Annotated in this window: 37 protein-coding genes and 1 pseudogene; 20 read left to right on the forward strand and 18 right to left on the reverse strand. The window is 68.4% G+C overall.

Annotated elements, in window-relative coordinates; all coding sequences use genetic code 11:
* The 4 genes from E0493_RS19940 to E0493_RS23965 form a co-directional block, all read left to right on the forward strand.
* Positions 1-486, forward strand: a 486-nt coding sequence (locus E0493_RS19940; RefSeq protein ID WP_160939021.1) for an IS3 family transposase, incomplete at its 5' end; no start/stop codon positions are given.
* A 154-nt stretch (positions 487-640) separates the two neighbouring features.
* A complete protein-coding gene (locus E0493_RS19945) occupies positions 641-3,052 on the forward strand; it encodes a phospholipase D-like domain-containing protein (RefSeq protein ID WP_160939022.1) in 2,412 nt (803 codons plus the stop codon).
* Positions 3,049-4,692 (forward strand): hypothetical protein, encoded by a 1,644-nt coding sequence (locus E0493_RS19950; protein WP_160939023.1) that lies wholly within the window; start codon positions 3,049-3,051, stop codon positions 4,690-4,692. The genes E0493_RS19945 and E0493_RS19950 overlap by 4 nt, the downstream gene beginning before the upstream one ends.
* A 66-nt stretch (positions 4,693-4,758) precedes the next feature.
* Positions 4,759-5,670 (forward strand): HNH endonuclease, encoded by a 912-nt coding sequence (locus E0493_RS23965; protein ID WP_160939024.1) that lies wholly within the window; start codon positions 4,759-4,761, stop codon positions 5,668-5,670.
* A 4-nt stretch (positions 5,671-5,674) separates the two neighbouring features.
* Here E0493_RS23965 and E0493_RS19960 read toward each other — a convergent pair whose 3' ends face one another.
* Together E0493_RS19960 and E0493_RS19965 are read right to left on the reverse strand one after the other, a co-directional pair.
* The gene (locus E0493_RS19960) at positions 5,675-6,772 is read right to left on the reverse strand and encodes a restriction endonuclease, SacI family (protein ID WP_160939025.1); all 1,098 of its coding nucleotides are present in this window, start codon (positions 6,770-6,772) and stop codon (positions 5,675-5,677) included.
* A complete protein-coding gene (locus E0493_RS19965) occupies positions 6,769-6,954 on the reverse strand; it encodes a helix-turn-helix domain-containing protein (protein WP_202397238.1) in 186 nt (61 codons plus the stop codon). The genes E0493_RS19960 and E0493_RS19965 overlap by 4 nt, the downstream gene beginning before the upstream one ends.
* 151 nt (positions 6,955-7,105) lie before the next feature.
* Between E0493_RS19965 and E0493_RS19970 the strand changes: the two genes are divergently transcribed.
* Together E0493_RS19970 and E0493_RS19975 are read left to right on the forward strand one after the other, a co-directional pair.
* On the forward strand, positions 7,106-8,362 hold the full coding sequence (locus E0493_RS19970; RefSeq protein ID WP_160939027.1) for a DNA cytosine methyltransferase: 1,257 nt from the start codon (positions 7,106-7,108) through the stop codon (positions 8,360-8,362).
* A complete protein-coding gene (locus E0493_RS19975) occupies positions 8,359-8,652 on the forward strand; it encodes a hypothetical protein (RefSeq protein WP_160939028.1) in 294 nt (97 codons plus the stop codon). The genes E0493_RS19970 and E0493_RS19975 overlap by 4 nt, the downstream gene beginning before the upstream one ends.
* A gap of 112 nt (positions 8,653-8,764) precedes the next feature.
* Here the strand turns inward: E0493_RS19975 and E0493_RS19980 are convergent, their stop codons facing one another.
* The 6 genes and pseudogenes from E0493_RS19980 to E0493_RS20005 form a co-directional block, all read right to left on the reverse strand.
* On the reverse strand, positions 8,765-9,490 hold the full coding sequence (locus tag E0493_RS19980; protein WP_160939029.1) for a hypothetical protein: 726 nt from the start codon (positions 9,488-9,490) through the stop codon (positions 8,765-8,767).
* A 64-nt stretch (positions 9,491-9,554) separates the two neighbouring features.
* Positions 9,555-9,885 (reverse strand): annotated as a pseudogene (locus tag E0493_RS19985) (integrase core domain-containing protein); the annotation flags it as partial.
* 203 nt (positions 9,886-10,088) lie between these two features.
* Entirely contained in the window at positions 10,089-14,228 is a 4,140-nt protein-coding gene (locus E0493_RS19990; protein WP_160939031.1) for an AAA family ATPase, read from the reverse strand.
* Between the two features lie 69 nt (positions 14,229-14,297).
* The gene (locus E0493_RS19995; protein WP_160939032.1) at positions 14,298-14,744 is read right to left on the reverse strand and encodes a hypothetical protein; all 447 of its coding nucleotides are present in this window, start codon (positions 14,742-14,744) and stop codon (positions 14,298-14,300) included.
* Positions 14,741-15,457, reverse strand: coding sequence for a hypothetical protein (locus tag E0493_RS20000; RefSeq protein ID WP_160939033.1), 717 nt, complete (start codon positions 15,455-15,457; stop codon positions 14,741-14,743). The genes E0493_RS19995 and E0493_RS20000 overlap by 4 nt, the downstream gene beginning before the upstream one ends.
* A gap of 61 nt (positions 15,458-15,518) precedes the next feature.
* Positions 15,519-15,830 (reverse strand): hypothetical protein, encoded by a 312-nt coding sequence (locus E0493_RS20005; protein WP_160939034.1) that lies wholly within the window; start codon positions 15,828-15,830, stop codon positions 15,519-15,521.
* Between the two features lie 47 nt (positions 15,831-15,877).
* Between E0493_RS20005 and E0493_RS20010 the strand changes: the two genes are divergently transcribed.
* From E0493_RS20010 to E0493_RS23835, 8 genes are all read left to right on the forward strand, one after another.
* Entirely contained in the window at positions 15,878-16,372 is a 495-nt protein-coding gene (locus E0493_RS20010) for a thermonuclease family protein (protein ID WP_202397239.1), read from the forward strand.
* 430 nt (positions 16,373-16,802) lie between these two features.
* Positions 16,803-17,987, forward strand: coding sequence for a hypothetical protein (locus tag E0493_RS23180; protein WP_202397240.1), 1,185 nt, complete (start codon positions 16,803-16,805; stop codon positions 17,985-17,987).
* Between the two features lie 123 nt (positions 17,988-18,110).
* Positions 18,111-18,335 (forward strand): hypothetical protein, encoded by a 225-nt coding sequence (locus E0493_RS20020; protein WP_202397241.1) that lies wholly within the window; start codon positions 18,111-18,113, stop codon positions 18,333-18,335.
* A gap of 196 nt (positions 18,336-18,531) precedes the next feature.
* Positions 18,532-18,702: a hypothetical protein gene (locus E0493_RS20025; protein ID WP_160939035.1), complete on the forward strand. Its 171-nt coding sequence runs from the start codon at positions 18,532-18,534 to the stop codon at positions 18,700-18,702.
* A gap of 126 nt (positions 18,703-18,828) precedes the next feature.
* On the forward strand, positions 18,829-19,830 hold the full coding sequence (locus E0493_RS20030) for a hypothetical protein (protein ID WP_160939036.1): 1,002 nt from the start codon (positions 18,829-18,831) through the stop codon (positions 19,828-19,830).
* Positions 19,827-22,046: a DUF927 domain-containing protein gene (locus tag E0493_RS20035; protein ID WP_160939037.1), complete on the forward strand. Its 2,220-nt coding sequence runs from the start codon at positions 19,827-19,829 to the stop codon at positions 22,044-22,046. Before E0493_RS20030 ends, E0493_RS20035 begins: the two co-directional genes overlap by 4 nt.
* A 594-nt stretch (positions 22,047-22,640) precedes the next feature.
* Positions 22,641-23,177, forward strand: coding sequence for a hypothetical protein (locus tag E0493_RS20040; protein WP_160939038.1), 537 nt, complete (start codon positions 22,641-22,643; stop codon positions 23,175-23,177).
* A gap of 20 nt (positions 23,178-23,197) precedes the next feature.
* Entirely contained in the window at positions 23,198-23,467 is a 270-nt protein-coding gene (locus E0493_RS23835; protein ID WP_302466836.1) for an HGGxSTG domain-containing protein, read from the forward strand.
* 727 nt (positions 23,468-24,194) lie between these two features.
* On the opposite strand, the gene E0493_RS20045 is transcribed toward E0493_RS23835, so the two are convergent.
* The 7 genes from E0493_RS20045 to E0493_RS20075 all read right to left on the reverse strand — a co-directional run bounded on the left by E0493_RS20045 (position 24,195) and on the right by E0493_RS20075 (position 43,946).
* Positions 24,195-29,045, reverse strand: coding sequence for a hypothetical protein (locus E0493_RS20045; protein ID WP_160939039.1), 4,851 nt, complete (start codon positions 29,043-29,045; stop codon positions 24,195-24,197).
* Positions 29,042-36,052, reverse strand: a complete 7,011-nt coding sequence (locus tag E0493_RS20050; protein ID WP_160939040.1) for a hypothetical protein — start codon at positions 36,050-36,052, stop codon at positions 29,042-29,044. Before E0493_RS20050 ends, E0493_RS20045 begins: the two co-directional genes overlap by 4 nt.
* 696 nt (positions 36,053-36,748) lie before the next feature.
* Positions 36,749-37,468 carry a L,D-transpeptidase gene (locus tag E0493_RS23970; RefSeq protein WP_367614555.1) on the reverse strand — a complete coding sequence of 240 codons (720 nt, stop codon included), beginning with the start codon at positions 37,466-37,468 and terminating at the stop codon, positions 36,749-36,751.
* Positions 37,469-38,226: 758 nt separating this feature from the next.
* Positions 38,227-41,478, reverse strand: coding sequence for a DNA polymerase III subunit alpha (gene dnaE / locus E0493_RS20060; RefSeq protein WP_160939042.1), 3,252 nt, complete (start codon positions 41,476-41,478; stop codon positions 38,227-38,229).
* Complete coding sequence (locus E0493_RS20065; protein ID WP_160939043.1) at positions 41,475-41,699, reverse strand: hypothetical protein; 225 nt, start codon at positions 41,697-41,699, stop codon at positions 41,475-41,477. Before E0493_RS20065 ends, dnaE begins: the two co-directional genes overlap by 4 nt.
* A 14-nt stretch (positions 41,700-41,713) precedes the next feature.
* Entirely contained in the window at positions 41,714-43,258 is a 1,545-nt protein-coding gene (locus E0493_RS20070; RefSeq protein WP_160939044.1) for a Y-family DNA polymerase, read from the reverse strand.
* The gene (locus tag E0493_RS20075) at positions 43,152-43,946 is read right to left on the reverse strand and encodes an ImuA family protein (RefSeq protein WP_160939045.1); all 795 of its coding nucleotides are present in this window, start codon (positions 43,944-43,946) and stop codon (positions 43,152-43,154) included. Before E0493_RS20075 ends, E0493_RS20070 begins: the two co-directional genes overlap by 107 nt.
* A gap of 139 nt (positions 43,947-44,085) precedes the next feature.
* On the opposite strand from E0493_RS20075, the gene E0493_RS23795 reads away from it, so the two are divergent.
* The 4 genes from E0493_RS23795 (at position 44,086) to E0493_RS20090 (ending at position 47,904) form a co-directional block, all read left to right on the forward strand.
* Entirely contained in the window at positions 44,086-44,211 is a 126-nt protein-coding gene (locus E0493_RS23795) for a hypothetical protein (RefSeq protein WP_268894133.1), read from the forward strand.
* 243 nt (positions 44,212-44,454) lie between these two features.
* Entirely contained in the window at positions 44,455-45,273 is an 819-nt protein-coding gene (locus tag E0493_RS20080) for a hypothetical protein (protein WP_160939046.1), read from the forward strand.
* Positions 45,274-45,736: 463 nt separating this feature from the next.
* Complete coding sequence (locus tag E0493_RS20085; RefSeq protein WP_160939047.1) at positions 45,737-46,390, forward strand: ParA family protein; 654 nt, start codon at positions 45,737-45,739, stop codon at positions 46,388-46,390.
* Positions 46,391-46,977: 587 nt separating this feature from the next.
* Positions 46,978-47,904 (forward strand): replication protein RepA, encoded by a 927-nt coding sequence (locus E0493_RS20090; RefSeq protein WP_160939048.1) that lies wholly within the window; start codon positions 46,978-46,980, stop codon positions 47,902-47,904.
* A gap of 327 nt (positions 47,905-48,231) precedes the next feature.
* Here E0493_RS20090 and E0493_RS20095 read toward each other — a convergent pair whose 3' ends face one another.
* Both E0493_RS20095 and E0493_RS20100 read right to left on the reverse strand, forming a co-directional pair.
* Positions 48,232-51,456: an ATP-dependent helicase gene (locus E0493_RS20095; protein ID WP_160939049.1), complete on the reverse strand. Its 3,225-nt coding sequence runs from the start codon at positions 51,454-51,456 to the stop codon at positions 48,232-48,234.
* Positions 51,457-51,635: 179 nt separating this feature from the next.
* Positions 51,636-52,724, reverse strand: a complete 1,089-nt coding sequence (locus E0493_RS20100) for a hypothetical protein (RefSeq protein ID WP_160939050.1) — start codon at positions 52,722-52,724, stop codon at positions 51,636-51,638.
* A gap of 155 nt (positions 52,725-52,879) precedes the next feature.
* On the opposite strand from E0493_RS20100, the gene E0493_RS23975 reads away from it, so the two are divergent.
* Positions 52,880-53,890: a TauD/TfdA family dioxygenase gene (locus E0493_RS23975; RefSeq protein WP_160939051.1), complete on the forward strand. Its 1,011-nt coding sequence runs from the start codon at positions 52,880-52,882 to the stop codon at positions 53,888-53,890.
* Positions 53,891-54,151: 261 nt separating this feature from the next.
* Here the strand turns inward: E0493_RS23975 and E0493_RS20110 are convergent, their stop codons facing one another.
* On the reverse strand, positions 54,152-55,102 hold the full coding sequence (locus E0493_RS20110; RefSeq protein ID WP_160939052.1) for a recombinase family protein: 951 nt from the start codon (positions 55,100-55,102) through the stop codon (positions 54,152-54,154).
* Between the two features lie 388 nt (positions 55,103-55,490).
* On the opposite strand from E0493_RS20110, the gene E0493_RS20115 reads away from it, so the two are divergent.
* Positions 55,491-56,429: hypothetical protein (locus tag E0493_RS20115; protein ID WP_160939053.1), on the forward strand; the 939-nt coding region annotated here is incomplete at its 3' end.

The raw sequence follows: 56,429 nt of genomic DNA on the forward strand, positions 1-56,429 counted from the left end.
TATCGCTCTGCAATTCGCCGACAGTATCTCACCTATCTGTCCACGGGTGAGGGTTGGCTCTACCTCGCCGCCGTGCTCGACCTGGCCACCCGCAAGGTGGTCGGCTGGTCCATGCGCGAGCACATGCGTGCGGAACTCGCCTGCGCCGCGCTCACCATGGCCATCCAGCGGCAGCAGCCACCATCTGGCCTGCTGCAGCATGCGGACCGTGGTAGCCAGTATGCCGCCGACGACTATCGTCGGCTGCTGACGGCAGCCGGAATGCAGCAGTCCATGAGCCGCCGCGGCAACTGCCTGGACAATGCACCCATGGAGAGCTTCTTCCACACCCTCAAGGTCGAACTCGCTCAGCAGCGCCGGTGGGCCACGCGGGATGAGGCCAGACGCGACGTGTTCGCCTACATCGAAGGCTACTACAACCGGCAGCGTATCCACTCTGCCCTGGGCTACAGGACCCCGGAGCAGATGGAGCACAGTGCCGCCTGATCCCTGTCCATCAAATTAGGGGAAGATCAGATCCTCTGCAGATCGTCTGCTCGGACGTCCTAGAGGCACATAGTCAGCGTCGTTCTCTTTACGTCTCAATTGCACTTCGAAGCACAGTTGCAGAACCTCGCTTCGAGTCTAGTTTGGAGGGTCCATGACCGAGGGCGATGTTGTCCCGACTATCTCGTTCGGCGAGATCGTCCAAGCCGGAGGGTGGCAGTCCGCCTTCTTCACCACCTACTCGCTCTCCCTCTCATTCTTCGAGGCGGTCGTGCTGCAGGGATTGCGGGCGGGCGGCGTCCGCCAAGCCCGGATCGCGGTGGATCTTGAGGGCTATCGCGCTTCCCTTGGCGAGCGTGGCGTCACCGACGCGGGGCGACTCTATGACGTCGTCCCGCTCGCTGTCTCCCAGCGCGGCATCTTCCATCCCAAGCTCGTCCTCCTGTCAGGAAAGGACGGCCCCCGCGCCGCGATCGGCTCCGGAAATCTCACCTTCCGCGGCTGGGGCCGGAACGCCGAGCTGGCGGAGTACCTCTCCCCGGCGGCCACCCCCCGGGCCTTCGGCGACCTCGCCGACTTCCTCGAGCTGCTATCGCTGAACGCGACGACCGACGGCGGCCGCATCGCCGCGGCCAGCAATCCGGTGCCGGATGACCTCCTTGAGGCCTGCCGCGCAGCCGGGAGGGGCCATGAGGGGGGGGCGGTGCGGATCCTGCACTCCCTCGAACAGCCGATGGTCGAGGCGGTGGTCGAGGTGGCGGCCGATCTCGGGGGCGCCACCGCGCTGACGGTGGTCTCGCCTTACTTTGGCGGCGCCGGCGCCGTCGTGGAGCTTGCCTCGCGGCTCGGCTGCGACGCCGTGTCGGTCCTAGTCCCCGCCGAGGGACCGGAGAGGTTCGACTTCGCCGGTGCCCGCGCGGCGGGGCTCTCCGTCCGGCCGGTCGCGTCCGGCGCCTTCGCCGACCCCAGCAAGCCGCTTCACGCGAAGTTGCTAGAGGTGGTCTGCCGCCGCGGACGCCTCCTCCTGTCCGGCAGCGCCAACGCGACGCGGGCGGCGCTTCTTGGAGAGGGCAACGTCGAACTCGGCGTGCTGCGCATCGCCACGGGGGCGACGCGCTTCGGCTGGCGTTCCTGTGCGGAGCCGGCGGCCCCGGCGGACGCGAGAGAGGAGGACATTCTCGCATCTTCCCCCTGCTTGGCGGCCCGCCTCGAGGGGGATCGGATCACCGGCCGCGTCCTCGGTGCGGAGAGGCCGGGCGGCCTCTGGCGGGCCGCCCTCGCGGAGGGTCCGGAGGTGGAAGTCCGCGTCGAAGACGATGGGCGCTTCTCCCTCGCCGTCGCCGAGACCGGCGATCCCCTCCGGCTCGGCCGCGCCGCGCAGCTCGTTCTCGCGCGCGACGCGGTCGAGGCTGCCGGGTGGCTCGTCCTCGACGGCACCCTCGCGGCCATCCGAGAGAGGGGCCCTGTTGCCGAGGCCGTCGTGCGCCTCCTGGCCGGGGCGGGGGATGCGGAGGACGTCGCCGCGATTCTCGGCTTCTTCGCCGAACATCCCGAGGCGCTCTTGGACGGGACGCTTCGGTCCAGATCCGGCGAGCGGGACGGTGACAAGGCGTCCGGTGCCGCCGGGCTCGTCGTACTGGAGGACCTCCGTCCGTCGGAGGCGGCGGACCTCCTCGTGTCCAATAGCGGGGGCGCCTCCGCCGGCGCCTTCGATCGTCTCCTTGCCCTTCTCCGGCGGGATATCGTAAGGCCGGATCGGCAGGTTTCGGGGGCCGTCGCGCTCGCGCTTTCTGATCCCCGTGCCGACGACCCCGACGCTCCATCGCCGGAGAGGGTGCCGCGTGATGCGGTCGAGAGCGTCCTTGAGGCCCTCTTCGGGAAGGTCACGCCTGCCCACCCGCTCGCGCGGGAGAGGCTGCCCGTGATCCTCCCCTTCCTCCGCGCTGTCGCGGGGAACGTCGAGGAGCCGGATCTCCTCGTCGCGGCGACCCTCCGGCGGTGGCGCGATGCGGCGATGCCGCTCGGCGCCGCGGCGGCCGGTCCGGACGAACTCGACCGGTGCTTCGTCGCAGTGGTGGTGGCGGACGTCATCGTCCGGCCCGCGCGGGCTGCCTTGGCGCACGAGGCACTCCAGGCGTGGTGCGGCGGGGCTCTCGCCCCCTCCTGGGCGGCGCGCGCCGCTCCGCGCGGCGAGGATCCGCTGGAGGCGTGGCTCGCATCGGGCGACGGTCCGGATGCATGGGCGGAGGCGTGGTCCGCAGTCCTCGGCTTGGAGACGAGCTGGGACTGGGTGCGCCGGATTGAGGAGGCCCTCCGCGGCGGTGGCCCCCTACCCCCTATGCCGGCCTCGGTCCGGCTGGCCGAGGCCGAGACGATCCGAGACGTCGCGGCCGGCATGCGCCGGTCGGACCGCGTCCTGCTGGTCCGGCCCGATGCCTCAGTGGACGTCTGCCCGCGCTGCCATATCTCACTGCCCCGGAACGAGGCGGGACGGCTGCGCGCGGGGCGCGTCGCGACGGCGCCCTGCTGCGGGCGCGTGCTCCTGAACGTGGGACTAAGGCGATGAACGCCAGACCAAACCTCGCAGACCTTGATCGCGCGCTCGGCGCCGCGCGGCATCCCGCGCTCCTCCTGCCGACGGAGCTGAAAGCGGGCGGCGTCGATCCGCTCGGCCTGCGGCAGGTGAACCTCGACCTCATGGCGGCCGCCTGGCCCGACTTCAACAACGTCACTGCCCGAATCCGGCCCTACGTCTTCATGGCCTGGGCGTGGTGGAAGGCCCGGGAGGTGTTCGAGAGCAGGGGCCAAGCCGCCACGCGGGCAGACGATCTCCAGGCCCTCGTGGACCGCTGGGAAGTCCTCTTCCTCTGGTCGCACCTCCTCGCGGAGGCCGAGGTGGGCCTGCCGGGCCGCAACGTTCTCACCAAGTACCTGCCGCGTCCCAGGGACGGACGGTCTTACCGGTTCGGCGGTGCCGAGTGGGACAAGCTGCGGAGTTCGCGCCGCTGGAGCACCGCCCTCATGGCCCCGATCCAGTACGGGCCGTCGATCAAGGCGCTCCGGTGGCTCGAGCCACGACCTGCCGGCACCTTCGCGCCATCGACCGACGCTATGCCGGCGGTGCGCGCCTTCGAGGAGGCCGTCGGCCGCAGGCTTCCGGCGGAACTCCTCGCGCCCGGCGATCTCTCCATCACGCCGGAGGAGGCGCTCGCGCTGTACGGGTTGTGGGACGTTACCGCGCCCACGGAGGTCGAGCGCGACACGTTCCGCGCGCTCTTCCTCGACGCGGGGCTCCGACCCGGCGCACGCCTCGCTGCGGCGCGGCGCCGCGCGTTGCTGCTCGTCCGGTCTGTTCTCCGGCAAAATAGGGATTCCCTGAGTGAGGCGGAGGTGCGGCGCGCGCTCGCCTCCGGCCGGCTCCGTTCTGGGGCAGTGGTCGACGGACCTGAGGCCGACCGTGGGACACTTCTGCTCTTCGGTGCGCTGCAGGCGCGGCAGCTGCAGCGGCTCGCCCTCGAGGCGATGCTCTCCTGGATTTTGGGCCGGATCCCGGCCGGAGAGGCGGTCGGGAGCGACGACCTCGTCCGGGATGCGGATGCCGCTGCGCGCGCCGTCGAGGAGGGTGCCGACGCGTCGAGTGTCGGAGGCTACCTCGCCCTCGCCGCGGAGCGGGGAGGCCGGGACGGGTGGCCCGCGGCCTGCGCATACCGGGAGGAGACGGACGTCCTCTTCCTCATGCGGGCTCTGGCTATCGCGCAAGATGAGGGAGGCCAACGTGTTCCGGGGCTCGCCCTACGGGCCCTGGCCTACACGGACGCCATGGCGGCGGGCTTGCGGGCGGCGGGGCTCGAGGGTGCGGCGCGGGGACATCTCGGCGGCCATCCCGATCGGTTGCCGCTGGACCGAGCAAGCCGGCGCCTCGCCGCCCTCTCCGGCCGGCCAATGCGCGAGCTGTGGCGCGAGGTGATCCTGTCCTGGGTGCTGGCTCAGCACGTCCGTTGGTCAATCGCGCGGAACGGAGACGGGACGCAGCGGCTCCGCCTGGCTCTCGACGAGGGCGGGTGGACCCGGCTGCGGTCCGGGCCGGCCGGAATTTTCGGCGCGACGCCTGACCGGTTATGGGCCGCCCTCTCCCTTTCCGCCGATTGCGGCATCCTCACAATGATACAAGGCGGCGATGGATCCCGTATGTACGCCACCAGTTGAAGGAGGCGTTATGGGAGCAGTGCAAGGCATCGCATTATTCCTTACTATGCTCACGTGGATGATCCTGTGAAGGGCGCTTTCGATACCCGTGCTGGCACGGTCTACGACGACGACATCACCTGCCGATACCACTTCCCGAACCGCTACTTGGAAACGGCGAAGCGCTCCCTTGGCGACTGGATCGTCTACCGCGAACCACGGCGCGGAGGAGGACGGGAAGGCTACGTCGCCGTCGCCCGCCTAGTCGACCTGGTGCCCAATCCCGCGAAGCCCGGGTTCACCTACGCCGTCATCGCCGACTACCTGCCGTTCGATGCCGTCGTTCCCCTGCGTCGGCCGGGCGGCTTCTACGAGGGCTTCCTCGGCCAGGTCGAGAACCCCAGCCGCATCGGCGCTGCAATGCAGGGGCGGTCGTTGAGGACGGTCACCGACGCCGAGTTCGGCGCGATTGTCCGGGCGGGCCTGCGGGAGACGCTGGCGCCGGAGAACGCCATCCGGCTCGAGCTGGATCCCGGCTACCTCGACGCCGAGGCCCGCGCTCTGGTCGAGGCACCTCCGGAGGAGCAGGAGCGTCGCATTGCCCAGGTGCTGGTTAACCGGAAGATCCGGGACGCGGCGTTCCGCAAATCGGTAGTGGACATCTATGACGGCCGCTGCGCCGTGACGAGCCTCAGGCTCATCAACGGTAGCGGCAAGGCCGAGGCCCAGGCCGCCCACATCATGCCGGTGGCGGCCGGAGGTCCGGACGTCGTGCAGAACGGCATCGCCCTGTCGGCGACGGTCCACTGGCTGTTCGACCGCCACCTGATCTCGCTCACGGACGAGATGGGCCTGCTCGTGTCCCACAACCGAGTGCCCTCGGAGCTGCGGGGCCTCTTCGAGAAGCAGATGGACCGCATCCATCTGCCGAAGGACCGGACCCTCTGGCCTCATCCGCAGTATGTCCGGCGGCACCGAGAACGGTTCACGGCGGACTAGCCTGTCAGCTGGCCAGGGCTTCCCACATCTCGACTGCCTTGTGTGACGCCTCGACCTCGATGAGGCGGTCGCGGATGGTGTCTACCGCCAGGAGCGCCGCCTCGGGCTTTGCCGACGGCGCCCAGAAGAGACACTGCTCCGCGAATTCGGCCCACGACGTGAACAGGGTTATGCTGACGCCGATGCTTGCCGACCAGTCGAGGATCTCGCGGCCGTCGAGCGTAGCCTGCCGATCGGAGACCAGGACCATGGCCGCTTCGCGGACGCCCCGCTCCACGCAGGTGCGGCCGAATAGAGCGACATCCGAGAGGCGGACGGGCTTGTCGCGTACCTCGAATGCCTTCTCGTATATCCGGACATAAGTCTCGGTTGACTCCGTTGCCAGTACTGCCACGTCGCCGGGGTAGTGGCGCGACGGATCGTTCACGCGGCCGCTCTCGACCCGGCCTGACCCTTCGACCACATCGAGCAGGCCAGCCACCACGGCCTGTGCCCGTCGCCCGCCTTCGGAGTCTTCCGACACCAGCTGCCGGATGGCGCTGATCAGCTTCTCCGGAGAGATTGCAGACCTGGCCAGGGCCTCGGTGTAGCGCCGCTGGAAGCGGCGACGGACCGCGATGAAGGCGCGGAGCGCGTGACGGGCATTGTCAGGCGAGGATCCCTGCAGCTCGTCGACCATCCCGACCATGTAGTCGAACGCTGCCTTGGCCTTGCCTCGTACGGGTGTCGCGTCGCCCAGGTAGACCATCCGGAAGTAGGGCTGGTTGTTCAGCGGCTCCCGGCCGTTGACGCCAAGGCTGAAACCCAGCTCGGCCGAGAGGGGGACCAGCGTTCCATGGCATAGGCTGCGGGCCGAGTAGGCGTTAGCATTTCCGCGCGCGTGGCTCGGCTTGACGATGCGGAGGTCGGCATCCTGGTCCAGCGACCGCGCGAGGATGCTGGTTCCCAGAAAGGCGATGTGCGTCCGGGATGACCCCCGTTCCTCGCACAACCTGGACAGTTCTTCGATCTTGCCCTGCCAGGCCGGATCGATCTTCCCGTTCTCCGCCTGAGCAGCTTCCTCGCGTACCACGGCTTCGGCGTGCTTGGGGGCGATCTTCATGTCCGGTTCGCCGCGTCGGACAGGGCGACATCAAGCTCGAGCAGGTCGCCCGGAGTGCAGCCGCAGGCGAGACAGATCTTCTCGATCATGGAGAGGGTCGCGTTGTAGCCGGGCCGAGATCCGATGGATTGAAGAGTGGCCACCGATATGCCCGTCTGTGCCGATAGCACCTCGTAAGTCATACGCCTTCCTGTCCGTTCGGAGCAGGCGCGCATGACTTCCCGCAGGCGGACCCTGATCATAGGGTTTTCTTGTATTGACAATACAAATTCATCCCGGCAGTCTGCGCGCCTTGTTGGTGACTGGTATGCTAGCAGAGTGTCAGGAGTCGTCATGAGAGCCATCAGCCTGTTCTCCGGTATTGGCGGGCTGGACTTCGGCTTCGAGGCAGCCGGGTTCCACACGCGGGTTGCACTGGAGATGGACCGGCACTGCTGCCGGGCGATCCGGTCCAACCGGCCGAATTGGGCGGTAATCGAGGGCGACGTGAACGCCGTCCCCGGAGACGACATCCTCTCGAAGGGAGGGTTGGCGGCCGGGGAGGCCGACATCCTGATCGGTGGGCCTCCTTGCCAGCCCTTCTCCAAGTCCGGCTACTGGGTTAGGGGTGACACGCTGCGGCTGGACGACCCTCGCGCTGGCACGCTGCGCGGCTACCTCGACGTGCTGCGGCACGCTCGCCCACGGACCTTCCTGCTCGAGAACGTCGGCGGGCTGGCCTACGCGGACAAGAACGAGGGCCTGCGCTTCATCCTCGACGGCGTGCGCCGGATCAACGCCGAGACCGGGGCCGACTACCGGGTGTCGTGGAAGGTCATCAACACCGCCGATTACGGCGTCCCCCAGATCCGCGAGCGCACCTTCCTCATCGGGTCGCGTGACGGGCGGGAGTTCAGGTTCCCCGAACCGACCCATGCCGCACTCCCCGCGTCGGACGAGACCGATCTGTTCTCGACCAGCGGGCCACAGCCCTACCGTACCGCGTGGGACGCCCTGGGCGATCTCCCCGAACCTCAGGGCGAGGAGCGCCGCAAGCTGGAGATGGGGGGCGCTTGGCGGGACCTGCTGCCCTCAATCCCGGAAGGGGAGAACTACCTCTGGCACACGGACCGGAAGGGTGGCCTGCCGCTCTTCGGGTGGCGCACCCGCTACTGGTCCTTCCTTCTCAAGCTGTCTAAGCGCCTGCCTTCCTGGACGGTGCAGGCCCAGCCCGGCAGCGCGATCGGCCCTTTCCACTGGAAGAACCGTCGCCTGAGTTTCGCCGAGCTATGCCGGATCCAGACCTTCCCTGACGGACTGGTTGTGGACTCGGGGCGGACCGAGATGCAGCGGATGCTCGGCAATGCCGTGCCGTCCTTGATCGCCGAGGTCCTGGGGCGCGAGATCCGGCGGCAGCTGCTCGACCAGGCCGTGAACGAGCCGCTCCATCTGCTCCCGCCACGCCGGGAGCATGTCCCCGCCGCCGAGGTTCCGCTCCCCGTCCCGGCGAAGTACCTGTCCATGCAGGGCAATCACGCGGCCCATCCGGGAACGGGGAAGGGTAGCGCGGCGCGCCGTCGGGCCGAGGAGCAGAGGAAGGCGGCGGCATGACGGCCGGAGCAGCCCGCGAGCGCCGCTGGCTGCTGCTCGTGGAGACGGGCGACCACTATTGGCTCGGCCGCGTCAGCGACCCGTCGGAGGACGAGATCGGTGCTGCCGAAGCGTCCCTCCGCCACGTGGGTACCGGCGGCTTCCTCGCGGTGTCGGAGGGCGACTACTGGTCCCGCGGGCCGATGAGCCTGCTCGAGGTGCGACGCTTGAACAAACCGGACGCCTCCTTCGAGGTGGCAGTGGCGGCGTTCCTGGCGAAACGGCGCGTGGCCGTGGAGAGCGCCTCTTGAACGGTTCGAGGAAAACATGGAGCCAGCGCGAGGCTCTCGCCCGTTTATCCGCCTTTCGCCGGTCACCAGCGCTACCGCATCTCTTCTGCACGGCTTAGTCAGACGGAGCGGATCACATAGTGTGACCAAGCAGGAATGGCTCGACATTCGGCAGCAACTCCACCAGCAACGCCCTAGCGCTATCTGGACCGTCTTCCGCCATCGCTGCTTCAACTTCAGCTGGGCTATAGCAATTCGCTCTCAAGGCGCCGAGATCAAACGCATCGCGCATGTACAGGTGAGTAAATTCAGTGAAGATCAAGTTGTAAGACGGGCTCCCACCTTGTCTGAGGGAGAAATGTCTCCAGGTCGACACTTGTTCGTAAGGTATTAGACCTGACAGCACACCCCGTCTGCCGAAGGCTGGGACGACGAGGCCTAGATAAGCTTCGCAGCATCCCTTCAGCTTCGCGTGCTTTCTGCTGTTCACAGCGAAGTATCTTTTATTCGGTTGGCAGTCGAACGTCTTAACATCAAGGCCAAGCAGGCGGCCACCCTCGACTACTTGGAGGTCTGGACCGAAAACTCCTGCTCCTCCTTCGGGAGAGAACATGTGCTGACGCATGTACATGGCTACGTCGGCTCCATCCCTCCGGAGAGCCTCACTGAGGAGCAGCAGCTCGCCGAGTGCTCCGTGCAGATCTGCGGCATCGTTTCCTTCGTCACCGCGGTCAGCGTCGGGGGCACGATTGCGATTAGATACCGTCCGAGCAGAGCCGAGGAGCCTCGCCATGGCCCAGCTGCGCGCCGTTAAATTGACCGCTCTGCCCGCAAGTTCACCCAAGTCATCAAATCGCATACAAAAGTCCTTCTGACCGTCTACCCGAAACTGCTTCGACTCCCGGGAGAGCCTTCCGGCTTCTTCAGGGGCCATTTCGGGCCGTCTGAACAGCAAACTCGAGGAGCGTCAGCTGCTCCAGGGCACTATGAGGCCGGGACACATTATAGCCCCTCCTCCAGGGTTCGATCTTGTTCTTGGCGCCCTCGAGCGACAAGAACCAGTGCGTGTCCAGGGTACGACGCATGCGTCGCACCGTCCGGGAGACGCCCGTTGAACGACTCAATGAAGCCGTTGTCGGTCGGCTTACCCGGTCGGGAGAAGTCCAGCGTCACGCCGAGTTCATAAATCGAGTGATCCAGCACGTTCGAGACGAACTCCGGGCTATCATCAACCCTGATCAACCCCGGTGCGCCGCGCGGGGCCGCGAGGTCCTCCCGCTGCGGATGCTGCCGTTTACGACAATGGCCAGCGCCTCCCGGGCGTAATTGTCCAGGCGAGACGACCTGCCGCCACCCCGCCGACACCGGCGGCCTACCTCCCACTGATGGGCGAGCATCGTGCCCATCCGGGGTACGGCAAGAAACCGGGAGCCCTCCGTGCTACTTCGGTCGATCCCTCAGCCGACGTCTCGCAGGACCGGCGCGAGAGCCCGCACGCGGTGCCCGTCTATCTCAAGGTCAAACAGCGTGCGACTGCATAAGCTACGAAGCGACTTCCACAGCAACGCAGACTCGTAGTCCTCAAGCTCGGCCGGTACATGGTCGAGCAGCGTCTCGGCGCAGACTACGATGAGCCGCTCCTGCGTGCGCGAGAACGCCACATTCGCGCGGTTGAGGTTGAGAATGAAGCTTGCCGCTGCGCCGATCGCGTGCGGGTCGCTCTCAGTCCCGGATACGATAATGGTTGGACGTTCCCCGCCCTGCAGGCGCTCGACCGTGTCGATGATGCTGGCGGCCGCGGCGTGGGGCCCCAGACGTCCGCGTAGAAGGGCGCGTTGGGCGCGATGGGGGGTGATGATCGCCACGGAATCTGCCGGATGCCGATCCCGAGCGCCTAGGGCCTGCGCAATCAATTCTCCCTCGAGTGCGTTACTTTGACGGGAGCCGCGCTCAGAATGGACGACGAGGATCAAACCCTCCCGAGGATGCCAGATGTCGGCCCAGCAGCCCGCCGGTAGGTGGGTGGGGGGATCCACCGCGCCCGGCTCCAGCCCCTCGAGTTCGATCGCGTCCAAGTCCCGATACACGCGTGAGATCAGCTCCCGAATGATCGGCGGAAGGCGGAACGTGAAGGTGAGCGGTGACTGGCGGCACGAAGCCGCCGGCGGCCGACTCTCGTCGATGATGCGGAGCATGGCCTCGTAAGCGCTCCGGAACGGCTGATAATATTGAGCAGGCGGCCGGTCCTCGTTCTCCCAGTCGTGCGCCACGATCGGGGCCAACTGCCGATTGTCGCCGGCGAGTATGATCTCCCCGGTCGGACGCACTAGCGTGGCGAGCGATAGGAAGTCCGGGAACACCATCATGCTCGCCTCGTCGACGACGAGCATCTCTGCTTGAAATCCGCCGGCAACGTTGCGAAAGGGGCCACGCTGGCACAGTTCCTGGGCCATTTTAAGGAGCGCGCTCGTCGTGCCGCCTATCACGAGCACGCCCTGGCGCATCCAGCCGCTGACGAGGGTAGCGCATGGCTTCGACTGGAAATTCCTGATCGCACCCACGTCTGGCGGCGGATCACTGCTGTGGCATCGCGAGAGGGTTATGGCCGGCATCTCCAAACCTTGCCTTGCCGCCTCGGCGCGGAATGAGTCGAGGTAGAGTTCCAGCCTACCCATCAGCGTTTGGACGGCGAGGTGCGTGTGGGCCGCCACAAGCACGATCCCACCAGTGCGGAGACGAGCGGCGATCCGCGCGAGGATCGACGCCGCGGTGGTTACCGTCTTACCCGTTCCGGGTGGCCCCTTGAGCAGCTGCACCCGGGTCTCAAGCCCTTCCATCACGGCGTTGCGCTGGTCAGGAGTCAGCGGTGCGCGACCGGCGGCGTGGGGAATCTGCCAGTTGTCCAGGCAGGCGGCGAGCCTGTCACGGCGCGCGGGTGCCAGCGGCGTCTGCTCGGGCAGAACCGGGTTCGATGGCTCGAACCAGGTAAAGACGTGCCTGCCCATGCGGGACAGCAAGCGATCTTCCACCCGGCCAGCGACGTAATCGGACGGGCTCTCGTCCACCGTCGCGTGGTCGAATACATGCAAAAGGGGCTCTGGCTTCCAGCTTCCGAGGACGTAAGTTCCTTCACGACTGACCATGGGGTCGAGGACGATCGTGCCCGCGGCCCAGTCGACCGACTGCACAATGCAGGTGATCCCACCCCGGGTAAGCTGGCGGAGCGTCTGGCTACGGTTCGGATCGCCGGACCAGGGCGACAGCCGGACGAAACCCTGGTCGAGTGAGGTGCGGATTGAGAATTCAAGTGGCTTCAGGCCGAAGGGCTGGGTCGCGATCGTGGCGTGGATCAAGCCGGACGCATCTGTGAGGATGCCCGTCAGCGGCATCGTACGGCCAGCCTGAACGCGGGCCGGCGGCGGTTGGATGTGGCCGGTCAGCCAATCGGTCATGCCGACGTGATGGTCGAGGCGCAGGAAGTCGACGGCCGCACGGCCTGTCGTGTCGATGCCGAGTTCGAATTCCTGTAGGCGTGCAATCTCGAGCGCGGGCTTCTCGATCTCTTCGTTCTTGAAGCGAATGCGATCGTCAAGCCAGCGCAGCGCCTGCACCCGGGCGATGAGGTAGGCGCGAATGAGCCCCGTTCGCTCTGTGACACGATTGTATCGTTCGATGGACGCCCGGACTCGGTGATCGTCGAAGCTGTCCGGGCTTGGCAGACTCCGCCACGCCGCGCGCCAATACGGGGCCGTCAACGTATCGTGGAACCTGCTCCTGATTTCGAAGCGATGGCGGAAAGCCCCAACCTCGCGTTCGCGAGCCCAGCCGCCGCCGGCATCCACGTCCAGCGTCGTCTTGAAGTCGAAGATGTCCTGCTCGAACACACGGTCGAGTTCCACCGGAGCACCCGCAACCCGCCGAGTCCAGTGGTAACGCTGACCGAACCAGGAGAGCGATGTCGCGACGGCAAGGCCGCGACCCGTCCAACCTAGGGTGAAGCGGCCGTCCACCTCGTCCTGGACGCATGAGAAGATCAGCTGCTCCAGGCTCTCGCGGGAGCCAAGCAGCTCCCGCAAGTGAGACAACAGGGCCGATCCCGCGCGGGTGCACGCCTCGACCAGCTGCGTCATCTCAGAGCGCGAGTAGACGTAGAAGTGGATGGGCGCGCGTTCTGCCTCGGCAACCTCGCCGATCGCGTCGACCACGTCATAGAGGAACTGCTGGACGAGCTGCCGCTCAGCCCCAGTGTCCTGATCGCCGATCCCGGTCCAAGCCTGCGTCTGGAAGGCCACGATGTCACGGCTACGTGTCGCCAGCGGACGCCGTTCGACCGCCGCGTTCCTCTGTTCTCCCTGCTCGGGGTATGGGCGCTCCTCTACCACCGGCATCGGCCTGCGCGTCTCCGGGTCGAAGCGGGTCTCAAGCATCCAGTCGCTGGCTGTCACATGGGCGGACAGCGCGCCGACGCGGTTCTCCGTGTAATCATAGTCCACCTGGAGGTAGACGCGCACGAGACGCTGCCCTTGCATCTCGTGCAACGGCAGCTGGCCGGCGCCAGAATGCGGCAGCGAGACCACTTGGAAGTTGTCCGGATCGCCCTCCCCGCGAAGCAGCGTCGACCGCCGGGCCGCCGCCGTCGCGACGATCTGGGCGAGATTGGCGTCGAAGCCGGGCGCCTGCCGCACCGCCTGGCCAGCCGGCGACTGGGGGTCGAGCGCCGCCAAGTCGTCGATCGTGCGGATCCCCGTCTGACGCAGGATCCGGCACGTCGTCGGTGGCAGTCCCGTGAGTTCCAGCCGGCGCAGACGGGCGCTTTCCGGCAGGCAGTGAACGTTAAAGACACAACCGTCGCACTTAGGGTCGAGCTGGTAGTCGAGCGCGTCAAGGTCCGCGTCAACAATGTCGGCGAGGAGCCCGTCCGAAGAGAGCAGGCGCTCAAGGTCCGCGATCTCAATATCAAGATTGAGCGCCTGCCGGTCGATCATGTCCTGCGGCTCGTTGGTGATCTCGTCGATCCTGACCACCACACCCTCGATCGAATCCTCGTCGATTGGCTGCCCGGCGACGACCAGAGGCTCCTCGCGTAAGAGGCGCCGCAGCATCGTCACGTAGGCGGCCAGTTGCAGCCGGTGATACGTCCGGTCCTTCCGGCTCGCCTTGCCCTCGACGATGCGTAAGCGCGGCGTGCCGCGGTCCCAGAGCAGCACCAGGAAGTCGATCCGGCCGGAAAGCGCGAATGTGCCGATCTCGTGGGAAACTTCAATCTCGCGCCCGTAAACGAACGTCCCGGCAGAGATGGCCGCAAGCGCCGCCTGAAAGGTCCGCCACGTGAGCGCCCGGGCGCCTTCCTCGGGTTCGACTCCTTCCAGAAGGTTCGTCGCCCCCCGCGCGCGGAGTGCGCGTTCCCACGCATCCTCGGCCTCGCGGCCGACACCTTGCAGGACGGGGTCGAGCGCGTTGAACAGACGTTCGGAAAAGGGCACGCAGCGGGCCAGCCGCCAGTTGTCTAGCCCAAGCTTGAAGCGACGCTCGCACGAGCGAAAGCGAATGAACTCGCCAATCTCGCTGACGCGGACCGGAACCATGTGATCAGGCATGCAATATCCCCAAAGCCATCATAGCGGCTGAGGTCGAAGCTGACGAAGCATCTGACCACAAAACAAGTCTCAGCCGTCAGAAAGCACCATCCTGGCCTGCCCCATCGAACGGTGCCGGGTGTTATGAGAGAGTTGCCCCGCGTGGTCCGCTCCCCGGAGATCGACCACCCGCAGCGGCCGCGCCACCTCGATCGCGGCCCAGTCCCACAGCGCCAGTTCCGCCTCCGCGACCAGGAAGGGACCGGGCGGTGCAGCGTTGGCGCGGTCGCGCAGCAGCGCTTCCTGCAGGCAGAGCGTGAAGGACTGGCCGAGGTAGAGCGGCAGCCAGCGGGGCGGACGTCCCCGACCGAGTAGCGGGTCCGAGAAGCGCGACGGTCCTGGCCCGACCTCCAGCGCCTCCGGGTGCGCCGCCCGCACCAGCCGGACCCAGCGTGCGCCCGGCGCGATGGTCGCCGTTGCCGGTCGCAGGTCGGTCGTGCGGCGCGGCGGGTGGGCCCGAGCCCGCTGGTCGGTCACGCCCCCGCCGGGCTAAAGGCGCTGCCGACGCGGCGCGCGAGCGCGAGGGCCGCGGCCGTTTGCTGCGGGTCGGTGACGGCTTCCAGGCCCGTGCGCCGGCCGAGGTCCGGATGACGCTGGCGGAGGAAGCGGAACACCGCCCAGGGCTCACCCAGCGCGGCGTGCAGCGCCGGCAGCGCGGCGAGCGGCCGGCCGTCGGCGTCCAACTGCCAGGCCGGGAAGCGGACGCCCCGCTTGGCGCCCTCGAGCCCGAGCAGCTCGCCGCGGCGGCGCTTCTGGTGGACCGCCTCGCGCGACAGGTTGAGCCGCGCCGCCAGCGCGTCGGAGGAGAGCATGTCCGGCCCCGCCAGCAGCCCGGCGGCGGCCTCGGCGCCGCGGGCATAGGCGCGCTGGAGGGCGGCGCGGGCGGCCTCGGGCGGCAGTTCGGCCGCCTCGGTGCTGTCCGGGGGCGGTGCAGGCGCGCGCTGCGGCAGCCGGACGATCCGGAAGCGGCTGGCGCTGCGGCCCGAGGTCGGCTCCAGGCCCAGCATCACGCCCCGGTGGGTCCGCTGCACCGTCGCGGCGCCCTGGGCGATGGCCGCCAGGACCCGCCGCGCCTCCTCGGCCGAGAGGCCGGGGGGCACTTCGACCTGGGCCGGGCGTGCGGCGCTCCGGCGGGGCGCGCTAGGTCCGCTTGGCTTGCGGGGCGTGGAGGAGCGGGCGGCGGGCGGCATGGCCCCAATGTCGGGCGTCGCCGCGATTTCGTCAAGTTCGTCAATTTGGTGGTCGTGCCGCTCAGAACGTCTCCCCCTCCTGCGGTGCGGCGGCCTCCTGCCGGGTTCCCAGTCGACCGTCGGTGAGCAGCCGGAAGGGTGTCGCCTGGCCCTGCGCGAGCGCCAATCGGTACAGCGCTTCGGTGCACTCGTAGAGGTCGACCCGGTCGGCCCAGACCGCGCGTGGCACCCGGTGATCGGACAGGCGCAGGCGCGGTCCCTCGTGGAGCAGGGTCAACGCCTCGGCATTCCACCAGGCCAACGCCTCGGCGGCCTGCGGCGTCTGGCCCCAGCCCCAGATGGTCGAGAGATCGGCGACGAGGAAATACGCCATAGTCTTCCTCGCATAGCGGCAACCGTCGTCGCGGCCTATCCTGCCGCATGCGCCTCTCCCGCCGGCTGCTCGCGCCGCTCCTCCTCGCCCTATCCCTCTTCGTCCATCCCGCCCTGGCCGCCGAACTGCGCGGCCTGGTGGTGGGCGTGCATGACGGTGATACCCTGACTCTGCTGACCCCCGAGAAGCGCCAGGTGAAGGTCCGCCTGGCGGAGATCGACACGCCGGAAAGCCGTCAGCCCTACGGCACCCGCGCCCGACAGGCGTTGGCCGACCTGGCTTTCCGCCAGGAAGCCCGCGTGGTGGTGGTGGACACCGACCGCTATGGCCGCACCGTGGGCCGGGTCTTCGTCGGCCAGACCGACGTCAACGCCGCGCTGGTGCGGCAGGGCGCCGCCTGGGTGTACCGGCAGTATGCCCACGACCCGGCCCTGCTGGTGCTGGAGCAGGCGGCCCGGGATGACCGCCGAGGGCTCTGGGCCTTGCCCGAGGCCGAGCGGGTGCCGCCCTGGGAGTGGCGCCGGCAGCGGCGGCACCGGTGAGTTGGGACAAACACCCCATCCATAGATTGTTTGTCCCCGTTCATCGGGCGTTGACCCGCCATGCGCTACAAGGGTCGCACTGCGGCGGCGTGGAAAGCAGACCCGCCCTAAGCCGAGACAGGCCCGAATTGTTCGCGCCACCCCGCCCTCCGGGGCGGGGCCGCAGAAGGGGCAGCCGGTGTTGCGACCGGCCCGCAGGAACCACAAACCGCCCGGCGGCAGAAGGCGGCCGGGCGGGTTTGGTGTGCCCAGGCGGCCCGAGCAACTCCGCGCCAGATCCGATCGAGTGAAAAAAGTTCTCCGAGAGGAAGGCCTACGCCTTCCAGGCTGCGCGCTTTGTGTACACAATTTGTGAAGCACGGGGAGCGCAATGATGGGGTCGCAAAAGGGCGGAACAGAGCCGCAGTGCGTTGGGGTTCGGGAGTTCCGCATGAGCCTCGCGGACTTTCTTAGGCAAGCCCAGGAAGGCGGTTCCTTCCTCATCACATCCCACGGCAAAGCTCTTGCTGAGCTCCGACCCCCACCCGGGTTGGCTGAGACTCAGGACCAGGTAAGTCTACTCAGTGTCCAGGGGCTTAGAGCCTCGGATCTGGCCAGATTGATGCCCACCCTTATGCCAACTGCCAAGCGGGGTAAGCGGCCCAACAATGCCATCGTTCCGCCCTCCGCCAGTGCTGGGAGCCTACAGTTCAGCATAAAGCTCTCAGCCGACGACCTTCGCGCCCTGGCCAAGGAAGCAAGGCTGCCACTCAGGATCACTGACGAGGCGGACCTTGCCGCCGAGGCACGGTGCCTTGCCGAGACCCTCGAAGTCGCAGTGCTCTGGGAGCGAGCGAACAGCCTACCCCTGCTCCAGAAAGAAGTGGAGGAGTGGCGGGTTGCCCTGGGGCGGTGGCTCGACGATGGCACCACGCTTCTGGGCGGAAAGCCCGGATCTGGATCGGTGGTAAGGACCCTTGCCACCGGCCCGGTTAGAGCTGCCGCAGCCTTGTTGAGCGAGAACTGGCCGACAGAGACAGCTGAAGACGGAGAACTGGTTCCTCCCAATCCTCAACGCCGTCTCGCGCTGCTAAACGATCTGAAGAGTGCAAGCGCCCTTGATCCTGCGATGGCGGAGTCGATCGTCCAACTTCTGCCAAGCGAATTGGGGCAGGACGATAATCAGGATCCGCCTGAGTTCAGCGAATACAATGCGACGACCGCTCTGCTTTTGAAGATGCATGCTGCCCTTGGTGCACTTCGGATTCTGACCGAAGAGATGGAGTCTCATATCGGGGCGCTCCGCCAACGCCGTAGCCAGAAAATCGATCGATGGGGGCTCATGCGCAGGCTGGCCTATCACTACGAGAAGCTGTTCGCGCGCGGCTACACAACGAGCCGGATAGCGCAGGGACGAGACAATCAGGGTCATCCCTTAGGTCCGGCCATCCGATGGACTCGTGCGCTGTTTATCATGGCAGCAAAGAAAGGGCTCAGTAGGGGTGAGACCCTTCCTGAGCTCAATGAGCTCGTAGAATGGTCCGCGAAGCCCCACTGGGGCCCGGAGGATATCCATCCCATCAAAGAATGGGAGAAGGGCCGGGCAATGCGTGGGCAGGGATCCTTGAGCGACTAATTGGGTGAGATGCTCCCCATGTCGACGGGAGAGCAGGGAGGCACTTTTGTCAGCGCGGGACGTCCCGGAACTCCCCGGGACTGTCCAGCAGGCAAGGGTTCTGATCCTATGAAGATGCACCAAGTGCCATCTCCTGACTCACAGCCCGCGCGCGGCGGCTTCACCATCAAGGCCGCTTGTGACTGGTCCGGCCTGAGCCGCACGGCGCTTTACCGCGCCGCCGGTACGGGCCGACTGCTGCTTCGCAAGGCCGGCCGCACCACCATTGTCGACGGCGCCAGCCTCGCGGCTCTGGTCGCTGACCTGCCTCCTGCGGCGCTGAGCCGCAGCCGGGGCAAGGTTGACTAAAATGAAGCACCAGAGGTCTGCAGAGTACGGAATGACGCCCTGGATCGAAGATCCGAGGCGCGAACACCTGACATGAAAACCGCCGGGCGCTTGGGAGCGACCGGCGGCGAGGCAAAGCAATTAAAAGCAGCGCATTCTAGCGCATCGCTCTGCCTCCTGTCACCGCTTCTCGCGCCCTGGCCATGAGGATTGCCTTATGCCGAGCGAAGAGAACTTCGATTTCTGCTGCTCCGAGTGCGGGTACTGGGAGCTGGCCTACGTCAGCAAGTCTGGCCGGATCGGCTGCTACGGCTGCGGGATCCATCCGGATGCGGCCGACGCGCCGGCGGATGACGGCGGGGCGGACCGGGGCGACGAGGACCAGTAATGGACCCGTACATCCCCCTGGCTGGTCTGCTGGACCGGCCGTGGGGCTGCTTTCGGTGCGAGCGGGGTCAGAGCCCGCTCCTCGAGCAGCCCATGCTGAGCGGCACCGGCCTGGAAGGAGGGCCGCGTGACCGCTGATCCGATGGACCCGCATGCCCTGACGCTGGCCACCGCCGATGGCTGTTGGCTGTGCAAGAGCTGGTACAAGGATGGTCGCGTGGAAGGCTACGCCTCCGCGCGGCTCTTCGACCTCAGCACGATCCTGGTGCTGAACCTGATGACCCTGGAGAGGCTGCTCCGCGACCTCATCAAGCGCCGCAACACCTGCGTGCTGCGCGGCGCCGTGATCGACCCGCAGAAGACGCGGGGACAGCGGCGCCTCCTGCACCCGGACCCGAAGACGGGCGACGCGCCGACGCTGCAGGAAGCCAAGCGCGCCTGGGTGGCGCTGGACATCGACGGCCTGCCGTTGCCGGCCGGTGTTGACCCGCGTGACCTCGAGGCCTGTGCCGTGGTGATGCGCAGCGTCCTGCCGCCAGCATTTCAGGATGCGGCGTGTCTGGTGACGGCGACGGCGAGCCACTGCATCAAGCCGGGGGCTCGGCTGCGCCCGTGGTTCCTGCTGGATCGACCGCTGTCAAAGCAAGAGCTCAAGATTTGGCTCAAGGATGCCCCCGTCGATCACAGTGTCTTCGGGGCGGTGCAGCCGATCTACACGGCCGGGCCGCGTTTCCTGGGCCTGTTTGATCCGCTGCCCCACCGGCTCGTCGTGCTGCCGGGCACCGAGCGCGTCGTGACGCCTTCTGCGACGGCCCTCATGCCGCCGCGGCCGGTGCGCCCGGCTCCGCAGAACCTCGTCTCGTCGCCCAACGGCTGGAGCACCCAGTATGGCCGAGCCGCCCTTGTCCGGGCGGCCAATGCCGTTCTTGAGGCAGGCGAGGGCAACCGGCATCCCACGGCAGTGGCCGAGGCGTGGAGCCTGTCGCGTCTCGTGGGGCAGGGGCTGCTCTCGGCCTCTGAGCTTTCCCGCGCGATCGAGGGTGCCCTGCGCCTTGCGGGAAAGCCGGCCGGTGAAGGCGCGCAAATCGTCGCCTGGGCGCTGCAGCAGCGTGGGGGAGGTGCCGCATGAGCGAGGCTGCGCATGACACAACGGATTTCACCGGGTCGTCTGGATCCTCCTCCTCCAACACCGAGAGCGATGCGGCCGCAGCTGATCTCCACCGCGCCGCGGAGCGGCTGGCTGACCTGGAGGAGGCGGACTTCAATGCGGTCGAGAAGGCGGAGGCGGCGAAGCTCGGTATCTCCGTGACCGCGCTTCGCCGGCTGCGGAACGAGGCTCGACAAAAGCGCAAGAAGGCGGAGAGGGCCGAAGACGCCGCTTCGGCTGCCGCGGAGAAGGAGGCACGGGATGCCAAGCGCCGGGCTGCCAGAGAGCCGGCTGCTTGGACCAGGATGATCAAGCGCCTGGTGGATCTCCCGAGGCAGGAGTGCGAGGCGGAGATTCAGCAGCTTGCCGCTGACCTGGGTCTCGGCGTCGGCGAACTCCGCTCCGCAGTGGCGGCAGAGAAACGGCGCCAGAGAGCAGTTCTGGAGCGCGCTTTGGGCGCCGCAGGCCCCTTGCCGATGGGGGAGGTCTTGTGGCCGCCCGGGTACAACATGGAGCCGGACGGCTTCTTCTTCACCCAGGGGAAGGATGACTTGGTGCGGCTCTGCGACCCCTTCCTGGTGGAGGGGGAGGCGCGCAACCCAGAGGGAGAGGACTGGGCACTATGCCTGCGCTGGGAAGACGGCGATGGGCGACCACACCGCTTCATCATGCCGCGGCAGATGACGGTTGAACCCGGCGCTGGACTGGAGACCGAGCTCATGCGGCGCGGGCTACAGGTCGACGCCGACATGACGGCGCGGACTCTGCTGCGCGTTGCCCTGAGCAAGGTCCGTACGGGCAGCCGCATCACGCTGATCGAGCGGTCCGGCTGGCATGGCAAGGCTTACGCGCTCCCCGATGGAGGGGTCATCGGCGCGCCGCCCGAGCCGCTTCTGCTCCGGTCTCCGACCGCGGCGGCCGCAGTTGCCAAGGCCGGCGACCTGGAGGGATGGAAAGCCGAAGTCGCGGCGCTGGCCGAGGGCAACGACCTGCCTGCCTTCTGCATGAGCGTGGCCTTTGCGGCTCCATTGCTGCAGCTGACAGGCGACGATGGTACCGGCTTTCACTTGTCAGGCGGTTCCAAGACCGGCAAGACCACCGCTCTGCAGAGTGCCGTTTCGGCTTATGGACCGCCCAACAAACTCGGTGCGCTGCGCGATTGGCGAACCACTGCCAACGGCTTCGAGGCGGCCTGCGCCCTCGCGAGCGACGGGCTGCTGGTGCTCGATGAGATCCATCAGGCCGACCCGCGCGAACTGACCGGCGCGATCTACGCTTTCGCCAATGGTGGCGGCAAGAGCCGCATGACGAAGAACCTGGTCGCACGCGAGCGCGCAACTTGGCGGCTGCTGCTGCTGTCCTCGGGCGAGGTCGGCGTCGCGACCATGGTGGAGCGGGCGGGCGAGAAGCTGCCTGCCGGCGCGGCCCTGCGGCTGATCACCCTCGAGGTGCCGAACACCGATGCCTGGCCCGTTAGGCACGGCCATGCCGACCGGGCAAGCATGATGATCGCTCTTCATGCTGGGCTCCGGCGCCACCACGGGGTAGCGGGGCGGGCGTTTCTAGCCCAGCTGGTGGCGGCGCGGCAGGCGGATGAAGAGGCGCTCCTGCAGCTGCTGATGGCCATGCAGACCCAGTTCGCGGAGACCTTGCCAGCAGAGGCCAACCCGCAGGTCCGGCACGCCGCCCGCTACTTTGCCCTGGTGGCCGCGGCCGGTGAGATGGCGATTGAATGGGAGGTGCTGCCCTGGGCTGCGGGGGAGGCCGAACGCGCCGTGCGCGCGGTCATGGCGGCATGGCTGGCGCGCCGCGGCGGTGTCGAGGCGGGTGAGGATCTGGAGGCCCTCAAGCGCCTGCGTGGCTTCATCAGCACCCACGGCGCGTCCCGCTTCGAGACGATCGGCCGCGGTGGCATCACTGAGGAGGTTGAAAGCCAGGACCCCCGGGTGATCAACCGTGTCGGTTGGCGTGAGAAGGAGGCTGGGAGCTGGCGCTACTTCATCTCTCTCGATGCCTGGCGGACCGAAATCTTCGCCGGCGCCGATGCTCAGACGGCGGCCCGTGCTCTGGCGAAGGTCGGGGTGCTGCAGCGAGAGGGGCGCAACATCCCAATCTACAAGCCCATCCCCGGCGAAGGCCGGGTGCGGGTCTACGCGGTTCGGGCCGGCATTCTGGCGGAGGGCCCCGAGGATGCGTGACGGAGATGCCCGAGACGGTGCGGGGAAGATCCGGACCAATCTGGACCCCTCCGGACCGCCAAAGCCGGACTCTAAGATCCTCTTTTCTCTCGATGATCCGGACAATCCGGACCGATCCGGACTGGGAATGCGTAGGGTCAGGCCGCTTCTGCGACCTCCGGCAGAAATTCTGCGCGGCTGGCAGTCTCGGTGGCAGCAGGAGGCGGCCCGGCAGGCAGAGCCCGGCGGCCTCGGACCTGAGGATGAGGGGCCGGATGGGGGGCGGAGGGCGGAGGGGGTGGATCCGGCCGCCCCCTTCGCTGAGGCCCTTGTTCCCGTGGCGGAGGACACCAAGGGCAGGCCGCCTTGGTGCAGCACCGGGGCAGAGGTGCGATCTGGCCTCGCGGGTTACCTGAGGGCCGGCTTACAGCGCCCGCCCGCTTGGGCGGACACGTCCAGCGTGCCGCCCCCTGGGGCGTGGTGCAGCTGCTGTAGCCGGCCGGGAGGCAGGGGAGGACGGTGGTGGCGTGAGCGGGAGGCGGCGACGGGATGGTGCTGCTGGACCTGCCATCCGCCGGTTCATCTGGAGCCGCAGGACGTGGTGGAGCACAGGACATGAAGGAGCCCATGAAGCGTCGGCAGCTGGCCGACAGGCCAGCCTCGGGCAGCCGCCTGGTTCGCCCGCCCGCGGATCAGCCGGACAATCCGCTGCGCGACGTCGGCGGAAGCCGCTGCGCCAGCACCAACGAGGTGCTGGTCGGCCAAGCGCTGAACGCCGTCTGGTCTCCTCCCGGCGAAACGGAGGGGGACCAGCTCAAGAAAGTTCGAGCGGTGTCGCAGGCTTTGGCGGCGTTCAAACCCCGCGACGAGATCGAGGGCATGTTGGCGGCGCAGGCCGTGGCGCTTCATTTTGGGGCCATGGAATGCCTCCGGCGGGCCATGGTGCCCAACCAGCCCTTCGAAACGGCCGCCAAGCTGCGCAAAGACGGGGCCAATCTGGCGCGGGCCATGACCGACATGGTGGAGGCGCTTGATCGCAAGCGGGGCAAGGGGCCGCAGGTGATGCGGGTGGAGCGGGTGGTGGTGCAGGAGGGAGGACAAGCCATCGTCGGTTCTGTCCAGCCGAGCGGGCGAACAGGGGGTAGGGAATGACAGAGCGGACGCAGAACCCCATGCAAGGCGCTCACGCCGCTGCCCGCTGCGGAGCGCGCACGCGGAGCGGAAGGCCCTGCGCCTCGCCCGCGATGGCCAACGGCCGCTGCCGGATGCACGGCGGCACCAGCACCGGTCCTCGTACTGCCGAGGGCTTAGCCCGTATCCGCACGGCGCGCACCACGCACGGCGGCCGCAGCGCGGAGATGCGGAGCCTGCGGCGGCACCTGCGCGAGCTACTCGCCCGCTCCGCCGAGCTCGTGGGGGAGCCGGAAAAGGGCAGCACGTGACCAGATGTCAGCGCCCGGCACCATTGGTCCCGTAGCTCGACCCTTGAGGACCACGAGCGTGAGAGAATTTCTCGGCCCGTGTAGATTTAAGCCTGGGGTCCTGCTTTCCGAGTCCGGTCTGGTCCGGATCTCCGGATGAGCGACTTGCTCGGTACGCCGCTTGGAGGACGTGCTAGCGCTGGTTGCCAGCTTGGAGGCCGCTATGGACCGTGGTGCGTAGCGCTTTGCGGGCCGTGCTCGGCTAGGGGGTCCGGCGGAGATGACGGCGGCTGGCTCTGGCCGATAGCGGCCGGGCTGCTTGGGAGAGCTGCCTATGCGAAAGCAGACCTTTGCCGCTCGCCATCCCAAGGCTGCGTTCGACCCCGAGCGGACCCTCGCGCGGATGCGACCGGGCGAGAGGGCGGGTACGTCAAGCGTCCGGCAAGCTGCCGAGTGGTCCTCAGGTCGACATCCCGGGCCTTGATGAGTCGGAATGCGACACCGTGTCTCGCCATGTTCGCCTTCCCAACGGAAGCCTGACCCCAAACCGCTAGGCGGTACGCCAGCTGACCAGAGCGGTGCGGCGGGATAGATGCCATGCACCAACCGATGCCGTTCCCTCTTCGCGCCGGTGCGGGCCCCTCGTCGCGAACTGCAGCTGCAGCCCCTTCCTGGGCGCCTTCAGCCGGCCATGTCGGCGCGGACTGCTCTGCGCCGCAGTCACGGATGACCTCTTACGACAAAGGAGCTACTCGGCGACCAAGTCCACACGACTGAAGAAGCGAGTGCCTGCCTTGCGAAGCGGGTGCTGCGGTGACTTGTCGAGATCGTCTGCTGCCGGCATCGCATCCGACTCTTCCACAACTACGGCGTAGTGGCCGAGGAGCGCCGCACGCTTCACGGGGACGCGGAACGCGGCGGTCCAGGTACGGTCAGCCCCGTTTCGCCCAGCGATGACAGGCTTGTCTTCCGACGTCCCGCTATCCATTGGCGTTTCGGCTTGCAGCAAGTCTCCGTGCTCCCCCTGCGCCACGATTTCCCGCGCCCCCCTCGTGTCCAGCACGGTTATAGAGACACTAACTGTGGGGGCCGGGGCTTGGCGGCGCAGCGTGTCTCCGGGACCGGACAGCTGGACTGTGAGGAGTGTGGAGCGGCCGCCATCCTCCAGGGCCGTCACAATCACCTTTCGGGCCGGTGGCATGACCGTCCAGACACTGGCTGGCTCAGAGCATCGGATCCCCCGTGGTCCCGCGCCAGTTCTCCGGTCCGGCCGCGCGTGCTCCTGCCAACGGACGAGGCCGAGGCGAACGAAGCGGTCGGTCAGGTGTCTGACTGCTTCGGGCGCGAAGGGGATGTCTGCGGTCCAGACATCGGTGGCCCGGTCATAGCGCGGCACGATGCGCAGGATGGAAGCGGTCGCCTCCTCTGTCAGGCCGCGGTTCAGGTCTCCGCCGGCGATCGGCACAAGCACAACATCTCGCCAAGCGTCCGCACCGCGATCGGACGCGGCGAAGTGTGCCCGCTCCAAGGGGAAGTAGGTAGGGAACCCGCCCGGCTCTGGATCCCGCAGCGGATCGCGCGCCCAAGCCGAAACGAAGGGTCCTAATGGTCCGATGTCGGATTCGATCAGCCGTCCGAGTGTCCCTTCGTCGAGCGTGATCGGAACCCTCGGCTCCGGCCCGAGGGCGGCGGGCGGCCACAGAATGATGCCAAGCTCCTCCCCCTCTCCAGCGGTGAACCAGGGGCGCCGCAGGGTGAGCCGCAACCCCACCTCCCGCGTCCGGGTCCAGACGAGCGCGCGGCCGGGAACCACGGTCGGACGTCCCCCATTCCAGACAAAGGTGGGGACGAGTTCCTTCGGATCGGGAGCGGCGGGACGGATCGTGGCGTTGAGCCAGATTGGCTCTGACACGGCCAGTACTTGGCCCGGCGCGTCCGTCTCGTCCGGTCGGAGTGTCGTCGCAGCGTGGCGCGGCAGCGCCGTCACGCGCAGCCGCACGCGCCGCGCTCCGCCATCCACGAGCGGTGTCCCGCGAACCGCCGTGAGGCCAGGGGTGGCCCGGAGCGCCGCTTGCCTCTGCAAGTTCCCGAGGCTGACTCGGGCATCCCTGGCGGAGCCGTGCGTCGGCGCGGGGATACCTGTGATCCGGAGTAGTTCCACCCTGCGAACGAGCGCGGAAAAGGAGAGTTCCCCGTCCGGTCCGTCCGATACGTTCAATGGGCGCGCGCTTAGGGGAACGAGATTCGGGCTGGCGGCAGGCGCCCCCTGGTCTAGCACTCGGTCGGGCGCGGCGATCTCCGCTTCGACGAGAATCCCCGCGGTGGTGGCGAGGTCGATCAGGACGTCGCCGCGCAAGATAGGCTGCACCGCGCCGTCTTGGTCCGGTTCGGCGCCCGGCCCCGTCGCCAGGAAGGTCTCCACGGCGGCGTCGCTGGTGTCAACGCGGCGGGCGAGCGAGAAGGGCACCTCCGGGACCGGCGTCGGCACGCTCGACGCGTCCCGGCGCGCGTGTAGGAGGGTGATGCGGCGCACCTTCGCGACGGCCTCCACCGGCCCCTGGCCGAGGCGGGCCCAGAGGAGCGAGGCGACCTCGCGCCGCGCCTCCGCTGGATCGCGCCCGGTCGTCGGCGTCAGCCCGGCGCAGGCGGTAGCGCCGAGCAGCTTGTTCAGCCCGTCACGGCAGTTCCCGCCACCCGCGACGGTGGCTAAGCGGGCGGCGCTGTCGCACACATCGAACCAGGAGGCGAGGTCCTCCAAGCTCGGCAGCAGCCAAGCCTCAAGGATGACCTCCTCGCCGGGACCGAGCCGGACCCGCACGCTGCGGACATGGGTGGCATTCGGCAGGGCAAGCCAGGCCGGCGCCGGCTCGACTGACAGGGACCGCACGCCCCGCCCCGCCGCCTCCACCTCCACGTGGACGGGCAGCACGTCCGGCCAGGGGTGCTGTGACAATTCGCGGGAGCCGCCGCGCAGCCGGACGAGCTGGGGTGCTTCCACCCAGGCCTCACCCGAAGCCTCCCGCAGCCCCACCACGAGGTAGGCGGCGGCCGGATCCGGGTAATAGGGCGCGGGCCGGTCGTGTTCGATGCCGAGGGGCAGCACGTGAAGGCGGGGCATTGCCCCCTCGCGGGCGGAGTTCGCATCCGGCATGGAGGAATCGTGCTGCTTGACCTCCCCCTCCAGCTTTAGTCGCCGGAGCATGTCGCGCGGCGCCTTGATTTTTAGCGGGCGGATGGTGTCTGGAACCGGCGGCGGAAGGGGAGGCGCCGGCTCGTTCTTGGGCGGCGCCGGCCGGGGGGGCTTCGGCTCCGTCAATTGGATCTTCGCGTCCCGCACATGCGGGCGGGCGTCGAAGACCTCGTGCAGCGAGGCGAACTCGAGGGAGACGGGGGGCACGAGCAGCACCCGCGCCGTGGAGCGCAAGGCCTTGTGCCGCTCCGGCGGCGTCCCGGGCCAGGTGAGCACGACGGCTTGCTCGGCCGTCTGTAGCGTGTCCTCGTGCATGGCATTCGGCCCGGCGATGGGGACGCTGTGCGGCAGGAGGACGAGCGGCGCCGCCACCGCCTCATGGCGGAGATAAGGGCGGCCGGGTTTGTCCAACGGCGGGACAGGCGCATCGCGCACCGTCTCGTAGAGCCGCGCCGCCTCCTCCAGTGGGCGGGTGATGCCGCCGAGCCAGACACGACGCATGCCCATGCGATACTCGCCGCGGATGCGGAGCGGGATGGCGGCGGCGCGCGGGCCATCCTGCTGGACGTCAGGGACGGTGATGGTCTGATTCAGGGCAAGGCCCCGCTCGAACGTCACCTCGACGTCCTTCTGCGTCCAACCTGGCCGGTGCTTGTCCCAGACGGGCGCGTTCGTGGCGGCGCCACCGGGATAGCCATCATAGATGCCGATCCGCTGATCCCGGTAGCAGACCAGCACCTCATCTTTGTCATGCCGCCGCGGATAAATGTCTGCCGGCGTGCAGGAGGCCGCATCGAGCTCGTGGCGCGCGAGGCCGCCCGTGCCGATGACCGCCAGTGCTGCCTCGATATAGTTCCCGCCATGGCCCGCCGACGCCCGCCTGGCTGCCGGGGGCGCCGACCCCAGCCCGGGGTCCGACCAGGTGATCTTGCGGTGTTGGGCGCAGCGCCATTCGATGCGCGTCATCCCGTCGCGCCCGTCCTGCACAACGAGGCCAATGTCGAGGCGGTCGAAGGTGCGCAGTTCCTCGGAGCATCGGATGGATTCCTCGAGCTTCGGCAGCGGTTCGGACACGCCGAGGCGAACGAGGGCGAGGCCGGCGGTAAGGGGATCACTCGCGGGCTGCTCCTCCTGCGTCCCCGCCGTCAGCGCTTGGGCATTGCGATCGGATTCGATCGCCAGCGCGGGCTCGAGCGTGATCACGGCGTGATCGGGACCTGTGATGCGCCTGCCACCGAGAACGACAACGCCGTCGCGCTCAAGGACCTCCAGCCCGGCGGTGGGAGACGGACCGCCCTTGTCCCACTCAGCGCGCGGGACGGGATAGAAGCCGTTCACCGCGGTGCCGACGTCGAGCTTCGCCGCCGTGCCCTCCGCCTTTTCCTCGAACGGCGGGATCCGCAGGCACCAGTAAGAGGCGCCGGCGGGCATGGCCGGTGGACAGAGGAGAACGTCGCGCACAAAGCCAAAGAGACGGAGCAGCGAGGGTGAGGCCATGAGCTGGGCCACGCGGCGCGTGGCTTGGCTGGACGGGGGCGGCGCCGGCGGCCCAGCCGGCGCCGCCCCGTCCGACAGGCCCTCCACTGCGGCATGGTGCAGGGCGTGCATGCGATCGAAAACATCGAGCATGTCGCGCCCATCCATCCCGAGGGCGTCCCGTGTCAGCGCCTCGGGGTCCAGCGGGCGGGCATAGGCAAGGTCCCCCGCGCGGCGCGCCGTGCTGTCCCCGCTGGTGCGTGCGCCGAGCCACTCACCGATGTTGGGCGGGCCAAACAGCCGGTCCCGGTCGCGGTCTGAGAGGATGTTAGCGTGCCGGGCGGCGAAGCGGGTGGCCGTATCGGGCTGCCCGAGCCAAGGACGGCCGAGCGCGGCGAGGGCGTAGGCCGGCGGGCGCGTCGGCACGTGGGCGAGGATCGGGCTGTCCGGCGCGGCGAGGGTATCCAAAACGGCGCGGCCCCTCTCCAGGGGAATGGCGATCCCTGCCTCGGCGGTCGGCAGGGGGAGGACGGCGGCGCGGCGCTCCGGCGGGGCCGGGTCTGGCTTCGCCTCCCAGACGGATAGGGTCTCCTCCCAGACTCCGTCCCCACCCGTCCCGCCGGTCATGATCCGCCGCCACAGGGCGTCCAGACGCCCCATAAACTCGTTTGGGCTCCGGCCGGTGGGCTCGATCGCCCATTCCTCCTCTACCCCTTGGTCCCATGCGGCGCCTGTTTTCCGGAGCGCCCGCACCGCCCTCGTTAGGGTGTCCTGAGCGCGGTGCGCCCCGGAGGGCCAGTCGGCGAGCGAGATGGCCGGCCACCCCGCCTTCAGTTGGCGCGGCAGCAGCACGATCGCGGCGCGCAGCGTCCCTACCTTGGGGCCCGGCCCCGCCGGCACGACCTGGACGAAGAAGCTGGCATTAATGCTCATGAGTCGACCCTCCGTGGCGGGAGGCGCAAGCCGGTGTCGTAGAGCCTTCGATGGGCGGACCAGTCCTCGAGCGGCGAGGGCACGTTCGTCCGGCCGATCCCCGCCGGGACGGACGCGACGGCAGCGACAGGGGCCGTGAGGGCTACGGGGATCACGCTCGGCACACCGTTGGCAGCGGAAGTCGTCGTCACGCGGGCGGGGGGCTCGCCGGACCCGCCGCCGAGATGCCCGCCCTCGCTGCGCCAGACCGGAAAGCTGATCTTGATATCAGCGATGCCGATGCTGAAGCTGTAGGAGAGGGTGGCCTCCCCCGCCATCTGGCCGCTGTCGTAGAACATTCGGAGATAGAAGCCCGAGGTGACGCCGAAGCCCGCGACGGTCCCGACGAAGGCGGCGGTGAAGGTGCCGAAGAGGCGGATCGGTTCATCCCGATTGCCCTGCGTAAGGTACAGCCCGGCCATGATGCGCCCGACCCCCTCCAGGGGACCGAAGTTGATCGTCGCAGCACCGCCGAATTCGAGGCTGATATCGAGGCGGCGCGTGCCCTTCGCATCCGCTTCGGCATAGACGAAGCCCGCACCACCATAGGGCGCGCAACTGATGACGAACGGCGCCCGACGGGAGGAGAGGGCGAGCCGGGCGATTCCCTCACCCTTGTCGAAGGGAAGCTCAAAGTGACCGTTGAAGGAGACGTTGGCGAAGCCGAGGGTGCCGATGTTGAAGCCAGGGATGGCGAGGCGGAACCCCGCGCGAAGACCGGCGCCGGTCGGGCGCGGCTCCACGTAGGGGCCGTTGGGCTTGCTCTGGCCGGCACCGCCGCCGCCGTTCTTGTAGCCGAGATACGCGGCGAGGGCTGCGAGGAAGACCAGCGGCCCATCGAGCACCACGCGATCGAAGGGCGCGTCGAAGCGGGAGGACTGGCCGGTGCCCGCCGTGAAGGTGAACTCCTTGAACTTGAGGGTGAGCATCTCCAGGACGACGAGGTCAAAGCTTGAGAGCGTCGCCCTGATTCCGAGCTGGACGTTCGGCGGTGGAAGGCTGTCCTGCTGCAGGTTATGGCTCACGCTGATGCGCGCCTTGGCCGAGAGCGTCAGAGCCGGCGCCTCGGGCGTGCCCGGTGGCGCGCCCGGCGGCGGCGGCGCATAGGGCTTGAAGACGATCGGCCCGAGGGGGTACCTGGTTCTCAACGGCAACTTGTAGTCGTAGGTCCGGCTGATAGAGGTCGGGACCAGTTGCGCGACGACGTCTTCGATCTTCTGGCGAATGTCCCCGAGGTCGAGCATCTGCACGAGCTGCGCGGCGACCGCGGCCGCCAGGTTGCTGAGGATCGCGTCGAGGAGCTGCTGCGGGGCAGTCTTACGCTCCTGCCAGTCCTGCAACAGGCGAAGAGCAGTTACAGCAGGGTTCGGGCTGGCTGATGCGGCGGCGGCTGTCCATCGCGCGCGCTCAGCCACCACCTCGTCCGTGGTGCCTCGCGCGCACGCCTGACCGGGGGCCAAGCCGATGAACACGGCGCAGGCCAAGCGCGGCGGGCCGGTATAGCCGAGGCGGGCCTCGAACAGCGTGAGTTCGTCCGCGGCCGTGTCCCGAGCGTCGATGAAGGGACCGTAGGCTTCGGCAACGCCCCCGAGCATCCGCCGCGCCGCATGGTCCAACACGTCCTTGGCCATCGGCGCGATGCGGGCCAGGAAGAGGCGGCCAAGCAGCGTCTCGGTGATGCCCTTCAGGCTGGCCGGCAGTTTCTTAAATTCCTTTCCGGCCGCCCCCAGCGCCGCGGCGGCGTCGGCCGGCGAGGCAGGGAGCGCCACCAGCGCCGCGTCGAGCTGGTCCAGCGCCTGCTCAAGCGGCACGATGACCTCCTTCGCCGCGTCCTCGCCCAGCGCGGCCTCCAGGGCGCGCTGGGCCGGGGCCAGTAGGGTCTTCGGCGGCGCAAGGACCTGCAGCAGCTCGCGGGCGATGGCGGCCAGTTCATCGAGGCGCGCGCGGATGCGGTTGGTCAGCGCAGTGTCGCCCGCCGCGATCAGCGCCCTCGCCCGGGTAGTCAGCGTGTCCAGCCAGCGCTCGGCCGCCCCCGCCACCGCCGCCCAGGCGCTGGTCAGGCGCTGCCACTCCCTCACCGCCGCTCGGGCGTCGCAGGACGGACCCGGCAGCGGCGCGGTCGCCAAAAGAGCCCTCCCAGCGCCATCCAGTTCCGCCAAGCCGTTAAGCAGGTCGTTCGTCCTGGCCGGTACCTCCCCGCCCAGGTCGCAGATGGCCACCCACAGCCTCGCGCACCAGCCAGCCCCGCCGGGGACGGCACAGGCGTTCGCGTCTGGCTGAGGCCCGCAGGGGATGAGCCCGGCTAGCTCGCCGCGGACCAGGATAGGGCGCAGCGGATCGAGCGCCGCTGTCGCCTTCTCGCACAGATCCGCGGCCCCCCCCTCCGCCCAGGGACGCAGGACGGTAATCGCGCGCGCCGTCAGGGCGTGGGCCACGGCGGCAAGGTTAAAGCGGCTAGCCGCGACGCCGGCTGCGTATAGATCGACGAAGGCCTCCGGCAGGTGGGCATTCCGAATGGAGGCGGGCGCCTGGTCCGCCAGCTTCCCCAGCACCACCTCAACCGGCCCGCCCTGCTGCTCCGCGAGTGCCATCAGGCGTGTACTAGCCTCGGTCGCGACCGCTGCGCGGAATTCAGCTAGTGTGTCTGGCAGGCGGCGCGATGCGACCGTCTGGAAGGCCTCAGTCAGAGCCTGGCCGATCCTCAGGGCGACGCCGTTCAGCAACGCGCGCTCCACCTCGGCTCCGACATAGCGCGCGATCAGCCAGGCTTCGTTCACCGGCTGGATGAAACCCTCGGCCGCACGAACGGCGTCCTGCACGGCCTGCATTAGTTCCGGCAGCGCGAGCAGGTTCTGGCCAAGGGTCCGGAGCCTGTCCGTTAGACCCTCGCGCAGCTTCTCAAGTTCTCGCCGGCTGAACTGCGCCAGCGGTGCTAGCGGCGCGGAGGCGACGCGCTCCACCTCCTCCGCCAGCGTGCGGAGGGAGGCGACGGCTGCGGGATAGAGGGTTACTGCGGCGTCGGGATCGTTGACGATTCCCCGGACGTCGTCGCGGGCGTGGCGGAGAGCTTTCGCGAACTCCGGATAGACCTCGGCGAGGACGGGGTTGTGTTCGAAGGGCCGATGTAGGCCGTCCAAGGCCGCGCCCAGTTCCTCGACGATCTTGATGATCGTCGGATCACTGGTGAATTCCACGACCTCCTTCAGCAGCGGCGCGGCGGCGCCCTGCACCCCATTCAGCAGTTCCTTGAAGGTGAGGAGGCCGAGGAGCTTCGCATCGTCTGCGAAGAAGTCGGGTGACAATCCGAACGACGCTTGTTTCGCCGTCCCGCCCACCGGGCCGATCCGTGCCAGGCCGCGGATCGGCTGCTCCGGCCGGCCGACTGCCCCGCCGCGATCACCGCCGTCCCCGAACTCCAACTTGGCGTCGTCCGGCGCGAGAACCCGCAGGAAGGTGTCCTGATCGACGCCGTCACCCTTTCGGGCGTCATCCTCGGTGGGTCTCAGCCCTTGCTGAAGGTAGCGGTGGGTGTAGGTGACCGTCAGCTCCCCGATGTCGCGGCCGGAAAAGCGGCTGGCCGGCCCGGGCCGGATGTAGGCCTGCTGCAGGCGAGGATAGAAGGGCGGCTGGTCGTCGCTCTCCAGCGTCGAGTCCATCGAGAAGGACGGCCGCGTCCTGACCTCCTCCTCCGCGTTGGACGGCAGGATCACCGGGCGGTCGTGCTCGGGGAGCTCCTCCCGGCTATCGGCGCGCAGCAGCCACTCGCGCGTCTCGTAGCTCGTGTCGCCCGGCTGGCGTTCCGGCGCGTAGCGGCGCTTAGCGCCATGGTGCTGCAGACGCCGCCGCGTATCGTCCACCTTCACGGTTGATGTGTAGTAGTCCTGCAGCCAGCGCATCTCGTCCGGCTCGTGGGCGGCTTGGTTGTCCACGAAGAGCAGCGGTAGATCCACAACGTCGGCGGCGCCGTCTACGCGCAGGCGGAAGCGCACGTCATTCTCCCGACCCGGGGCGGTGCGCGGCCAGAAGATCAGGCCCACACCGTCCTTACGCAGCAGGGTGCCGCGAAGCTGCTCCTGGAACTTCGGCTCGGTCACGATGCGGCGCGGCAGGAAGGGCTCGATGAGATCCGGCGTCTGACGCGTCATGATTTCGACTGACGTCGCCGGCCAGCCGCGCCCGGCGAAGGGCTGCGCGATCGCGCCATAGGTCTTGATGGGAGAGGCGACCTGGATGAAGAGGCGCTGTGTCAGAAATGCCACTGGCCCGCCGCAGACGCCGGGCGGCGCCGGCTCGAAGCGCCGCTCGGTGACCTTCACAAGCGTCGCGCGGTGGCCGAGGGGATAGAGAAAGCCCTTGTAAAGCACCTCCGTGACAACATCGCGGCCGAGCACGATCCGGCTGCGCCAGCGCTCCACAGCGAAGGCCGCGAAGAGGTTCGTGCTGTCCGGACGGCGCAGCGCTGCTGGCGGCGTGAAACGCGCATCGAGATCGAGTGTCCCCCCCATCGCCGAGAGGGTCATGAGCCGCGTCGGCAGGGTCTGCGGGACGTAGAGCGCCTGATCCTTCCCGTCGGCGATGTCAACCAGTGCATAGCCGTCCGGCGGCGCGAGCTGGCTGACATGCAGCTTACCGTCTGGTCCGCGCCGGGGCAGCACGGGCAACCCGTGGACGCCGGAAAGCCCGACGATCTGGTGCCGGTCGAAGGCGTCCAGCGCTCCGCGGAACCAAGTGACCGGATCCTGACCCGAGCCCACCGGGGGGTTAATCCAACTATTGCCGGTGCCGCGGAGCGGCAGGTTCTCGCCCAGGCCGAGTGCCTCCGGCACGAAATCAGGGGAGCCGAGGGCGCGCAGCGTGTGCATCCGCCCCTCTGTCTCCCGCAGTTCCGCGCGCCAGAGGGGGGCGGGGTCAGAGGGGGAGGACGGCGGATCGGGCGCCGGGTGGAACCGTGCATCCCCCGCGGGCGAGAGGTGCAGGCGAGCCGGGAGCGCGATGCGCGTGCGGAACGCGAAGCGCGCCTCGTCCTCCAGTCTCGCCGTCTCGTCGTTCCGTTCACGTTCGGTCTTGGCCGCCTCTGCGGCCTGGCGGCGGAGCGCGATGCGCGCCTCCTCCTCCCGCCGCGCCGCGTCATCCTTGAGGTCATGGTCGGTCTTGGACGCCTCTACGACCTGGCGCAGGCGCTCCTGCGCGTTGGTGCCGGGCCTGATGCCCTGCCTCCCGAGGGCATCCCGCAACTCTCCGGGCGTCTTCGGCTCGAAGCGTTCGGCGCGGCGCGAGACGCGGAGCGGCAGGCTCTTCCACTCCAGCAGCGTGGACAGGGCGTAGGGCAGCTCGTCCCGGGCGGCCGGCTTGCTCTTCGTGTGGCCCCACTCGAAGACGAGGTGCGTGACGCCGGCAGCCCGTGCCTCCACCGGTCGCCCCCAGTGCGTCGGGTCCACGCAGCCGCCCGCCGCCCATGGGAAGGGTTCGGTGTAGGCGACACGCAATGCCTGCTCAACGGCTCCCTTGGCTGAGGCCGGCGCGAAGTCAGGGACGAGCTTCCACATCTCCCGCAGCGCCGTGATGATGCCGGGGTCGTTGAACTCGCCCTCCCAGGGGGCAACCGGCTCTCCCGGCTGCGCCGTCCCCCAGGCGCCCTTGTCGTAGAATTGCCTAGGGCCTAGCGCCTGAGTCGCTCGCCAGGCGCGCTGGATGATGCTGTGGTCGTCGTCCCGACGCTCCGCCTCCAGCAGCAGATTCTGGAGGAGTGCAAGCGCCCAGGCCCGTTTGTCCTCCTCGGTCCCACTTTCCGGGAAGGGGTGGGCGGCAATCAGATCGGTGACGATGATGCGGCCGAGTCCGAGCGGGATGCGGTGCAGGGGCGGCGTGGGATCCCGCTCCATAGCCATGGTGGCATCGCGCGCAGCCTGCCGGGCTTGCGGCGTGAAGGCGAGATCCTCATCGAACCAGAAGTGGTCGGGATGGGCGTCCGTGATACCTGGGAGGTAAGTCTTCAGGATATCGCGATACCGCTGGACGAAGGAGGCGAAGGTCGCCCCGTCCGGCCCTTTGATCTCGTCGAACACCGTCGCGCGCTGCGCTGTGTCCCTTGCGCGGTCGCGGCGCTTGTCCTCGTCCAGCGACTTGTCTGGTGTCGGGATCGGCGGCCGACGCCTCGCGAAGGCGTGCTCCAGCACGTGCTGCGGCGGGAATTCCACGCGCAGGAGCGGCTGCCGCGCTACCGTGCCTGCGGCCCTTACGTCGAGCGGAGGCCGCCCCGGCCGCGCTGCAACCAGAGTTTCAGTCTCTGGAGGGAGTAAGCGCAGGACGGGCGCGCCGGAGCCAGCAACGAGCGTCACGTGCTGGAAACCGAACACGAGGCTGAGAAGGTCTCGCTCGCGGCGCACAGTCAGCCGCGCGTCGTCGAGGGACAGGCTGATCGGCGGCGTCCCGCCTTGGCCGAGTTCCACGAGGCTGATAGCCCCGTCCGCCTTCGGTGCGCCGAGCCCAAACACCAACCGGGTTGGCCAGAAATCAAGCCGCCCGAGGTCGGCATATGCCTGCGGGACTGAGCCATTTCTGGTCTTCTCGAGCGGGAGCCGGATTGCGCAGTGCCGAAGAATGGCGCTCACGTTGAAGGTCCGGATCACTCCGCGCCCGGCTTCCACCTGGAGATCGGGAGGACCATCGGGCGTTTTTTCGATGATGAGGCCAATGCCGCCCGGCGCCTCGATGCGCTGGGGCTTGTCTCCCAGGCGAAGCTGGACGTGTGCCTCACGATCTCCAGTCGTCGTCAGCCCGAACGCGGCTTGGGTGTCACCGTCCCGCAGGGCCGCAGCCCGAAGGATGGTTGCGCCAATCTCCAGCTGGAGGCGACCTGTGGCAAAAGCTGCGACGCGCAGCTTGCCAGTGCGGCCGAGGAGGACCGCGTCTGCGGAGCCAGTGAGACGTACCGCCCGCCCTGATTTTTCTCCGATGAGGACGGCCACCTCAGTGCTTCCAGCCGGAGCTCCGCGCGCAAGGAGCGCGACTCCATTGGCTGCGGGCGCGCCAGGCAGCAGCCGCCATCGAGATGCTGATGGAAGCCCACTCCATGGCCGCAGAGCAACGCTTGTCAGCAGGTCCGGTGCAAGGTCTCGACCCAGGCTGATCTGGGCCGACGCCAGCTGCACGTGTTGCGGGAAAAGCCGTGCCAGGACACGGGTTCCTTCCCAGGTCACCGCACCCTCAAGCCGCGCCGGCTCCGCCCCTATTGCTGGAAATGCCGTGCGGCCAAAGGCCACCGCCCGCACGTCTGTCAGGAACAGGGCGCCACTCACCGCCCATCCGGCCGCCCGGCGCTCGAAGGTGACGCGAAGCGTTGCGGGCTGGTCCAGCAGACGTCCCGTGCACGTGATGGTCTGCACATCAGGATTTCCCCCGATACTGATCATCGCGTCGGGCCCGAAGGTGGAGAGGACTGCGGAGCCTGAAACCGCCCAAACGCTTGCACCGGCATAGTGAACGACAAAGCCGCCGGATGCCGGCTGAACGAGTAAGTCCGGTGGACCGACGTTCGCGATTACGGGGGCACCGATCGATGCCAGGAGAACACGGCGGCGTATGCGTGGCAGCTCTGACACGGAAACGTTGCCTCGCATCTTCTGGTGTTGTCCCTGGGCACTGGCCTCGGACACACCGCTTGATTAGGGCAGAATGATGGGTCCGGGATTGAGCAGCTCCTGTATCCCGGGCGGGGGGTCCCCGGTGTCTTCCCCTGACACAGGATCGCCGGGCGGACCGATGGAAGCTGCGAGCCTCACCAACTCGCATCGGCTGAAGCGGGCGTTTTGTCCGGCAGCAGCAATCGCTGCTGTCAGGCGGGCCATGTCCTGATCCGAGAGGCGAACGCACCCGTGCGTTGCGCGCAGCCGCCCACCGCTGCCTGGGGCACCTCCATGGATCATAAGTCCGATGCGGCCGTTGCCAGCTGCGGTTAGCGCCTGTCCCGCCGTCGGGCGCAGCACCAACGCCCCGTTCGGACCATAAGACCGGCTTCTGTAGTTGGTCTCGTCGCCGGTGGCTACCACTCTGGGGATCTCGTAAGTGCCCGTCGGCGTGTCCCCATAGGGTTGAATGGGATTGCGTGCCGGGTTCTTGTGTGCCTTCGCGGTGGCGTTGTCGCTGCGGCCGAACGCCGGGTAGGGTCCACCGAGCCGGCGGCCGGATCCGTCCTGAAGGATGAGGGTACCGGTCTGGTCGCGGTCCTCGGATAGCTCCACCCTTATTACAAGGTCCACCGGTTGGGCGGCCGATCGGCGCGAGGACGTGACACCGCTAGCAAACGCGGCGAGCAATAAGGCGTATTGGCGGCGAGATGTCGTCAGTGAATGGTTTCGAGGGCTGCTGACCGACTTTTCGGGCACCGCACTGCCTCCCAATTCGCACCATGCGTCTAGCTCGATGCTGTCCTATCGTGTTTAAGATTGTAGTTGCGTTATCGTAATGTCAATCGGTCCGCACGGGGTACGTCGCGAACTGGTTGCCGAGCGCACAAGGCGAGGAGCCCGGTGCCAGCGCTGACCATATAGACTGGCTGCGGCCGGGTCCCTACCAAGCACCTTCGGAAGAAAGGGAATTGCTGGCAGCATCAAATCCGTGTCCATCAGGCCGACAACGGTGGCGGCGATAACGAGCGCCAATCCCACCCGCGGTCTTGTTACGTTGCCGTCCACCAACCGTCCGGCGCCTGCACAAGGCGCCATTGGGCCGTCCAAGCCGTTTGCCAGGACCCCGTCGTGCTCGCGGATGACTGGCAAAGTCCGCTTTCAAGAAATCCAATGGTGGCCGGCGGCGTCCGGAGTGAGCGCGAAGCGGAATAGTGCGGTCTGACCAACTCCGACCGACAGCTTTCGGGCGATAACGCAGGAAGCTGTCATCGTTAAGACTGCGGCGAGCACTCGTCCAGGCTCACGCTGGGCCTTGGTAAGGCGCTGGAGATCAGCGGACCAGAAAGTGGTTCACCGTTTTCTCCCATCGCTCTCGTCGAGTGCTCGGGAACCGTCGGGACGTTCGAGCGGCGTTGGAGTTGCGGCGCTTCCAACCCGCACTGCCACAGATGCTCCCTGTCTCGGCGGTGCCACTCCCAGAAGCTATCAGCCCGTCCACGCGCTGCGTCGGCCGCCTACCGGAAGTCTCGCGTCGGCACCTTGATCCCCGCCCCCCGCCGTGGATCCGGCATGGAGAGGTCCCGCACCTGGTGAACGGCGTGATCCGCGGCCTCTCCCTGGCTGCCCTCCCGCTGCGCGACGCCCTGCAGCATCGCCGTGAGGTCTTCCACCTCCTGCACGATGACATGGAGGACCTCGCCCTCGCGCTGCACCCGGCCGCGGCAGCCCAGCAGGCCTGCCGCCAGGATCACCCGGCGCTGCTGCTCAAACAGCGACGGCCAGACGATCAGGTTGGCCACGCCCGTCTCGTCCTCGACGGTGATGAACATGACGCCCTTGGCCGAGCCCGGCTTCTGCCGCACCAGCACCATGCCCGCGAGGGCGATCCGCTTGCCGTCCCGGATGGAAGTCAAGTCGCCGCAGGTCACCATGCCCACGGCTGCGAGATCCTGCCGCAGGAAGGACAGCGGGTGCCGCCGCAGGCTCAGGCCGGTGCTGCGGTAGTCCTCGACCACCTGCTGGCCCTCGCGCAGGGCGGCCAGGGTGACCGGCGCCTCGAGGATCTCAGGCTCCGGCATCGGGCCCCGGTCGGCCGCCGCGAACAGCGGCAGGGCTTCATCGGCCAGTCCGCGCACCGCCCACAACGCCCGGCGCCGGTCCACCCCCAGGCTGCCGAAAGCGTCCGCTTCGGCCAACCGCTCCAGGGCGGCGGGCGGGATGCGCGCGCGGCGCCAGACCTCCTCGATGCTGCGGTAGGGCTCGGCGCCACGGTGGGCGACCAGCCGGGCGGCATCGGCGTTGTTCAGGCCCTTCACCAGCCGCAGGCCCAGCCGCACCGCCAGCCCTGAACCCGGCGCGGGCTCCAGCGTGCAGTCCCAGCGGGAGGCGTTGACGCAGACCGGACGGACCTCGACGCCGTGCTCGTGGGCGTCCCGCACGACCTGCGCGGGGGCGTAGAAGCCCATCGGCTGGCTGTTCAGCAGGGCGGCGCAGAACACCGCGGGGTGGTGGCACTTCACCCAGGCGCTGGCATAGGCGACCAGCGCAAAGGAGGCGGCATGGCTCTCGGGAAAGCCGTAGCTGCCGAAGCCCTCCACCTGCGCGAAGGTGCGCTCGGCGAAGTCCGGCGTGTAGCCGCGCGCCACCATGCCGCTGACCAGTTTCTCCCGGAACACCGACACGCCGCCGGTGAACTTGAAGGTCGCCATCGAGCGGCGAAGCTGGTCCGCCTCGCTGGGCGTGAACCCGGCGCAGTGGATGGCGACCTGCATCGCCTGCTCCTGGAACAGCGGCACGCCGAGCGTCTTGCCCAGCACCCGCCGCAGTTCCGGCTTCGGGTAGCGGACCGGCTCCAGCCCCTCGCGGCGCCGCAGATAGGGGTGCACCATGTCGCCCTGGATCGGCCCCGGCCGGACGATGGCGACCTGGATGACCAGGTCGTAGAAGGTCCGGGNGACGATGGCGACCTGGATGACCAGGTCGTAGAAGGTCCGGGGCTGCATGCGCGGCAGCATCGCCATCTGTGCCCGGCTCTCGATCTGGAAGGTGCCGAGCGTGTCGGCGCGCCGGATCATGGCGTAGGTCGCCGGGTCCTCCGCCGGGACCGAGGCCATGTCGAGCCGGAGACCCCGGTGCGCCTCCAGGAGTTCGAAGGCACGCCGCAGGCAGCCCAGCATGCCGAGGCCGAGCACGTCGACCTTCATGAAGCCGAGCGCGTCGATGTCATCCTTGTCCCACTCGACCACCTGCCGCCCGGCCATGGCGGCGGGGGCGATGGGGACCAGGTCATCCAGCCGGTCCCGCGTCAGCACAAAGCCGCCGGGATGGGTGCCAAGCTGGCGGGGAAAGCCGATGAGCTCGCGCGCCAGGTCCAGGGTCAGGCGCAGGCGCCGGTCGGCGAGGTTCAGGTTGAGATCGGCCGCGTGCTCGGGCTGCACGCCGTCCTCGGCCCAGCCCCAGACCTGCGAGGCCAGGGCGCCGGTGACGTCCTCCGGCAGGCCCATGACCTTGCCGACGTCGCGGACGGCGCCGCGGGCGCGGAAGCGCATCACCGTCGCGCAGAGCGCCGCGTGGTCCCGGCCGTAGCGGCCGTAGATCCACTGGATCACCTCCTCGCGCCGCTCGCCCTCGAAGTCGACGTCGATGTCGGGCGGCTCGCGGCGCTCGGCCGAGACGAAGCGCTCGAACAGCAGGCCAGCGCGCACCGGGTCGATGGAGGTGATGCCGAGGACGTAGCAGACCGCCGAGTTGGCCGCGCTGCCGCGCCCCTGGCAGAGGATTGCCTGGCTGCGGGCGTAGCGGACGATGGCATGGACGGTGAGGAAATAGGGCGCGTAGCCGAGGTCTTCGATGAGCCGGAGCTCGTGGCGAAGCTGCGCGGAGACATCCTCCGGCACGCCGTCAGGATAACGCGCGGGCGCTGCCTCGCGAACGAGCCCCTCCAGGGCCTGCTGCGGCGACAGTACGGGATCCGCCACCTCACTGGGATACTGGTAGCGGAGCTCGTCCAGGGAAAAGCGGCAGCGCTCCATGATCTCCAGCGAGCGGGTCTGCGCCTCCGGGTGACGACGGAACAGGCGCGCCATTTCGGCGGGCTCGCGCAGGTGCCGGTCCACCGAGCGTTCGCGCCGGAACCCGGCGGCGTCGATGGTGCAGCCCTCGCGGATGCAGGTGACCACGTCCTGAAGAATTCGTCGCCGTGGCTCGTGGTAGAGCACGTCCCCGGTCACGACCGCTCGCACCCCGGCCGCCTGCGCTGCCTCCTCCAGCATTCGCAGCCGCACCGCGTCATTCGGACGCCGCAGCAGGGTCAGGGCCAGATAGCCGCGGTCGCCGAAGGTCGCCCGAAGCCTCTGGAGCCAGGCCGCCAGTTCCTGGTCGGCAGCGGGGGGCACCAGGATCGCGAGAAGCCCTTCGGAATGGGCGGCGAGGTCGTGCCAGGACAGCATGCAGGCGCCTGGGCCGCCGCGCCCCTTGCCCAGGGTCAGTAGGCGGCAGAGCCGGGCATAGGACTCGCGGTCGGTGGGGTAGGCCAGCACGGAAATGCCGTCCGTCAGGTCCAGGCGGCAGCCTACCACCAGCCGCACGCCGAATTCCTGGGCGGCGCGGTGGCAGGCGACGATGCCTGCCAGGCTGTTGTGGTCGACGACCCCGAGGGCGGGCAGGCCGAGCGCGGCCGCCTGGGCGAAGAGTTCCTGGGGATGGCTGGCGCCGCGCAGGAAGGAGTAGTTCGTGGTGACCTGCAATTCGGCGTAAGGCGCGTTCACCGCCGGTGGTGCGGGGTGGTGGATGGCGCCGCAGCCTCGGGCTTGCGCATCAGCACGTAGCCACAGCGCTCGAGATGGCGCACCAGGCGCTCGGCGGTGATGCGCGCCATCGCCTCATCGGCGTGGTGCACCCGTTTCCGGCCGTCATAGCGCAGGGCGTAGGACAAGGACTCGGCGATTTCCTCGGCCGAGGCGGGATGCAGGGGGATCTCGTTCGTCACCGGTGTCGTCCTTGTCAGAAGAGGCCGTGCAGGAACCAGGACAGGTCGCCGGTCGCCGGATCGGCGCCGTCGCCGCGCCGGAACAGCCAGAAGCGATGGCCGTTCTCGTCCTCCACGGCCCAGTAGTCGCGCACCGCGGCGACCTCGCCGTCGCGGCGCCACCACTCGCCCGCGATGCGCTCCGGCCCATCGGCCCGCCGCACGCGATGGCGGATGCGACGCCAGAGGAACAGGGCGGGCGGGTCATCCGGCAGCGCCGACACGACATCGATCGCCTGCGGTGGGTTCAGCAGGCGAACGGGGCGGCGCAGATCCCAAGTCCAGGCGGCCGACGGGCCCGCCGCCAGGGGGAAGCTGACCTGGATGGCGCGCTCGGGCACATCGCTCTCCCGCGGCAGCACGCTGAAGACACGCGCTTCGCCGAAGCGGCTGGCCAGCCGGTCCACCAGCGGCGCCAGATCGACCTCCGGGCCATGGTCCGGGGACAGGGCGGAGCAGCGCTGGGTCGGCCGGATCGGCTCGGCCAGGGTGACCACCAGCCGCATGGCCGAGACGCCAAAGCCGGGCTCGACGCTCTCCAGCCGTTCCTTCAGCAGGCGACCCAGGTGGTGCGCGTCCCGGGATGGCCGCGAGGTGCCGATCGGAATGACCTGCACGGCGTCGTCCACGCGCTCGAAGATCAGGTCCAGGCGGCGGGCACCCAGCCCGGCCTGCTCCAGCCGGGGACAGACCGCGTCCACCAGGCGCTCGATCGCGATCGCCAGGGCCGCCGCGGTCAGCAGCGGCTCGGCGAAGGCAAGGTGGTGCTGGACCGCCTCGGGCGGCACCAGCGGCGTGATCGGCTCGGCCTCCCGCCCCAGCGCCTGGTCCAGCCGCCGCAGCACTTCAGGACCGAAGCGGCGGGCCAAGGGTGCCCGCGGCAGGGACAGAAGCTGGCCGACGAGGTCGATGCCGAGGCGCCGCAGGGCCTGCACGGTCTCGGCCTCCAGGCGCAGTGCGCCAATGGGGAGCAGGGCGACGGCGTCCGCATGCGCGCCCGGCGGCACGATGGTCATGGACTGCGCACTGTGCCGGGCCAGCGCCCAAGCGGCGCCGGGTGTGTCGGCCAGGGCCGCCCGCGCGCTGATGCCGGCCCGCTCCAGGCGGCTGAGGAGGGCGGCCAGCATCGCCGCCTCGCCGCCATGCAGATGGGCGCAGCCGGTGGCATCGATCCAGAGGCTGTCCGGCGCCGCGGGCGCGGTCAGCGGCGACCAGCGCAGGCACCACGCCGCCAGCTCGGCTAGGGCGCTAGTGTCGCCTTCGGGATCGGCCTCGGCCACCTGGAGGTCCGGCACCATCGCCTGGGCATGGGCCAGCGCCATGCCGGGACGCAGGCCCAGCCGCAGCGCGGCCTGGTTCGCGGCCGCGATGACCTGCCGGTTCTCCTCGGCCATCCGGGTCACCAGGGGCGCTTCAAGCGGCTGTTCTGCCGGGGGCTGCACGCCTGCGGAGGTGGCTTGGCGGCGCCGCAGCCGGTCGGTGGGCCAGGTCGGCAGGTAGAGCGAGACGACCCTGCGCATCACAGGCCTCCACAGTCCAGGAACCGGGCACACCGCCGCGGCATCGCATCAGGTCGAGTTGCCACCGCGCCCGGCCCAGGCCGGGGGTGTCCGGCGAATGGGGCAGCGGGGGTGGCGACGGTCGGCAGGCGACCGTCCAGCGCGTCACCGCCGCCGTCGGCTCCGACAGCAGGAGGTCGTTGAGCTGGGGTCCACGCCGGATCAGGAACGCCAGGGCGCCCGACGCTTCCGCCGCGAGCTGCAGCCGCCGCGACGCCGTCAGACTCAGGCGGCCCGAGTATTCCCCGACCACGCCGGCCAGGCCGGGGTGCCGCAGCCCTTCCTCCATGGCCAGCAGGACCGCTTTTCCGGCTTCCACGTGGACGACCCGGGAGCCGGGCAGCCCGACGCCCGCCAGGGCCGGCGCAAAGAGGTCAAACCGCTCCGACGCCCAGAGCACCGGCCCACCCGTGCACGCCAGGATCCCGGCCACCAACAGGGCGGCGGCCGAGGCGTGCTCCACATTGGCCCCTGCCCCCGCGACCTCGTGCAGGGCGCCGCAGACCAGGCCGCCTTGTGGCAGCGCGCCGTCCAGGACGGGGATGCCGAACGGCACCACGCGCCGAGCCTGCCCGGCGCCGTGCCCCTCGATCCGGGCCACCTGCTCGCGAAGCGCGCTCAGCAGCGCGGATGGGCTCGATGCCGCCATGACTCCCTCTACCCAGGAGAAAGAACATAAAGCGAACAGAAAAGTTTTGTGAAGCCCTGGCTTGGGAGGCGAGTGCGACGCACGGCCTCATGATGATCCAGGTCAAGCGCCAGCAAGTCGCCGCTGCAGGGAAAGCCGCGTGACGTTGCCCGGTCTGGTGCTGCTGTGGCAGCAGCCGGACAGGGCTCAGGGTGTCATCTTTGTCACGCTGGAGGACGAGCGGGACCAAGCCAACCTAGTGGTCTGGGCGGATCTTGACGCCTGAGATCGCGACGCGCTTCTCGGTGCGCGACTGATGGTGGTGGAGGGACGGATGGAGCGGAAGAGCGAGCACGCTGCAGTGTCAGGTACCCATGTCACGCGTACCGGTGGCCATGGCGTCGCCTCTATGTAGGATAGCGTCCTTCACTTTATCTCACGAAAATATGCCATCTTGGGCACGCACATGATGGCTTGCCAAAATTGACGCGTCTATCCACTCTCTCTGGGCTAACCCTGGAGATGACCGGTGCAACCTATCCCCGAACAGCCTCTTCGGCTGATTGCGCTTGATGCGCCCGAAGCTTTCGACACTGTCGAAGCCGCCGATATTGAAGCTGCTCGACGAGCTCTGCAGCTAACTCCACCGGAGTTCGCCGAGCAGCTCGGCTGGTCGCTGCGCAAGTACCAGCGCACCCTGGAAGCGGCGCAGGACGACGGCTTTGTTGTCCGTGATGTGGCTCTTGCGGTACGCGGCCTCGTCGACGTGCTGCTGGGCGCCGACGATGACGGCCCTGCAGAGTCTATCACTGACATCGATGTGACGCTCTCCACTAACTCTGCAGCCAAAGCCTTCCTTGGTGGACGTGTGTTTCCGGCCATTCTGCCAAATATCGCGGCAAATTCTGGGGAATGGACGGCACAAGTTACGCCGCACCTGCTGCGCCTGGTTGCTGCGCGGGCGATGCGCGGTAAACCCATCACCTATGGTGCGGCAGCCACCACCTTGGAGGAGCGCGGCCTGACCAAGCGCGTCTGGCCCCGCACTCTTTATGGCATGCCACTGGGCGCCATCTGCGATGCGATGATGCTGCTTAGTCGTGAAGGGGGAATGCGGATCCCGCTGCTGTCGGCGATCGTGGTTAAGGCGAGTGGGCAGCCCGGCACTGGCATCGACGGGATGATCAAGAAGTTCATCAAGCAACACGAGGAATCCGGCCGCGCCAAGGAACTGCTGGTGCGTCTGCGACGCGATCGTGAGGCGCTGATCCAGGAGTTGCAGGGTGAGGTTTGCACCTTCCCACACTGGCCAGGGGTCGTTCGTGCCCTCGGCCTCATCGAAGCCTGATGGGATGCCGCAGTAGCAGTTTGTCCCGTAGCGCTCGCTGGACAGTGCGGCTTCGAGCCTGACTACCGCCAGCGGCGGCCGGGCCGAGGCCAACGCTGCCTATCTCTCCGAGATCGAGAGCGGCAAGGAACCCGGTAGTGCAGTCGCGCTGGTGCGGCTGGCCAAGGTCCTGAAGGTTGAGGTCGAGGACCTGCTCGCCACGCCGAGCGAGTAGCGCCCTGCGAGCCTGAAAGAGCAGGGTAGCCGCGTGTGGGCTGCCCTGCCCCTCCACTGTAGTTGGCACCCACCGTGCAGCTCGCCCTGTTCAAGGAGCGCTGTGCGGCCTTGATAGCGGGGAGAGCGCGTAGCCATTCTTTTCCCGCTCTACGTAACGACGTACCTACGAAAGACCGTGTCGTCGAGCTTGCGACGCTACGCAATACCGCGTAGCCGTAGTGGCGGGGATACACAGGGATGTGGGGACATGCCCGTATTGACGCTTGCGAACTCGAAGGGGGGATGCGGCAAGACGACCACCGGCCGCATGATGGCCGCACTCCTGGCCATGGAGGGGGCGAACTTCGCGGTGATTGACGCGGACCCGAACCGGGCACTGCACCGCTGGCTGGCTAACCTCTATGAGGGGCCGGAGATCATTCACAAGGCCGAGGAGAACGAGGACCGCCTGGCGCACCTGATTGCCGAAATGCGCGAGCGGCATGCGCTGGTCCTGGTGGACACAGCGGGCTTCGAGAACCTGGGCAGTAGCGTCGCCATCGCTAGTGCCGACGCGGTGCTGATCCCCTGCATGTCGAGCGAGGCGGATCTGTTCGAGACACGCCGGACTGCGGAGAAGGTGCGCTCGCTCTCGGTGACGACCCGGCGGAAGATCCCGGCCTATGTCGTCATGAACGGCATCCGCGCCACCTCCGTTTCCGCCTACGCCGCCCAGCAGGTCCAGGAGGCCGGGCTACAGATGCTGAAGACCACCTTCGGCCGGCGAGCCGACTTCGAAGCCATGACCCTCACCGGCAAGACGCCCCGCACCGGGGAAGCTTGGCGCGAGACAATGAAGCTCCTTCGTGAGATGCGCAGCCTTGGCGTCATGCCGGAAGCACGTGAGCGCGTGGAGGCGTAACGACGTGGGGACAAAATTTAAGCCTCTGCCTCCGCCGGCTCCAGACCCAGCCAACTTAGTGGAGTTGGTACGGCGCGCCGACCCTACGGCACCACCTGCACGCGTAGAGTCAACGGTACGTAACGACGAGCCTACGACCCTCAATCTCCGCCTGCGCATGAGCAGCGTGGAGGCGATTGCGGCAGTGGCCGAAGAACGCGGAATGACCATGAAACAGGTCGTAACGCTGGCCCTACGTGACGCCGGCGTTGCGGTGGCGCCAGAGGATCTGGAGGATCGGTCCACCAAGCGGCGCGGGCGTCGCTAACGCATTCGCGAGTCGGGGCGGCAGGTGTGGCTTCTTGCGAGGCGCGCCTGCCATTCACTCACAAGCCGGGTGTGGCTTCTTGCGAGGATTCTGTGCCTTCTTGCGAGGCGCTGACGCCATAAAACAGGGGCTTATGGGGTTATCCCGTGGCTTCTTGCGAGCAAACTAATAGAAATATCTTAGCTAATAGTTTCCTCGCAAAACCGCACAGGGACGATCCCCCACGGCCTGTGGCACAAAGGCCAGGAAGTAGGGGACCCTTTGAGAAGGCGGTCTAGGCATGGGGACGGTACACGATCTGCTGGAGGCGAAGGGCAAAAGCGGCGCCATCCAGGCGGGTGTGGACCGAAGCGTTGTGGAGGCAGCCAGCCTCTACATGGCCGATGAGGATAGCAGCCTCGGCTTTGCGTTTAGCGGCTGGGCACAATGCGCACTGCCGCACCGTCGGCTCGGACCAAGTGACCGCTGGGAGATTGCAGGAGAGCGGGTGCGCTTGGTTGTCGAGCCGGGACTGCGCCCCTCCGCAGACAACGGCCCCATGGAGCACGTTGGCGTCCCATACGGCTCCATCGCCCGCTTGATCCTGCTTTTCCTCCAAACCGAGGCGCTACGCACCGGCTCTCGGGAGGTGGAACTCGGCGGCAGCCTCCGCCAGTGGCTCACGAAGATTGGCGCTAGCATCGGCGGGTCCAATGCACGTGCAGTCCGCGACCAGGCCGAGCGCATCAGCCGTTGCCGGCTGACCTTCCATATCCAAGGCTCTGGAAAAGTCGGCTTGGTCAACCAGAGCATCGTGGACCGCGCTCTATTCATCGAGGATGATGTCTCGCCCCATCAGGGCCGGCTATCCCTGGAGACTGCCAAACTCAGCGAGGGCTTCTTCGAGCAGCTCAAGAAGCACCCCGTCCCGCTAGAAGAGGCGGCAATTAGGGCGATCAGCAACAACCCGGCCGCCCTGGATGCGTACTTGTGGCTCGCCTATCGCCTGCATGTGCTTTCTGGCGATAAGCTGGTCACCTGGAAGGCGCTGAAAGCGCAGTTTGGCGCCGGCTACAAGGAACTGTTCCACTTCAAGCCGCGGTTCATCCAGGCTCTCTCCTTAGCTACGGCGGTCTACCCGGCGGCGAAGATCGAGATCGTGGAGCAGGGTGTCATCCTGAAACCGTCCCGGCCACCTGTTGCCCCTAAGCTGACGGCATTGCGTTAGGCTGCCATCTGCTCGCAAAAAGGCACACCCTCTGGGGCTCACATGAACGACGGCAGCCTACGCACGGCCGCCAAGACTGAGATCTGATACGCAGGGATCTGCCAAAGCTATAGACGGGAGTGAACCTTCTGGGCGCGCTCACTTGTGGAGCCTAGACGCTGAGGACTGTGCCCATTGTGGCAACCGGGGCTGGGCCCAACGGGTACGCACGCTAAGCCAGGGATTCCAGTGTCCGTCAACGGCCGCAACCTTCACCGTAGTCCCCCCTCCAGAGCGCCTGAACGACTTGGCCGCAAGGCTGTGACGTAGGCCAAACCGTTCCGGACTTTAACGGCCCGTCATCACCAAATTTCCCGCAGGAAGGCGACCGCAGGCAAACCAGTGAGGGCAGCGCGGGCAATCCTCAGCCTTGCCTGTGGCCGGAAAGGACCCGTGCCGGAGAAGGTCGCCAAGCTCCTGCAGGGTCTGAAGCCTGTTTTTCAGCTTCCTGGACGTGAGGTCCACAGGGTGCACCGTGTCGTCGGTCAAGCTGACCACCTCAGCGCGGCCGCGACCGTCACCCTCAGCCTGGGCCGCCAGCATCAGGAGCGCAAAGCCGATGTTCAGATCATCGATGCCACCGCTCCCGGTTCGGATGCGGCGCAGGATCCGCTCGCCCGCCACCGTCCATGCATCCTCAGCATGCACGAGCACCTGAATACCGGCTTGATAAACGACGACCGCCGCGGACTGCATGGAAGTCCGGCCCTTGAGTTGCCGGTGAAGCGCCGCGAGCAGCTTCGAGGCGAGGGCGCGGTATTGCTTCGCGTAACCGTGATCCCATGGGCCGTGCTCCAGCCAGATGGCCTCGAAGGCTTGCTCCAGCCTGGCCAAGCCAGAGCCACCGAGGTCAGAATTTTTCTCAGCTATCCGGTTCAGCAGCCGTTGCATGCAGTCGTGGGTCTTGGCGAAGGGGCCGGTCTGGCGGGCCGCGCCGATGCCGAGCAGGGCGGTGTGCAGCATCCTGCGCGGGCAACGCTGGAGTTGCTCAAGTTGATGGGCCTGCAGCTTCGCGCCGCCAGCGGGCCACGACACGGAAATGGTGCGTTCTGCGGCTGGTGAAGAGGGCAGGGCAGGCGAGCCCCGCTTCACCAGCGGAGCGGGCACGATCCTGGCCAGGAATGGCGACGGCGACAGTGCCCGGTTTCCGGCGGTTCGATCACTCTGGTAGAGCCGCAGGTGGGTCTTCGCGCGCGACAGCGCGACGAAGAAGAGGCATTCCTCCTCCGCGGCGGCGTACTCGGCGGGGGATTGTGGTCCGGCCGCCTCGATCAACCCATGCGGCGGCGGGCAGGTCTGGCGCTTCTCGGGCATAGGGAAGCTCTTGTCCGTAAGGCCCGGCAGGTGCACCGCCTCGAACTCCAGGCCTTTGCTCCCGTGCACGGTCATCACGTGAACCGCATCGAGGCCCCTGGCCGCCTCCGGCACGTCGCCGAGGCCTTTTGCCTCGCCGAGTAGCGCGATCCGCCGCAGTCTCTGCATGAAGCGCCTGATGGGCGGCCCAGCCTCTCCCGGAGGCTGCGTGCGGACCGTCTCCAGGAGTCTCCAGACGGCGAGGCGGCGCATGCTGCTGGCTATCCCTTCGGCTTCGGCCAGATCCGCCAGCCACCTTGTGCGGTCCATGACGTACGCGGTCAGGAACTCCCATGGCGTGGAGAAGGGGCCCAGGCCCGCGAGATCGTCCCGCAGCTGGGCAAGGCCTGCCGCACCCTGCGGCGAAAGGCCGGGGAGAACCGCCAAGTCCGGCAGCGCTTCCAGCGCGGCCCGATCGCCCAGCCGCAGCGCCGACGCCAGGGTGCACACGTCCTGTAGGGTCAAGTCGTAGCGAGGCAGCGCCCCAACGCGTGGCAAGCCCGCGCCGGTGGGATCTACGGCCAGGCTGAGGAGGCTCAAAAGATCCCGCACCTCCTCGCGCTCCAGCAGATTGCCAATGTGTAGGACCGGGATACCCGCCGTCTCGAGCGCGGCCGTGACCTTTTCAACCCGAGCGTTCGCGCGGCAGAGGACGGCTTGCTGGCCATGACGCACCCCACGTTCGGCGAGCTCCTTCACGCATGCCACCACCTCGGCCAGCTCGGCGTCGTCGTCGGGGCAGACCGTGAGCGACGGCGAATGCCCGGCGGCGCCGCGACGGGCCGTCAGGTCCAGGGGAACGCTTCCCACGGACGCGACCATGGACGACGCAAATCCGACGAAGCCGCGGACGACCTCGGTCGAGGAGCGGTAGTTCGTGTCTAGTCCCAGAGCCACGTGGGGACCAAAGTCGTCCCCGAAGCGGGACATGCTGGCGGAGGATGCTCCGCGGAAGCGGTAGATGGCTTGCCGGGCGTCACCGACCGCCCATAGTTCGTCACCCCGGCCGACCAGCGCCTTCAGGAGCCTGATGCTCGCGCGGTTGACGTCCTGGTACTCGTCCACCAGGACGTGGCGGTGCCGCTCGCGGAGCCCTGCCGCCAGGGCGGGGTCGTCCTCGAGCAACAGGGTCGGCAGCATGATCATGTCGCCGTAGTCGATGCCACCCGTCGCCTGCAGCTTACCCTGATAGGCCGCGTAGACACGCGCCACCTCCTCGGCCCGCTCCGCAGCCGTCAGCTTCTCCGGGTTTCCCGCCGCCGCGTGACGCATGGCGGCGGCCAGCTCGGCGTAGCGCTGCGGTCCCACGACCTCGTCCTTGGCGCGGGACACGGCGCCCAGGACGTCCTTGAGGAGCCTCTCCGGAGACCACAGATTCCGGTAGTGCTTGAGGTCAAGGGTGGCGAGTAGGTCCTCCAGGGCCTCAACAGCCGAGGCGCTGTCGACAAGGACAGGGCGATCCGGCAGGCCGAGCCGATCGGCGTGGCGCCGCACGATGTCGGCGCCGAACTGGTGGAACGTGCCGACCCACACGCGGGCGCCGTCGTCAGGGAGTGCGGCGCAAATCCTTTCGGATGCCTCCGCCGCAGCACGTTCGGAGAAGGTGAGCACAAGGATCGACGCCGGGTCCACGCCCGCCCGGACAAGATGGAGGATTCGCGCGACCATCGTGCGCGTCTTTCCCGTCCCTGGACCGGCGGATAGCAGCAGTGGGCCGCCGGTGTGCGACACCGCGGCTTCTTGGGAGCGATCCAGGCCGGGCGAAGTCTTCGGGGCAGGGGAGGGCGCCTCCACGTCGGGCAGCAGCAGCGAGTCCAAGAGCTGCCTCTCCACCACGCCGCGGGGAAGCCCCGTGCTGGCGACGATGGAGGCCGCGGTCAACCCACCGGCGATGTGCATCCGGCGGGCCTCGTCACGGGGCAGGGCGAACTCCCGCGCGAACACCTCGGCCTCGAGTTCGCGCCGCTCCCGCGGGCCGTAGTCGGTGAGACGGACCGCGGCCGTCCCAGCCCGCCCTGCGGCGACCGACATGTCGTAACCGGCGGTCAGGCGGTGGACAGCCTCGTGCCCCAACTCGTGGGCCAGGAGCAGGGCCCGCTCGCCGCCGCCTCCGCGGTTCGCGCAGACGATGGTTCCCGCCTGAGGGTCCAGGAGCGCCATCGTCCCGTTTAGGAGCGGGCTTCTAGCGGGCACCCAACTGACCTCGAACCCGAGATGGCCCGCAGCTACCTCCGCGAGAGCCAGGATGTCAGACGTCCCTGCCGTCGACGAGACGGCCTGGCGGAGGGCGCGTGCCGCGAAGCGCGCGGCGTCGAAGGAATTCACCGCCGCGCGCCGGATCAGTCGGCCAGCATGTGCTGAATGGCGTCGGCGGTCATCCCAGCCTCGCGCGCGACCTCCTCCAGTGTCATGGCGCTTGCGAATGCAGTGGGCTTTCGCTTCGCCTTAGCCGCCATGGCTGGCGGAAGCCGCGCCCCTGAGCATGCGTGGAGGATGATGTCATTCGCGGGTACAGGTGTCGGCATGGCCCTGCCGATGCGCTCGGCAACGACCCCTGGCAGACCTACGACCCGTCCATCCCTGATGGCGCTGAGCACCGTCCTCGACATGCGCGCGTCCTTCGCCACCTGGGCGAACTGCTGAGTGCTCAGGTCCACGAAGGGGTTGCCACGCGGCTTGGCGTTGAATGCGGTGGCTCCGTCATCCTGGTTCTGGGTGGGGGCGCGGCTCTCGAGGGCGAGGGCGAGCACGTACCGGCACAGCTCCTGAAGCTTTACCCCGATCTCGTGCGCCTGGAGCTGAAGCCTCGCGTGGGTTTCCGCGTCCATCCTCACGGTTCGGTAGATCGTTTCGTCGCCGCGGCCCTGCCGCCCGACGCGAAGCTTGCTCTCATTCGCTGAGATGGCTGCCACGACATCGTCGCGCGTGGTCCGGTCGGCAGCGGCCCGGAACGCGGCCAGACCCGCGCGCAGCGCGTCCACGATGGCTTGGTTCGAGGCCGGAACGCCTGGCGCGTCGGCGAGGAGGGTGACCTGTGCGGGGTCGAGGCCGAGGCTGTAGGCGCCCATGCGTTCCCGAGCCGCAAGCGAACGGATCTGCGCCTCCCTCGAACTCTCGGCCTTGCTGCGGGCGAGGTTGGCACTCCAGCGCTGCAGGTCGGTCGGGGACGCCGCGTCGAGGAGTTCGCCGATCCGCCTGAGGAACATGCGGTGCGCCTCGTCGGCGGCATCGCCGAACCCCTTGGCGCCATTCCGGCCCACACCCGGGCACCAGACGATGTGGGTTCGCGATGGCTCGTGGAAGTCATGACGCATGACTGCTCTGACGACCTGTTCGAGGTCGCTCCGGGCCAACTTGGTGGAAGGATTCGATCGGGCGCTGTCCATGTCGCCGCCGGTGGCGTGCCCTGCGCCCTGCTGCCTCACCATGATCTGCTACCCCTCGCTTGCCGAGCTCCAACAAGGAGCCGACTTCGTCGCAGGCCGATGTTCACCGGCTATGCGGTGAGATTCACCGAAACGCGGTGAAATTGCAACCGGGGTGGTGATGCCGCAGAAAGGCGGGGCAGTCTGAGAGGCCGACAGTGTCCGTTCTTGATGCCATCCAGGAAATCGCAATCGATCCGGCGCGGCTGCCTGCTGCCCTCGCCGCCCTCCCGACCGGCGACCCCTGCCTCGACCCCGTGGGACTACGCGCCGAGGCCGGTGCTGCCATGCAGGGCGTGCTCTCGCATAGCGACGCGATCACCCTTCGGCATTTCGCGGATGGCCAGCAACCGTGGCTCGTCATACGTACCGGGATCGACCTGGGCTCGCTGCCCGAAACCCCTACGGATTTCCCGCCGCTCCGGCACAACGCTTGGTGGCCACTCGCATGGGCAACGGTTGGCCTCATGTCCTTGGCCGGGGCGCGGCTGGTCTCATACCAGTCCGAGAACAACGGCGCCGCGTTCGTGAACCTGGTCGCCCAGTCTGCTGGAGTGGCGGGCGCCGGTTTGGCCGAGCGGTCCACCAAGTCGATGAGAGGGCACACCGACGGAGTGTCGCTGCCGTTCCCGACCGAGTTCGCTGCTGGTGGAGAGGAGCAATCGCCCGCTCCTGACCTCTTGGTGCTGGTGGGCCTTCGCAATCCATCCGGCACGATGACAAGGCTTGCGCCGGTGTCGTCGGCCTTGGACCGCCTGACGGATGACCAGTACCAGGCGATGCAGGAGCCGTGGTTTAACATCGCGCCCCAGAGGACTTTCGTGAACGGGCGCCCCCGGGTCGGTGCTCCTCTATTGAGTTGTGGAGAGCCCCGCCACGGTGTCTCCATGCGCTTCAGCCATAGTAGCGTGACGGTGTCGGACGAGGCGCCGCCTGTGGCGTGCGAAGCGTTGGAGGCGTTCGCCGCCGCTCTGCTCGGGCTCTACACCAACGTGGTGGTGGGGCCAGGGGATATCTGCATGATCCACAACAGGCAGGTCATTCACGGCCGCGCGGCGCCGGGGCCCGGTGTCGGGGGAGTCACCCGATGGCTGCTGCGCACCTACGGATGGATGAGCGACACCACCGGCAGTCACCGGCACGGCGATCCGGCGCACCTCCACCTCTAATGACTGCGCCTTGCCGATAGACTGATCGGGCATCGTCACCTTGTTGAGGCGAGGGCTGTGTTCGGGCGGACGGCAGCCCCCCGCTGATCCTCACACTGCAAACTGGGCGCCCGTCTCCTGCCGCCAGATCCGGAAGGCTTTTGCGCTAGCGTTTCGGTACTGGCTGGTCGGCATCAGGTGCCCAGTCTGCTTTTGTGCGAGGGTTGCCAGGGCCGGCGGGACGGCGGACGGCCCGACACGGAAGGGCGTGATCACCGCCGATCAGTCGGCCACGCCTCCGCGAAGCGGAGGTGGTTGGAGCAGGCTCTGCCTTTTGGCGGTCTTCAAGAGATGCGCCACGGAGGAGGTCGACCAGTGGGTGCCGCCGCGCTGAGGGTAGAGGCGAAGCGCAGAGAGCCGGTCGCCGATCGCCCGCAGCGTTGCGTCCGGGCTCTCGCTCACGATGGCCGCGACGGTCCGCAGGGCGGTGTTGCGCTCGCTGACGGCGGTCGTCCGCTTGTGGCCCCGGGCCTGGAGCAACTCGGCAGGCGCCAAGCCGTCGCGCACCAGGGCCCGGACCGCCCGGACCAGCCGCGCCTGCGTCCAGAGAGGCGCCGCCGCCCCTTTGGCGGACAGGCGGACGTTCACGGCTCGGACCACGTCGTCCCAGGTGCGGCCCTCCTCGAGGCGCAGCTTCGCCACCAGAGGCAGCCATGCGTCGGCGCTGGCTGACACCTGGGCGAGGTAGGCGTCCTCCCGGGCATGCTGGAGCCGCCGGAGCGCGTCAGGATCGCGCGCGCGGATGGCCGGGTTGCCGCCTCGGCGACCCTCACGAGCCGCCCGCGCCAGGCCGCTGACGACCCGCTCCCGGATCAGCGCGCGCTCGAACTCGGCCACGGCGCCGAGCATCTGCAGCACCAAGCGTCCCTGGGGGGTCGCGGTGTCGATCGGGTCGCCGAGGACCCGGAGGTAGGCCCCCTTCGCCTCCAGCCCGCGGACGACCTCGAGCAGGTGCTCGAGAGACCGGGCCAACCGGTCCAGCTTGGTGACGACCAGGGTGTCGCCGCGGCCAAGCCGGCGCAGGAGGGCCGCCAGGACCGGCCGGCTTCGGTCCCCACCGGACGCCCGCTCCTCCAGCACGTCGCCGCAGCCGGCGGCGCGCAGTTCGTCGACTTGGCGCAGGGTGCGCTGGTCGTCGGTGCTGACCCGGGCATATCCGATGGCCTTGGGCATCTCGCGGTCTCCGGCTCTCTGTTTCGGGGCACCCGGACGCCGCAGATTACAATTGCGGAAGTTGTCACGAAACATGTGTTTGGCGGCGGTTCCAAGGGCCGTCGGCCCGCCAGGACGTCATGAATAGCTAGCCCGGCCCAGCAGGATTTTCTGGCCCGCTTGCCTTCGACGCCCGGGTAAGTGCCTGACAAACCGGTCCTTTGCCGGCGCATCAAGAGCGACGGGGCCGCGCGCCAGGGCGGCTAACTGGCCAGCGTGGCGCGGGGCGGCGCTAGGTCCGAGACCCGGCGGGCCAGGCTCCGGCCGCACGGCGGCATTAAAAGCCCTTCTTTGAAGCTAATGGTTGGTTAGGGTAAATTCAGCGCGCAACCGAGGGGAGGGGATGCCGATGGCCCTGTTGGTCAGGACGCGGCATGACGGCCCCCCGCCGCTGGGCGACCCCGCCCTGCTGGCGGCGCTCGCCGCGGCCAGCGCGGCGGTCGCGCGTCTCGACGCGGTTGTCCCCCTGCACCCGCTGCGGGAGGCGCTGCTGCATCGCGCCCGCCTCGACGCGGCGCGGCGCCAGGCCGCGGCGGACGGGGCCCTGATCGATCCCTGGCATCTCGCCGCCGTGCTGGAGGGCCTGCCGCTACGGGCGATGCGGGACAGCGCGCGGGCGATGGACGCGGGCGCGCTCCACGACGCCGCGCGCCTCGCGCTCGACTACCACGGCTGGCTCGCCGCACCCGGCCTCGCGGCGGAAGGCGAGGTGCGGGCGGCGCTGGCCGCGCTGGAGGTCGCGCGCCCCACCGGCGTCCCGTTGCTCGACGCCGCCTGGGGCGCCTGGCGCTGGCTCGAACACGGCGGGGCGCGCCCGCCGCTGCGCGCCGCGCTGGTGCGGCGCTGGGAAGCGGTGGGCCTGCTGCGCGCGCCGCTGCCGCTCACCGGGGCGGCGGCGCTCGGGCCCGGCCAGCCCTGGGAGCCGTCGCTCTGGATCCCGGCCTTCCTGCGGGCGGTGGCCGCCGAGGCCGGGGCGGCGCTGGACCTGCTCGTCGAGATGGAGCGGCGCTGGCGCGCGGCGCGGGCGGCGGTGGCCGCCGGGCGGCGCAGGACCTCGCGCACGCCCGCGGCGGTGGACCTGCTCGCCGCCGTCCCGCTCGTCTCGGCCACCACGCTGGCCGCCGCGCTGGGCCTGTCGGTGAAGGCGGCCGGCGCGATCCTCGACGACCTGGTCCGCCGCGGGGTGGCGGTGGAGGTGACGCACCGCCACAGCCGCCGGCTGTTCGGCCTCGCCGGCCTGGCGCCGCTGCGCGCGGCCGCCGCGGCGCCGCGCCGGCCGGTGCCCAGG

It is taken from the genome of Teichococcus coralli (genome assembly GCF_009829925.1).
GTDB lineage: Bacteria > Pseudomonadota > Alphaproteobacteria > Acetobacterales > Acetobacteraceae > Pseudoroseomonas > Pseudoroseomonas coralli.

Coding starts and splice junctions, on each gene's coding strand:
- E0493_RS20100 (WP_160939050.1), bottom strand. CDS start 52,724: ATGGTGAGGCAGCAGGGCGCAGGGCACGCCACCGGCGGCGACATGGAC.
- E0493_RS19990 (WP_160939031.1), bottom strand. CDS start 14,228: ATGCCTGATCACATGGTTCCGGTCCGCGTCAGCGAGATTGGCGAGTTC.
- E0493_RS20075 (WP_160939045.1), bottom strand. CDS start 43,946: ATGGCGGCATCGAGCCCATCCGCGCTGCTGAGCGCGCTTCGCGAGCAG.
- E0493_RS19965 (WP_202397238.1), bottom strand. CDS start 6,954: ATGACTTACGAGGTGCTATCGGCACAGACGGGCATATCGGTGGCCACT.
- E0493_RS20070 (WP_160939044.1), bottom strand. CDS start 43,258: ATGCGCAGGGTCGTCTCGCTCTACCTGCCGACCTGGCCCACCGACCGG.
- E0493_RS20035 (WP_160939037.1), top strand. CDS start 19,827: ATGAGCGAGGCTGCGCATGACACAACGGATTTCACCGGGTCGTCTGGA.
- E0493_RS20005 (WP_160939034.1), bottom strand. CDS start 15,830: ATGGCGTATTTCCTCGTCGCCGATCTCTCGACCATCTGGGGCTGGGGC.
- E0493_RS19975 (WP_160939028.1), top strand. CDS start 8,359: ATGACGGCCGGAGCAGCCCGCGAGCGCCGCTGGCTGCTGCTCGTGGAG.
- E0493_RS20095 (WP_160939049.1), bottom strand. CDS start 51,456: ATGGCGCTCCTGGACCCTCAGGCGGGAACCATCGTCTGCGCGAACCGC.
- E0493_RS19980 (WP_160939029.1), bottom strand. CDS start 9,490: ATGCGATTTGATGACTTGGGTGAACTTGCGGGCAGAGCGGTCAATTTA.
- E0493_RS23180 (WP_202397240.1), top strand. CDS start 16,803: ATGAGCCTCGCGGACTTTCTTAGGCAAGCCCAGGAAGGCGGTTCCTTC.
- E0493_RS19945 (WP_160939022.1), top strand. CDS start 641: ATGACCGAGGGCGATGTTGTCCCGACTATCTCGTTCGGCGAGATCGTC.
- E0493_RS20040 (WP_160939038.1), top strand. CDS start 22,641: ATGAAGGAGCCCATGAAGCGTCGGCAGCTGGCCGACAGGCCAGCCTCG.
- E0493_RS20000 (WP_160939033.1), bottom strand. CDS start 15,457: ATGCCGCCCGCCGCCCGCTCCTCCACGCCCCGCAAGCCAAGCGGACCT.
- E0493_RS20085 (WP_160939047.1), top strand. CDS start 45,737: ATGCCCGTATTGACGCTTGCGAACTCGAAGGGGGGATGCGGCAAGACG.
- E0493_RS20090 (WP_160939048.1), top strand. CDS start 46,978: ATGGGGACGGTACACGATCTGCTGGAGGCGAAGGGCAAAAGCGGCGCC.
- E0493_RS23835 (WP_302466836.1), top strand. CDS start 23,198: ATGCAAGGCGCTCACGCCGCTGCCCGCTGCGGAGCGCGCACGCGGAGC.
- E0493_RS20025 (WP_160939035.1), top strand. CDS start 18,532: ATGCCGAGCGAAGAGAACTTCGATTTCTGCTGCTCCGAGTGCGGGTAC.
- E0493_RS20010 (WP_202397239.1), top strand. CDS start 15,878: ATGCGCCTCTCCCGCCGGCTGCTCGCGCCGCTCCTCCTCGCCCTATCC.
- E0493_RS20045 (WP_160939039.1), bottom strand. CDS start 29,045: ATGAGCATTAATGCCAGCTTCTTCGTCCAGGTCGTGCCGGCGGGGCCG.
- E0493_RS20110 (WP_160939052.1), bottom strand. CDS start 55,102: ATGCCCAAGGCCATCGGATATGCCCGGGTCAGCACCGACGACCAGCGC.
- E0493_RS19960 (WP_160939025.1), bottom strand. CDS start 6,772: ATGAAGATCGCCCCCAAGCACGCCGAAGCCGTGGTACGCGAGGAAGCT.
- E0493_RS19970 (WP_160939027.1), top strand. CDS start 7,106: ATGAGAGCCATCAGCCTGTTCTCCGGTATTGGCGGGCTGGACTTCGGC.
- E0493_RS19950 (WP_160939023.1), top strand. CDS start 3,049: ATGAACGCCAGACCAAACCTCGCAGACCTTGATCGCGCGCTCGGCGCC.